General features: G+C 63.1%; 67 protein-coding genes and 1 tRNA gene (2 of these 68 only partly in view). 23 read left to right on the top strand and 45 right to left on the bottom strand.

Annotated elements, in window-relative coordinates:
- Positions 1-296 carry the 3' portion of a RidA family protein gene (locus tag U1738_RS11090; protein ID WP_332789118.1) on the top strand. Its footprint begins 169 nt before the window's first position, so the window shows 296 of its 465 coding nt (coding positions 170-465); the start codon falls outside the window, past its left edge; the stop codon is at positions 294-296.
- 21 nt (positions 297-317) lie between these two features.
- On the opposite strand, the gene U1738_RS11085 is transcribed toward U1738_RS11090, so the two are convergent.
- A complete protein-coding gene (locus tag U1738_RS11085) occupies positions 318-1,508 on the bottom strand; it encodes a phospholipase D-like domain-containing protein (RefSeq protein WP_332789117.1) in 1,191 nt (396 codons plus the stop codon).
- Between the two features lie 115 nt (positions 1,509-1,623).
- Between U1738_RS11085 and rpoZ the strand changes: the two genes are divergently transcribed.
- Complete coding sequence (gene rpoZ / locus U1738_RS11080; RefSeq protein WP_332789116.1) at positions 1,624-1,968, top strand: DNA-directed RNA polymerase subunit omega; 345 nt, start codon at positions 1,624-1,626, stop codon at positions 1,966-1,968.
- Between the two features lie 505 nt (positions 1,969-2,473).
- Positions 2,474-3,022: a hypothetical protein gene (locus U1738_RS11075; protein WP_332789115.1), complete on the top strand. Its 549-nt coding sequence runs from the start codon at positions 2,474-2,476 to the stop codon at positions 3,020-3,022.
- A gap of 160 nt (positions 3,023-3,182) precedes the next feature.
- On the opposite strand, the gene U1738_RS11070 is transcribed toward U1738_RS11075, so the two are convergent.
- Both U1738_RS11070 and U1738_RS11065 read right to left on the bottom strand, forming a co-directional pair.
- A complete protein-coding gene (locus U1738_RS11070) occupies positions 3,183-3,854 on the bottom strand; it encodes an RlmE family RNA methyltransferase (RefSeq protein WP_332789114.1) in 672 nt (223 codons plus the stop codon).
- Positions 3,855-3,864: 10 nt separating this feature from the next.
- A complete protein-coding gene (locus U1738_RS11065; RefSeq protein ID WP_332789113.1) occupies positions 3,865-4,929 on the bottom strand; it encodes a Ppx/GppA phosphatase family protein in 1,065 nt (354 codons plus the stop codon).
- A 226-nt stretch (positions 4,930-5,155) separates the two neighbouring features.
- Between U1738_RS11065 and U1738_RS11060 the strand changes: the two genes are divergently transcribed.
- The 5 genes from U1738_RS11060 to U1738_RS11040 all read left to right on the top strand — a co-directional run bounded on the left by U1738_RS11060 (position 5,156) and on the right by U1738_RS11040 (position 10,463).
- Positions 5,156-5,229, top strand: a tRNA-Gln gene (locus tag U1738_RS11060).
- 310 nt (positions 5,230-5,539) lie between these two features.
- Positions 5,540-7,507, top strand: a complete 1,968-nt coding sequence (locus tag U1738_RS11055) for a S9 family peptidase (RefSeq protein WP_332789112.1) — start codon at positions 5,540-5,542, stop codon at positions 7,505-7,507.
- 121 nt (positions 7,508-7,628) lie between these two features.
- Positions 7,629-8,825, top strand: coding sequence for an ImmA/IrrE family metallo-endopeptidase (locus tag U1738_RS11050; protein ID WP_332789111.1), 1,197 nt, complete (start codon positions 7,629-7,631; stop codon positions 8,823-8,825).
- Positions 8,825-9,322 (top strand): DUF4411 family protein, encoded by a 498-nt coding sequence (locus tag U1738_RS11045; RefSeq protein WP_332789110.1) that lies wholly within the window; start codon positions 8,825-8,827, stop codon positions 9,320-9,322. The genes U1738_RS11050 and U1738_RS11045 overlap by 1 nt, the downstream gene beginning before the upstream one ends.
- A 268-nt stretch (positions 9,323-9,590) precedes the next feature.
- Positions 9,591-10,463, top strand: a complete 873-nt coding sequence (locus U1738_RS11040) for a DUF3800 domain-containing protein (RefSeq protein WP_332789109.1) — start codon at positions 9,591-9,593, stop codon at positions 10,461-10,463.
- Positions 10,464-10,626: 163 nt separating this feature from the next.
- On the opposite strand, the gene U1738_RS11035 is transcribed toward U1738_RS11040, so the two are convergent.
- The 5 genes from U1738_RS11035 to U1738_RS11015 all read right to left on the bottom strand — a co-directional run bounded on the left by U1738_RS11035 (position 10,627) and on the right by U1738_RS11015 (position 12,170).
- Positions 10,627-11,124 (bottom strand): hypothetical protein, encoded by a 498-nt coding sequence (locus tag U1738_RS11035; protein WP_332789108.1) that lies wholly within the window; start codon positions 11,122-11,124, stop codon positions 10,627-10,629.
- A gap of 88 nt (positions 11,125-11,212) precedes the next feature.
- Complete coding sequence (locus U1738_RS11030; RefSeq protein ID WP_332789107.1) at positions 11,213-11,386, bottom strand: hypothetical protein; 174 nt, start codon at positions 11,384-11,386, stop codon at positions 11,213-11,215.
- 92 nt (positions 11,387-11,478) lie between these two features.
- Positions 11,479-11,694: a hypothetical protein gene (locus U1738_RS11025; protein WP_332789106.1), complete on the bottom strand. Its 216-nt coding sequence runs from the start codon at positions 11,692-11,694 to the stop codon at positions 11,479-11,481.
- Positions 11,695-11,709: 15 nt separating this feature from the next.
- Positions 11,710-12,036, bottom strand: a complete 327-nt coding sequence (locus tag U1738_RS11020) for a hypothetical protein (protein ID WP_332789105.1) — start codon at positions 12,034-12,036, stop codon at positions 11,710-11,712.
- Positions 12,033-12,170 (bottom strand): hypothetical protein, encoded by a 138-nt coding sequence (locus U1738_RS11015; protein WP_332789104.1) that lies wholly within the window; start codon positions 12,168-12,170, stop codon positions 12,033-12,035. Before U1738_RS11015 ends, U1738_RS11020 begins: the two co-directional genes overlap by 4 nt.
- A gap of 425 nt (positions 12,171-12,595) precedes the next feature.
- Between U1738_RS11015 and U1738_RS11010 the strand changes: the two genes are divergently transcribed.
- The 3 genes from U1738_RS11010 (at position 12,596) to U1738_RS11000 (ending at position 13,282) form a co-directional block, all read left to right on the top strand.
- Entirely contained in the window at positions 12,596-12,841 is a 246-nt protein-coding gene (locus U1738_RS11010) for a helix-turn-helix domain-containing protein (RefSeq protein ID WP_332789103.1), read from the top strand.
- A 112-nt stretch (positions 12,842-12,953) separates the two neighbouring features.
- On the top strand, positions 12,954-13,115 hold the full coding sequence (locus tag U1738_RS11005) for a hypothetical protein (RefSeq protein ID WP_332789102.1): 162 nt from the start codon (positions 12,954-12,956) through the stop codon (positions 13,113-13,115).
- Positions 13,112-13,282, top strand: coding sequence for a hypothetical protein (locus U1738_RS11000; RefSeq protein WP_332789101.1), 171 nt, complete (start codon positions 13,112-13,114; stop codon positions 13,280-13,282). The genes U1738_RS11005 and U1738_RS11000 overlap by 4 nt, the downstream gene beginning before the upstream one ends.
- 42 nt (positions 13,283-13,324) lie before the next feature.
- Here U1738_RS11000 and U1738_RS10995 read toward each other — a convergent pair whose 3' ends face one another.
- A complete protein-coding gene (locus tag U1738_RS10995; RefSeq protein WP_332789100.1) occupies positions 13,325-13,561 on the bottom strand; it encodes a hypothetical protein in 237 nt (78 codons plus the stop codon).
- A gap of 90 nt (positions 13,562-13,651) precedes the next feature.
- Here U1738_RS10995 and U1738_RS10990 point away from each other — a divergent pair, with 90 nt between their 5' ends.
- The gene (locus tag U1738_RS10990) at positions 13,652-14,254 is read left to right on the top strand and encodes a PEPxxWA-CTERM sorting domain-containing protein (protein WP_332789099.1); all 603 of its coding nucleotides are present in this window, start codon (positions 13,652-13,654) and stop codon (positions 14,252-14,254) included.
- 62 nt (positions 14,255-14,316) lie between these two features.
- On the opposite strand, the gene U1738_RS10985 is transcribed toward U1738_RS10990, so the two are convergent.
- The gene (locus U1738_RS10985; RefSeq protein ID WP_332789098.1) at positions 14,317-14,439 is read right to left on the bottom strand and encodes a hypothetical protein; all 123 of its coding nucleotides are present in this window, start codon (positions 14,437-14,439) and stop codon (positions 14,317-14,319) included.
- 166 nt (positions 14,440-14,605) lie between these two features.
- On the opposite strand from U1738_RS10985, the gene U1738_RS10980 reads away from it, so the two are divergent.
- From U1738_RS10980 to U1738_RS10960, 5 genes are all read left to right on the top strand, one after another.
- On the top strand, positions 14,606-16,099 hold the full coding sequence (locus U1738_RS10980; protein WP_332789097.1) for an ATPase domain-containing protein: 1,494 nt from the start codon (positions 14,606-14,608) through the stop codon (positions 16,097-16,099).
- A complete protein-coding gene (locus U1738_RS10975) occupies positions 16,092-18,197 on the top strand; it encodes an ATP-binding protein (protein ID WP_332789096.1) in 2,106 nt (701 codons plus the stop codon). Before U1738_RS10980 ends, U1738_RS10975 begins: the two co-directional genes overlap by 8 nt.
- Before the next feature lie 81 nt (positions 18,198-18,278).
- Positions 18,279-18,581: a hypothetical protein gene (locus tag U1738_RS10970; RefSeq protein ID WP_332789095.1), complete on the top strand. Its 303-nt coding sequence runs from the start codon at positions 18,279-18,281 to the stop codon at positions 18,579-18,581.
- 200 nt (positions 18,582-18,781) lie between these two features.
- Positions 18,782-19,183: a type II toxin-antitoxin system PemK/MazF family toxin gene (locus U1738_RS10965; protein WP_332789094.1), complete on the top strand. Its 402-nt coding sequence runs from the start codon at positions 18,782-18,784 to the stop codon at positions 19,181-19,183.
- A 187-nt stretch (positions 19,184-19,370) separates the two neighbouring features.
- Complete coding sequence (locus U1738_RS10960; protein WP_332789093.1) at positions 19,371-19,577, top strand: hypothetical protein; 207 nt, start codon at positions 19,371-19,373, stop codon at positions 19,575-19,577.
- Positions 19,578-19,619: 42 nt separating this feature from the next.
- Here U1738_RS10960 and U1738_RS10955 read toward each other — a convergent pair whose 3' ends face one another.
- From U1738_RS10955 to U1738_RS20305, 6 genes are all read right to left on the bottom strand, one after another.
- The gene (locus U1738_RS10955; protein ID WP_332789092.1) at positions 19,620-19,961 is read right to left on the bottom strand and encodes a hypothetical protein; all 342 of its coding nucleotides are present in this window, start codon (positions 19,959-19,961) and stop codon (positions 19,620-19,622) included.
- A gap of 77 nt (positions 19,962-20,038) precedes the next feature.
- Entirely contained in the window at positions 20,039-20,431 is a 393-nt protein-coding gene (locus tag U1738_RS10950; protein ID WP_332789091.1) for a BLUF domain-containing protein, read from the bottom strand.
- A 91-nt stretch (positions 20,432-20,522) separates the two neighbouring features.
- Complete coding sequence (locus U1738_RS10945) at positions 20,523-20,759, bottom strand: hypothetical protein (RefSeq protein ID WP_332789090.1); 237 nt, start codon at positions 20,757-20,759, stop codon at positions 20,523-20,525.
- Between the two features lie 200 nt (positions 20,760-20,959).
- Positions 20,960-22,642, bottom strand: coding sequence for a hypothetical protein (locus U1738_RS10940; RefSeq protein WP_332789089.1), 1,683 nt, complete (start codon positions 22,640-22,642; stop codon positions 20,960-20,962).
- 542 nt (positions 22,643-23,184) lie between these two features.
- The gene (locus U1738_RS10935; protein WP_332789088.1) at positions 23,185-24,864 is read right to left on the bottom strand and encodes a hypothetical protein; all 1,680 of its coding nucleotides are present in this window, start codon (positions 24,862-24,864) and stop codon (positions 23,185-23,187) included.
- Positions 24,865-25,013: 149 nt separating this feature from the next.
- Positions 25,014-25,223: an HGGxSTG domain-containing protein gene (locus U1738_RS20305; protein WP_443027007.1), complete on the bottom strand. Its 210-nt coding sequence runs from the start codon at positions 25,221-25,223 to the stop codon at positions 25,014-25,016.
- An 85-nt stretch (positions 25,224-25,308) separates the two neighbouring features.
- Between U1738_RS20305 and U1738_RS20300 the strand changes: the two genes are divergently transcribed.
- Complete coding sequence (locus U1738_RS20300) at positions 25,309-25,512, top strand: hypothetical protein (RefSeq protein ID WP_443027001.1); 204 nt, start codon at positions 25,309-25,311, stop codon at positions 25,510-25,512.
- 233 nt (positions 25,513-25,745) lie between these two features.
- Here U1738_RS20300 and U1738_RS10925 read toward each other — a convergent pair whose 3' ends face one another.
- The 10 genes from U1738_RS10925 to U1738_RS10880 form a co-directional block, all read right to left on the bottom strand.
- Positions 25,746-27,233, bottom strand: a complete 1,488-nt coding sequence (locus U1738_RS10925; RefSeq protein ID WP_332789086.1) for an AAA family ATPase — start codon at positions 27,231-27,233, stop codon at positions 25,746-25,748.
- Positions 27,233-28,198 (bottom strand): DUF7146 domain-containing protein, encoded by a 966-nt coding sequence (locus U1738_RS10920; protein ID WP_332789085.1) that lies wholly within the window; start codon positions 28,196-28,198, stop codon positions 27,233-27,235. The genes U1738_RS10925 and U1738_RS10920 overlap by 1 nt, the downstream gene beginning before the upstream one ends.
- Positions 28,198-28,458 carry a hypothetical protein gene (locus tag U1738_RS10915; RefSeq protein WP_332789084.1) on the bottom strand — a complete coding sequence of 87 codons (261 nt, stop codon included), beginning with the start codon at positions 28,456-28,458 and terminating at the stop codon, positions 28,198-28,200. Before U1738_RS10915 ends, U1738_RS10920 begins: the two co-directional genes overlap by 1 nt.
- Complete coding sequence (locus U1738_RS10910; protein ID WP_332789083.1) at positions 28,451-28,762, bottom strand: hypothetical protein; 312 nt, start codon at positions 28,760-28,762, stop codon at positions 28,451-28,453. The genes U1738_RS10915 and U1738_RS10910 overlap by 8 nt, the downstream gene beginning before the upstream one ends.
- The gene (locus U1738_RS10905; protein WP_332789082.1) at positions 28,759-28,947 is read right to left on the bottom strand and encodes a hypothetical protein; all 189 of its coding nucleotides are present in this window, start codon (positions 28,945-28,947) and stop codon (positions 28,759-28,761) included. The genes U1738_RS10910 and U1738_RS10905 overlap by 4 nt, the downstream gene beginning before the upstream one ends.
- 205 nt (positions 28,948-29,152) lie before the next feature.
- The gene (locus U1738_RS10900; RefSeq protein ID WP_332789081.1) at positions 29,153-29,338 is read right to left on the bottom strand and encodes a hypothetical protein; all 186 of its coding nucleotides are present in this window, start codon (positions 29,336-29,338) and stop codon (positions 29,153-29,155) included.
- Positions 29,339-29,440: 102 nt separating this feature from the next.
- Positions 29,441-30,079 (bottom strand): hypothetical protein, encoded by a 639-nt coding sequence (locus U1738_RS10895; protein ID WP_332789080.1) that lies wholly within the window; start codon positions 30,077-30,079, stop codon positions 29,441-29,443.
- On the bottom strand, positions 30,076-31,299 hold the full coding sequence (locus U1738_RS10890; RefSeq protein ID WP_332789079.1) for a tyrosine-type recombinase/integrase: 1,224 nt from the start codon (positions 31,297-31,299) through the stop codon (positions 30,076-30,078). The genes U1738_RS10895 and U1738_RS10890 overlap by 4 nt, the downstream gene beginning before the upstream one ends.
- Positions 31,300-31,496: 197 nt before the next feature.
- Positions 31,497-32,525 (bottom strand): RhuM family protein, encoded by a 1,029-nt coding sequence (gene rhuM, locus U1738_RS10885; RefSeq protein WP_332789078.1) that lies wholly within the window; start codon positions 32,523-32,525, stop codon positions 31,497-31,499.
- Between the two features lie 97 nt (positions 32,526-32,622).
- On the bottom strand, positions 32,623-33,189 hold the full coding sequence (locus U1738_RS10880) for a TlpA family protein disulfide reductase (protein WP_332789077.1): 567 nt from the start codon (positions 33,187-33,189) through the stop codon (positions 32,623-32,625).
- Positions 33,190-33,205: 16 nt separating this feature from the next.
- Between U1738_RS10880 and argH the strand changes: the two genes are divergently transcribed.
- Genes argH through U1738_RS10860 form a run of 4 tightly spaced genes read left to right on the top strand, consistent with a single transcriptional unit; the run spans position 33,206 to position 36,844 of the window.
- Complete coding sequence (argH, locus tag U1738_RS10875) at positions 33,206-34,570, top strand: argininosuccinate lyase (RefSeq protein ID WP_332789206.1); 1,365 nt, start codon at positions 33,206-33,208, stop codon at positions 34,568-34,570.
- A gap of 2 nt (positions 34,571-34,572) precedes the next feature.
- Positions 34,573-34,821: a hypothetical protein gene (locus tag U1738_RS10870; protein WP_332789076.1), complete on the top strand. Its 249-nt coding sequence runs from the start codon at positions 34,573-34,575 to the stop codon at positions 34,819-34,821.
- Complete coding sequence (lysA, locus tag U1738_RS10865; RefSeq protein ID WP_332789075.1) at positions 34,821-36,083, top strand: diaminopimelate decarboxylase; 1,263 nt, start codon at positions 34,821-34,823, stop codon at positions 36,081-36,083. The genes U1738_RS10870 and lysA overlap by 1 nt, the downstream gene beginning before the upstream one ends.
- The gene (locus tag U1738_RS10860; protein WP_332789074.1) at positions 36,080-36,844 is read left to right on the top strand and encodes a precorrin-2 dehydrogenase/sirohydrochlorin ferrochelatase family protein; all 765 of its coding nucleotides are present in this window, start codon (positions 36,080-36,082) and stop codon (positions 36,842-36,844) included. Before lysA ends, U1738_RS10860 begins: the two co-directional genes overlap by 4 nt.
- A gap of 149 nt (positions 36,845-36,993) precedes the next feature.
- On the opposite strand, the gene U1738_RS10855 is transcribed toward U1738_RS10860, so the two are convergent.
- From U1738_RS10855 to U1738_RS10765, 19 genes are all read right to left on the bottom strand, one after another.
- Complete coding sequence (locus tag U1738_RS10855; RefSeq protein WP_332789073.1) at positions 36,994-37,569, bottom strand: response regulator; 576 nt, start codon at positions 37,567-37,569, stop codon at positions 36,994-36,996.
- A gap of 88 nt (positions 37,570-37,657) precedes the next feature.
- Positions 37,658-38,056, bottom strand: coding sequence for a flagellar export chaperone FliS (locus U1738_RS10850; protein ID WP_332789072.1), 399 nt, complete (start codon positions 38,054-38,056; stop codon positions 37,658-37,660).
- Positions 38,053-39,489, bottom strand: a complete 1,437-nt coding sequence (gene fliD / locus U1738_RS10845) for a flagellar filament capping protein FliD (RefSeq protein ID WP_332789071.1) — start codon at positions 39,487-39,489, stop codon at positions 38,053-38,055. Before fliD ends, U1738_RS10850 begins: the two co-directional genes overlap by 4 nt.
- A 51-nt stretch (positions 39,490-39,540) precedes the next feature.
- The gene (gene flhB / locus U1738_RS10840; protein WP_332789070.1) at positions 39,541-40,668 is read right to left on the bottom strand and encodes a flagellar type III secretion system protein FlhB; all 1,128 of its coding nucleotides are present in this window, start codon (positions 40,666-40,668) and stop codon (positions 39,541-39,543) included.
- Positions 40,668-41,444: a flagellar biosynthetic protein FliR gene (gene fliR / locus U1738_RS10835; protein ID WP_332789069.1), complete on the bottom strand. Its 777-nt coding sequence runs from the start codon at positions 41,442-41,444 to the stop codon at positions 40,668-40,670. Before fliR ends, flhB begins: the two co-directional genes overlap by 1 nt.
- 152 nt (positions 41,445-41,596) lie before the next feature.
- Positions 41,597-41,866, bottom strand: a complete 270-nt coding sequence (fliQ, locus tag U1738_RS10830; RefSeq protein ID WP_055780162.1) for a flagellar biosynthesis protein FliQ — start codon at positions 41,864-41,866, stop codon at positions 41,597-41,599.
- Between the two features lie 7 nt (positions 41,867-41,873).
- Entirely contained in the window at positions 41,874-42,767 is an 894-nt protein-coding gene (gene fliP, locus U1738_RS10825; protein ID WP_332789068.1) for a flagellar type III secretion system pore protein FliP, read from the bottom strand.
- On the bottom strand, positions 42,764-43,018 hold the full coding sequence (locus U1738_RS10820; protein ID WP_332789067.1) for a flagellar biosynthetic protein FliO: 255 nt from the start codon (positions 43,016-43,018) through the stop codon (positions 42,764-42,766). The genes fliP and U1738_RS10820 overlap by 4 nt, the downstream gene beginning before the upstream one ends.
- A gap of 9 nt (positions 43,019-43,027) precedes the next feature.
- Positions 43,028-43,330 carry a flagellar motor switch protein FliN gene (fliN, locus tag U1738_RS10815; RefSeq protein ID WP_332789066.1) on the bottom strand — a complete coding sequence of 101 codons (303 nt, stop codon included), beginning with the start codon at positions 43,328-43,330 and terminating at the stop codon, positions 43,028-43,030.
- Positions 43,327-44,304 (bottom strand): flagellar motor switch protein FliM, encoded by a 978-nt coding sequence (locus U1738_RS10810; RefSeq protein ID WP_332789065.1) that lies wholly within the window; start codon positions 44,302-44,304, stop codon positions 43,327-43,329. Before U1738_RS10810 ends, fliN begins: the two co-directional genes overlap by 4 nt.
- 6 nt (positions 44,305-44,310) lie before the next feature.
- Positions 44,311-44,916: a flagellar basal body-associated FliL family protein gene (locus U1738_RS10805; protein WP_332789064.1), complete on the bottom strand. Its 606-nt coding sequence runs from the start codon at positions 44,914-44,916 to the stop codon at positions 44,311-44,313.
- A gap of 15 nt (positions 44,917-44,931) precedes the next feature.
- Positions 44,932-46,215, bottom strand: coding sequence for a flagellar hook-length control protein FliK (locus U1738_RS10800; RefSeq protein ID WP_332789063.1), 1,284 nt, complete (start codon positions 46,213-46,215; stop codon positions 44,932-44,934).
- 36 nt (positions 46,216-46,251) lie between these two features.
- A complete protein-coding gene (locus tag U1738_RS10795) occupies positions 46,252-46,671 on the bottom strand; it encodes a hypothetical protein (RefSeq protein WP_332789062.1) in 420 nt (139 codons plus the stop codon).
- Positions 46,664-48,004 (bottom strand): FliI/YscN family ATPase, encoded by a 1,341-nt coding sequence (locus tag U1738_RS10790; protein ID WP_332789061.1) that lies wholly within the window; start codon positions 48,002-48,004, stop codon positions 46,664-46,666. Before U1738_RS10790 ends, U1738_RS10795 begins: the two co-directional genes overlap by 8 nt.
- 10 nt (positions 48,005-48,014) lie before the next feature.
- Positions 48,015-48,752: a FliH/SctL family protein gene (locus U1738_RS10785; RefSeq protein WP_332789060.1), complete on the bottom strand. Its 738-nt coding sequence runs from the start codon at positions 48,750-48,752 to the stop codon at positions 48,015-48,017.
- Positions 48,745-49,752 (bottom strand): flagellar motor switch protein FliG, encoded by a 1,008-nt coding sequence (fliG, locus tag U1738_RS10780; protein ID WP_332789059.1) that lies wholly within the window; start codon positions 49,750-49,752, stop codon positions 48,745-48,747. The genes U1738_RS10785 and fliG overlap by 8 nt, the downstream gene beginning before the upstream one ends.
- Positions 49,749-51,440 (bottom strand): flagellar basal-body MS-ring/collar protein FliF, encoded by a 1,692-nt coding sequence (gene fliF / locus U1738_RS10775; protein WP_332789058.1) that lies wholly within the window; start codon positions 51,438-51,440, stop codon positions 49,749-49,751. The genes fliG and fliF overlap by 4 nt, the downstream gene beginning before the upstream one ends.
- A 3-nt stretch (positions 51,441-51,443) precedes the next feature.
- Positions 51,444-51,800, bottom strand: coding sequence for a flagellar hook-basal body complex protein FliE (gene fliE, locus U1738_RS10770; protein ID WP_332789057.1), 357 nt, complete (start codon positions 51,798-51,800; stop codon positions 51,444-51,446).
- Positions 51,797-53,089, bottom strand: coding sequence for a sigma-54 interaction domain-containing protein (locus U1738_RS10765; protein ID WP_332789056.1), 1,293 nt, complete (start codon positions 53,087-53,089; stop codon positions 51,797-51,799). Before U1738_RS10765 ends, fliE begins: the two co-directional genes overlap by 4 nt.
- Before the next feature lie 281 nt (positions 53,090-53,370).
- On the opposite strand from U1738_RS10765, the gene U1738_RS10760 reads away from it, so the two are divergent.
- Positions 53,371-53,452, top strand: the 5' portion of a protein-coding gene (locus tag U1738_RS10760; RefSeq protein ID WP_332789055.1) for a flagellin N-terminal helical domain-containing protein. Its footprint extends 743 nt past the window's final position; 82 of the gene's 825 nt are visible here — the first part of the coding sequence; the start codon lies at positions 53,371-53,373; the stop codon falls past the right edge of the window.

Genomic DNA, 53,452 nt, shown 5'->3' with positions numbered 1-53,452 from the left:
ACAAGGATCTCGCTTACGGCCAGGAAGCAGCGCAGCGTTGCGCGCTGATGCTGGTCGCGCAGATGAAGGCGGCGCTCGGCGAATTGTACCGCGTGAAGCGCATCGTGAAACTCGGCGTTTTCATCAATTCCGCCGGCGATTTCACCGATCAGCCGAAGGTCGCCAATGGCGCGTCGGACCTGATGGTCGCTTTGTTCGGCGATGCCGGCAAGCACGCCCGCAGCGCGGTCGGCGTTCCCGTGCTGCCGCTTGGCGCCGCGGTGGAGATCGACGCGATCGTCGAGATCGGCGAGTAACGCCCTTTCGGACTTCGGCGCCTAAGGCCGCTCGCGTCCGAAATTGAGTCGCTTCGTGACGTTATAATCCAGCACCGTGATCACGAAATAGGCGGCGGCCTGTTTCACGCGCCGCCACGGCGTCGTGCGCGCCTTGTACAGCGCCTTGGTGATCAGTTCGGATTGCGCGATCTCGCCCTCGACATAGGCCCGCGCATGATCGGCGAACGCCGTGTCCTCGATCCGCAGCATGATCTCCAGATTGAGGAACATGCTGCGGATATCGAAATTCGCCGACCCGACATAGACCACCGAATCGATCACGAAGAGCTTGGTGTGCAGCTTGGTCAGCAGATATTCGTAGATCTGCACCTTCTTGCGCAGCAACCCGGCATAGGTGAAGCGCGCGGCCCAGATCGCAGCCGGATGATCGTTCTTCGACGGCAGCACGATGCGCACCCGCCCGCGCTTGCCGATCCGGTCGAGCCGGCGCAGCATCGCCGGGTTCGGCGCGAAATAGCCCGCGATCAGATCGAAGCTGCGGGCCCTGCGCAGATCGTTCTTCACCGCGCGCGCCCATGGGCTGAGATGCCGCGTCGGCCCGCCGAGCAGCCAGCGCGTCTGCCCCTCGGTCTGGCTCCACCGCGCGAGCAGCCGGCGTAGCGCGCGGATCGGGGCCTTGGGCGTACGGATCCACGCGGCCAGCGTATCGAAATATCCGCTCAGCGCCACCGCCGATGGCCCCTCGACCAACAGCCCCAGATCGCGCCATGCCTGTTCCGCCGGGGTGCCGAAATACGAATCCTGGATGTTGAACCCGCCGATGATCGCGCGCGCGCCTGCATTCTCCCCGCCGGTCCCCTCTGCGTCGGCGAGCGCGAGCTTCTGGTGATTGCGCAGGAGGTAGCGCCGACCCAATCTCGGCTCGAACCGGCAGACCGAAGCCCCCGCCGCGACCAGCGGCGCGAAGAAATCCTGCGATGCCGCCGGCGCGCTGCCCATGCCGTCCACGATCACCGCCACGCGCACGCCCCGCATCGCCGCATCGATCATCGCCTGGCGCACCTTCGTGCCCGCATCGTCATCGACATAGATGTAATACAGGATGCGCAGCGACACCTGCGCGCCATCGATCAGCGCGATCAGGGCGGCCAGCCGGCGCGGCCCGGTATCGATCATGGTCAGCCGATCGCCATCGATCAGGAAGCTCGGCTGCGGGGGCGGTTCGGCCATCGCCCGGCTGTGGCGGTGCGGGGGCGGGCACGCAAGCCGGATTTCTTGACTCCGGCGGCCCCGCGCCCTAGATCGCGGCGCTTCACCTATTGTCCGTTCACGAAGGAAGCCATTCATGGCGCGCGTCACCGTCGAAGATTGCGTCGACAAGATTCCCAACCGCTTCGATCTGGTCCTGCTGGCCGCCCAGCGCGCCCGCCAGATTTCCGGCGGCGCCGACCTGACGATCGACCGCGATCGCGACAAGAACCCGGTCGTCGCGCTGCGCGAGATCGCCGAACAGACCGTCAAGCCACCGCACCTCGAAGAGGCGGTGATCTCCGGCCTGCAGCGCGTTCAGGTCGACGACGAGGACGAAGCGGATGCCGTCGGCAGCCTGGCCGCCTCGGCCGAGGCATTGCGCCTGACCGCCGCTGCTCCGCCGCGGAACCAGAATCTGGGTGCGGATTATGAAGGTTGAGCATGAGGCGCGAGGCTAACGCATAGCGTTAGACGAGGATCAGCCGAATGCCGGCCGGCGGGCAAAGCCCGACCGACGACGCGGCTTAGCCGCGGCGCTACTCAAGACGAAAAGCCCGCGAGGTGATCCTCGCGGGCTTTTTCGTGGGTGGTTGTTTGTGATCCATGTCCGTGTTCAGCTGGTCCGTAATAGGATGCATAAGCGCGAGAGAGATAGCTGTGTTCCATCCTCGCTGGAAATCGTCTAAATAGCTGACCGCAAGTCATTGCTATCATGGATGATTTTCATTTAGCATAAGAAACACTAGCCGCTAAAATAGATATTTTAGTCCACCGCAGTGTTCGTGTGGCCTGACGAAGCGGCCGATAAGCCCTCTCTGCAAATCCATTACAGGCATATATTCGGCAACTCCGCAAAAACCGAATGCTATTGGCGCTTTGCTTCGAACGATTTTTAGATAATCTTATTGTTTAGTCGATTCGGGCAACAACGGGGGTTGAATGGCATGCCAGACGAGAAAAAGGTGACGCATTGGGGTGCTATCATAGGCCTGGTTACAGGTGTTGTCGCTCTTATCACTGCTGTTATAACATTCAACCATCTACTAAATGAGCAACGAGAAAAGACTGAAGAGCAACGGATTGCGTTCGAGCAGCAGCGAACACGCGACCAAGCTGAGTTTCAAAGACAACAGGAGCTACAAAGGCGTCAAATCGCAGAGGCTGCCGCTGCACAGGAGCGTATAACTTTATGCAATCGTCATCATGAAAACCTGCGTGCGATAGATTCGGATTTTAATGAATTATATCGGCAACATGGCCAACTTATGTCAGCTATGCGCTCATGTATGAAAGAGAAAAAGCCTGACGACCAAGCTGGTTGTGGAATAACAGTATGTGCGTTGGCAGCATGGTGGACCAGCGGTGAATCTAACTGCATCGACGTTGCTTCACAAGCGGACGCATTGAAGCAGCGAGCCTTGAGTGAAAAGAAGCTTGCATCGGCCAATAGCTGCGAGATTGGAGAATCGGCGTCAGTCAGTTTTTTCGAATAACGGGCGTAAAGGCGCTCTCGCTGATCCGTTGGCCAAGCGTGGCTAGTTTCAATTTAGCATAATCTTTTGTTTCAAACCGCCCCGTCGCGGCAAAGCCGCGCCGTCGGTCGGGTGCTGCGCCCCGCCGGCCGGGCTATCGGCCTGATCCGAAATAGCTGCGCTATTTCGGGCCTCTGCCTTTAAACCCCTGCGCCACCACGAACCACTCCACCGACCCCTTCCGGCTGGCCGGCGGCTTCGCATGCTTCACCGTCGCGAAGTTGCGCTTCATCTCCGCCACCAGTTCCGAATCCGCGCCGCCCGCGAAGACCTTGGCGACGAAGGCTCCGCCCGGTTCCAGCACCTCCACCGCAAATGCCAATGCCGCCTCGACCAGCCCCAGGGTGCGCAGCGCGTCGGTCTGCGGGTGGCCCACGGTGTTCGCTGCCATGTCCGACAGGACGAGATCGGGCGCGCCACCCAGTTCGGCGATCAGTGTATCCGGCGCTGCATCGTCCATGAAATCCATCAGCAGGATCGTCACGCCGTCGATCGGATCGACCGGCAACAGGTCGATGCCGACCACCGCCGCCTTCGCCGCCTGCCGCCGCACCACCTGGCTCCACCCGCCGGGCGCGAGGCCGAGATCGATCACGCGCTTCTTACCCTTCAGGAAGCCGAAGCGCTCGTCGAGTTCGATCAATTTGTAGGCCGCGCGGCTGCGATAACCATCAGCCTTGGCGCGGCGGACATACGGGTCGTTTAGCTGCCGCTCCAGCCAGCGCGTCGATTGCGCCGTGCGCTTGCGCGCCGTCTTCACCCGGACCCGGAGGCCGCCGCCGTCCTTGCTCATGCGCCTTTACTCACAACCGTTCCCTGTTCATCAGCCGCCGCAGGATCCCTTCGCGAATGCCGCGATCCGCCACGCCCAGCCGCTCGGCCGGCCACAAATCCATGATCGTCTCCAGAATCGCGCAGCCCGCCACGACCAGATCGGCGCGCTCGGTGCCGATGCACGGCAGGGTCGCGCGCTCGGCGAGATTCATGCCCGACAGATCGCGGCTGATCCGCCGCATCGACGCCGCCGGCACGATCAGCCCGTCGACCTGGCTGCGGTCGTAATGCGATAGCTCCAGATGCACGCTGGCGAGCGTCGTCACCGTACCGCTCGTTCCCAGCAGGCGCGGCCGGGCAATCCCGCGCGGCAGACGCGCGGCGAACCCGGCGAAGCTGTCGGCGACGATCCCGCGCATTCGCGCATAGGCGTCGAGCCGCCCGGCGCGATCCTGCGCGTAACCGATATGTTCGGTCAGCGAGACGACGCCCCATGGCGCACTATGCCAGTCGAGCACCCGCGGCACCGCGCCGCTGGTATCGACCAGCACCAATTCGGTCGATCCGCCGCCGATGTCGAAGATCAGCGCCGGATCCTCGCCCGGCTCGATCAGCGCATGGCAGCCGAGCACGGCAAGGCGCGCTTCCTCCTCGGCCGAGATGATGTCGAGATGGATGCCGGTCTCGGCCAGCGCACGGGCGATGAAATCCGGCCCGTTGCTCGCGCGCCGGCATGCCTCGGTCGCCACGGAGCGCGACAGCGTGACGTTGCGGCGCTTCAGTTTCTCGGCGCAGATCTTGAGTGCGGCCAGCGTGCGTTCAATCGCCGCATCGCTCAGCCGCCCCGTCGCCGCCAGCCCTTCGCCCAGCCGCACGATGCGTGAAAAGGCATCGACCACGGCAAATCCGTCGGCCTGTGGCCGCGCGATCAGCAGGCGGCAATTGTTGGTGCCGAGATCGAGCGCGGCATAATGCGGTGCCGATGGCCAGCGCCCGCGTGGGCGGTCGCCCTCCTTGCCGAACGCAGGGGCCTTGCCGGAAACCGGCGCCGGACGGGCAGGGGGGCCATTGGGCGATCCCTGCCGGTACGGCATTCTGGGCGACTGATCCCCCATGCCGTCTATACTCGCAATTCTGTTCTGCCGTCGCGGGGCCGCAAGGTGCGTCCCGTCCGGTGCTTGAACGCATAGGTAGCGTAACCGTCGCCCACCGGCAAGCACGCCGCCTGCGCCCGCGCCCGCCCTTCACGCGACCGCTAAGTGCGCCCCTCACGCGCGGTTGACACCTTCAGACGCGCCGCCTATCTCGCACCCCCGCTGATGCCCCGTCGTCTAATGGTAAGACTGCGGTTTCTGATACCGCCTATTGAGGTTCGAATCCTCACGGGGCATCCAGCGATCTCCCGCTAAGTATATGATATGTTGTAGCTATTTCGGTTTTTGCCGGATAGCGTTCCCCATATCGTTCCCACATAAGCTGCCGGCTCGGCGCGAACAGCAGCGGACAAGCGGTGCGATTCGGTCGCTCACCATTACGCGGAACGGTCAGCGATAGCGTGGTGCTGTAGTTAGTCGTAATGTCCCTCTAAGATGTCGGGAGGGGACTGAATTGGCGCGAATCGTTTCATATGCGGGACTGGCGATTGTTTTGGCGCTTTCCGTCTCTAGCAGCGCGTCGATAGCTGCCGATCCCGCAACTTTCCCGATGAACGACCAAGTCCGCACCGCTGTCCGAGGCATGCGCGGTCTTGCGGTGGCACCGGACGGTCGGAGTGTGCTGGCAGCAATTACCGAGACGACAGCCAATGGCGGCCTGCCCCACCTGTGGCTGCTCGCGCCAAATGCTCAGCCTCGCCAATTGACCTTCCGCACCGGAGAGCGTGGCGAGAGCGACGGTACATTTGCACCGGACGGATCGATCCTGTTTCTTGCCACCACGAGTGGCACGAAGTCGCTCTATCGTTTGCCGGCCACCAGCGGTGAGGCGGATCGGCTGCAGTTCGGCAAGACGGACGGCACCGTTACCGCGCATTGGGGCGGCGTGGCCGTGAAGGACGCATTGTCGATCGCCGGCTATAACACTTCACCTGATGGCCGAACGCTTGCGGTATGGGCGGACGATGCCGAGGCCGCAGCGATTAAGGCGCGGCGCGATCGTAAGGATGACGGCTATGCGCACGACATCCCGGACAAGCGGAAGCACCTCTATCTCGTCGATGCAGTTACGGGCGCGGCACGTATGGTGCCGCTCGACGGCGCGTTTACCGGGGCGGATTGGACATATGACAGCGCCGAGCTGATCATCACCACGGATCCCGAAAACGACGAGACCGGACCCGACGCGCGCTTCTGGCGGGTCAATGCCGCGACGCTCAAGCCCACGCCGATTGATCTGCCGCGCACCGCGTCTGGTGTGGCATTGCTGCCCGGCCGCGCCCGTCTGGTGTATTCCGACCAATGCGCCGAGGATGCTCCTCCGGGGTGCACATACATAAGCGTCAAGGATCTCGGCACCGGGCAGACGCGCAATCTGACCCGTGGCTTTGAAGGCGATATGCCTTCCGGTTACGAGGTCTTGCCAGACGGCGATCTGGCAATGGCGATCGGCACGCGCACACGTTCACGCCTCGCAAGGCTATCGACGAAGACGGGGGTGGTCACGTGGCTCCCCAGCACCGAGCAGCCCGTCGCCTACGCGCTGACAAGCAATCCTCGCCATTCGGGTTGGGCCTATATTGCGACGGGGCCGACCAAGCCGCCGACGGTCATGCTGATGCCCGGTCTCGGTGCCAAATCGGTCGCGCTCGCCACCCCTCCGCTCACCCCTTCTAATTGGCCGCAAGTCGCCTCTCGTGTCGTCACTTGGCAGAATGAAGGCCTGACGATCGAAGGTCTGCTCTATCTTCCGAAGGTCGCGCCAGGCACGAAGGTGCCGCTGGTCGTCAACGTGCATGGGGGGCCGGCGGGGCGCTTTCAGGACGATTACAGCCCGCTGGTGCAGATGCTGGTCGCGGAAGGCTGGGCGGTGTTCCAGCCCAACATCCGGGGCAGCACCGGATATGGCGCGAAGTTCACCGCAGCCAACAAGAACGATCTTGGCGGCGCTGACTATCGCGACGTGATGACGGGTGTGGACGCCATGCTCAAATCCTACCCGATCGACGCAGATCGGATGGCGCTGATTGGATACAGCTACGGCGGTGAGATGGCCGGCTTCGTCGTTGGCAAGACGGATCGGTTCAAGGCGATCGTGTCCGGCGCGCCTGTCATCAATCAGCTCAGCGAGTACGGCACAGAGGACGGCACCTTCTACGACCGCTGGTATTACGGCAAACCTTGGCTCAATTTCACCGATGCCTGGCGGCAAAGCCCGCTGTCCACGGCGGGGAATGCCAAGACGCCGTTCCTGCTGCTGCAGGGCGAGAAGGACGTTACCGATCCGCTCGGCCAATCGATGGAGATGTATCGCGCGCTGAAGCAATCCGGCGCTCCGGTGGCGCTGGTGATCTATCCCCGCGAGGGGCACGGAGACACGGGCGGTAGCTTCCGGGGTGCCGCGAGCCAGGAACCCTGGCACGGTGTTGACCTGCGCCGGCGCATGTTCGGTTTCCTCCGCGATGCTTTCGCTGGCAAGGTAGATCCGCTGGCACCAGCCCGGCAGGACAACCCTTGATCTGTTCTGACCTGAAGCTCGCGGATGCCGCACGGATAGGGGTTGCCAGCATCTGTGCGTTCAACAAGTCAGTCCGTTGATCATGCTGGCGAATTAACCTCTGCTCGTGCATTGTGATCAGGTGGCCGCTGTGAATCCTGAAATCCTGATCTGGGCAAGGGAGACCGCTGGTCTCGATCGGGAATCGGCTGCCCGCAAAATTGCTCTCAACGCCGCGCGTGGAGTAACTGGGGCCGAGCGGCTCGCAGCTTTGGAAGCGGGCGAAGCCGTTCCTTCTTCGACGCTTTTGCAGCGGATGGCGCATCAGTATCACCGCCCGCTGTTGAGTTTCTACATGACCGCGCCCCCCGCGCCAGCAGAGTTAGGGCAGGATTTCCGAACGCTTCCTGACCAAGGTGATCCTTCTAACGTATTGCTTGCAACGCTGCTTCGCGACGTCAAAGCGAGGCAATCTCTTGTGCGCGATACGCTCGAAGATGATGACGAACGACTTGATGTTGAACTCGTCGGTTCACAGGAAGGTGTGGTGGATGCTGTCGAGTTGTCGAGCGCTCTCATTGCCGCCATCGGGTTCAGCCGGGACGAATTTCGGGCAAAACAGTCCGCAGAGGACGCCTTTGCTTACCTGCGCACGCTCGTCGAGGCCGAAGGTATATTCGTCCTACTCGCTGGCGATTGTGGGCACTGGTCGACCGCGATCGAGGTTGGTGTGTTCCGTGGTTTCGCCATAGCGGACCGCGTTGCACCATTCATTGTAATCAACGACCAGGATGCGAAAGCCGCGTGGTCCTTCACTCTTCTCCACGAACTTGGTCATCTTATTCTTGGTGAAAGCGGCGTCAGCGGCGGCCCGCCAAGCAGCGACATCGAGCAACTATGCAATGATGCCGCTGCGGCGACGTTGATCGAACCCGAGGAGGTCGCGATGGCTTACCTGGGAATAGGTGACGGCGGGCAAGACTTGGTGGCGATAATCAATGCTCTCGCGAACAGGGCTCGAATAAGTCGATCGATGGTGGCTTATCAACTTTTCCGCTCGGCGGCGATCAACCGCGCATCGTGGGAAGAGCTACGCGATCAGTTTCGAGCAGAATGGCTCGACGGCAAGGCGCGGCTGAAAGAAAAGAATAAGGCCAAATCCGGCGGACCTGACTGGTATGTGGTCCGACGGCAGAGGCTCGGAGCCGCCTTATTGTCGGTCGCTCGGCAAGGTATTGCCGACGGGTCGCTCACCCCGACGCGTGCTGCCAGAATGCTCGGCGTGAAGCCAATGGCGGTATATCCGCTGCTTGCAGATCCCCGGCGAGCTCACGCCTGATGTTATATCTGCTTGATGCAAATACGCTGATCAACGCTCACCGAGGCTGGTATGCGTTAAAGCGTGTGCCTGAATTTTGGCGCTGGGTGCTGCATCACGCGGAAGCCGGCACCGTGAAGATGCCAAGCGAAATTTATGCTGAGGTTGAAGCAGGTAATGACACCTTGGCTATCTGGATGAAGGATGCCCGACATAAGAAGGCGCTGCGTCTCGACGAGGATGCCGATCTAGGGAAGGTCCAGACGGTGCTTGCTCAATACGGCGCTGGGCTGACTGAAGCCGATATGATCTCTATCGGCCAAGACCCGTTTCTCATTGCCGCCGCCTTAGGAAATTCGGACCGGCGTGTCGTAACCGCTGAAGTCTCGAGTTCCGGTAAGAAGGGCGCGAAGCGTAAGGTGCCCAACGTGTGCGACGACTGCGCCGTGTCGTGGCAATCGCCCATCGACTTCATCAATGAACTCGACTTCACCACAGGCTGGGAATTGCTTGAGTAGCCACCCGATATGTGTGAGCACGCGGCTAGATTTTGCGCCGATCGGGTGGCTAGCCATTTAAGATGATGTTGGCATCTCCGAGCGAAGCCAGGTCATTATGCGTGGCACCAACACTGAGCCCTGCATCGGCCTGCCAGACGGCTCGAACGATCAAAGCCTGCCAGATGACTAGCCCAAGAAGTTGAGCAATTTCGCCTAAAACCAGAAATCCTATTACGGTGACCAAACCGCTGGGGACTCAATCGCGGTCGCGCGCTAAGCATGGCGTATGGCAGCGCGCTACAGCTTTTCCGTCTACATAGATGAGGCAGGTGATCCCGGCATAAAGGCGAAGGTGCCGGTGGGTGCATCAGAATGGTTCGTCGTGTCGGCAGTGGTTCTGAGCGCCGATCGCGACTTGGACGCGGTTGATTGGCTTCGTGACATGCGTGAGGCCGTTCGGATGCAACAACGTCAAACGATGCACTACCGAAACCTGAGCCAGACCAACAAACACCGCGTCTGTAGGATGCTTTCGACTAAAAACGTGCGTCTATTCACGGTGGCGAGCCACAAGTCCAATATGCGAGGTCGTCAGAATCCCAGACTGAAAAAACAGCTCGGCAAGGACGAGTTCTACAACTGGTGCCTTCGGCTCCTATTTGAACGCGTGACAACCTGGTGTTCGCGGCGGGCAAAACTTGAAGGTCTAGACAATCAGAAGGGTCGTATTGTTTTTAGTGAGCGAGGCGGTCACGATTACCAACATCTGAAAGCCTATCTTGGTCTCCTTGAAGATCAGGCGGTTACTGGTCACGGCGTGAAGCTCGCAAGGGAGATCGTGCCGGGCGTCATTACACCAGAGTTGATTGAGGTTCGAAGGCATGACGACCTTGCCGGCCTTCAACTCGCCGATATTTGCGCGAGCGCGTTCTTCCAGGCCGCGAACATCAGAAGCGCTGAGGATCTTGAACCTGCGGCTGCATTGCTTCCTCGGGTCGCCCGCGATCGTAGGGCGCGCACCGCTGCTGAATTCGGCTTGCTTAGATTGCCATTCTCCAAACATGGAGAGATCCCCGAAGCGTCTCGTCCGCTATTCGAAAAGTTCGGATACCAGTGGGATAAGTCGGCGGGCCCCGGCCTTCATCAACCCGGAAAGTGAATAGGTCGCTATCCGATGAGCAACCATCTGTTCGGGCGTCGTCTCGCGCGAAGCGATCGGACAAAAGGGTGTTCCGGCGCATCCCGCCTGCCGACTGAGGTGCCACAATTTCTGCGTTGAATCAATAGGTTGCTAAGCTATTGAGGTGACTCGATTTTAACCGTTATGACACAATCATCGCCTCGACCATCGCCTGCATCAGCACGCCACGCGGCACGGGAACGCCGACCGACACATAGTCCTGATTGTATGCCAGCCGCGTTCCGTAGAGCGCGATCCACTGCCGCCCATGCTGACGCCAGGCGCGCTGTAACGCCGCGACCGGCAGCAGCAGGCACGTGCCGGCTGGTGCGAAGGCGTAGGCAATAAAATCGCATGCCAATGGCTTCTGCACCCAGCCGGGCAGCTTGCGGGCTTCGTCCGACCAGCGCTCCAGCAACACGTCAGGCCAGTCGGCTGTGCGCACCTTCTCGTCCACGGTGTAGGTGCGCCCGCACGCGAGCGTCAGCAGCCGGTCGATTCCCCCGCGCTGCGCCCACCCGTCTTCGCGCACCGCGACGGCCGACACCAACGTCGGGAATGCCTTCTGATACATCGGCATCCACCAGTCGGCGTCCACGAACCAGTTCGACAGGGCCAGGCTTTTGCCGAAGTGGTGCACGCGGGGCGAACGCGCCGAACCCGCCGACCGACGATCGCGGGCGACGGGTTGCCGAGATTGTGACGCGGGCGCGTGTCGCGCTGGCAGGCTAGTCGTAGGTGTTCTCCCGGTCGTGGGTATCTTCGTCGTCGTCGCGCAGATCCTTAAGGTCGGGATCACCGTCGATCTCGTCCATGCGATCGATCACGCAGGCGGTGAGCCTGGCCAATGCGGCGCGCGGCAGCGACGGCATGATGGCGAGCAGCCTTGAGGCCGATGGCATGTCGCTCGGCCGAACCCACTGGCTCCTTCGCGGCCGTCGCCAACCAATTCGGGCCGGCACCGGCAGGCGGGGTGGGATTGATGGGCGCGCCATCACGACGGCTCCCCGTTCTGCCGGCGCTCGATCGCGGTCCGCACAGCCTCGACACGCTCGGGGCGACCCACGACCTGGGCCATGATCGAGGTCAGCTCGTCGGCAGGGCAGTCCTGCACGACTAGCCAGAGCTTGCGGCCCGAAGCGAGGGCATAGCCCCCGCCGATCGCGACCAGCGCCGAGAGCCAGCCGGCTGCGTCGAAGGTGGGTTGCATTTGTGTCGCCATCGCTCAGCTCCCCCGCGCTGCAAGCTGACGAACGTCGGCAATGATAAAGGCGGCGTCTTCTCCGTTGAGCAGGGCGGCGGTAGGCCACAACGTCGAAATGATCTCACACTTTTCCGCGAGTGCGGCGAAGTTCGGAACGGGAAACTCGCAGAGCTCCTTCATCCGATCGGAGACGACGTCCAGGGCGGCTTCGAAAGCAGCTTCAGCCTCGTCGCCCGCGTCCTCTACGTCGGCCGGTGGTGTAACCGCCCGGCGGGCGGCTACGGCGGCGTGGTACTGCTCTAGAAGGCGCTGCCATTCAGTGGGACATCCGTTCGCTGAACTGCTCATGCCGCCTCCTCCTCTACCAATGCGATCTCGGCCCATTCAGCCTGAGTTAGCGGGCGGTCGGCCAGCAGCAGGGCCAGCAGGCGGGGAGCGCATTCGCGGACTTTGACCGCGATCGGTTCGACGAGCGCGATCATGACTGCGCCACCTGATCTGAGGTCGTCACTCCCGTTCCGATCCAGCAATCCGCAATTTCACGCGCGCGGTCTTCGCTGCGAAGGTAAGAGGGCACTCCTCGTCCGATAGAAGAGCGTCCGGTGCCGTAGCACCGCAACTCCCACGGCATGCCGCGTGACGCGAAGCATGGGTTATATTCGACCGTCGCGGTGCGTGCAGATGCGCACGGAGGCCGGCTGCTGATCGTGGATCGCGTGACCACGCTAGGTGTAGCGTGTCTTGGCGCGGTGATGCTAAGGGCATTCGAAGCCATAGTCGTCTCCTCAATAGACGGTTGTGGTCAGGCCGGGTGCGGAGGTTAGGCTCTCCGCACTCGGCTGACTGATCGTTTTAATATCACTACGAACGGTGGCGCACAAGTGCGAACTGATATAATTCAGATCACATGATGACCGTTGCGCAATGTCGTGCCGCAAGGGCCTTACTTGATTGGACTGCACAGGATCTCGCCGATCGAGCTAATATCGGCGTGGCAACGATACGCCGATACGAAACGGGAGCGGCGATCGCGGAAGTTTCCCATGACGCTATCGAACTGGCCCTGAAGAAGGCCGGCGTGGTGTTCATCACCGCCGGCAGCGCATCTGCAACCGGCGGCGATGGCGTGCGATTGGTTGGCATGCAGTCCTAAAAAATATCCCGCATGCCTCGATTGATGTAGAGCAGGTTATCGCTGCGACTCGCCAACGGGGTGGCTGCGACTGAGAGACGCTGGAGCGCTCCCGCTAGATGGGAGAACGACCGTGACCGAACCACACAAGATTATCGAACTGACGGACCTTGAGATGCGCGCGCGCGATCAGGCGGAAGCAAGCAACAGTATTTCGGCACGTATCGCTCATTTGGCACGGGCAGATGCATACAGCGATCAGATCAAAGGGCTGAAAGCGACAGCGGAAAAATGAGCGGCCTCGAATGCCCTGTTGAACATTTGGACCGCTTGATCGTCAGCATCCGCGAAACGCTGGCCGTGGCGGACGCCGGACATCAGCCGCTATTGGGCGCTATCCTGGCCGATTGCCTTGAAGTCGCGAAAGCCGTCCGGAAAAGCCTCCCGACTAAAACGGCATGATCGCCGTCGTGATGCTCGACCAAGCAGGAACGGTATCGGCTTTCAATGATCGCGAATCAGTGTGGCGTACTCCACCAAGTCATCACTGCCATCGTCGAACGAAGTACGCAAATTGGCCTGAAGCTGCTCAATGCCCGGCTCGATCGCGGGAGCCTCTGTCCCCGTCTTTCCTGATGGCCGTACGCGGGCCAACCTTTCCCACTCGGCAGACAACACCGTTAAGTGGTTAATAAGCTGTAAGAAATTCTTACGCTTCTCGCGTCCCGCATCAGCGTTCACCATTATCCTCCATGCGAAAGCGCCACTGGCACGGCGATTGCTACTGTTACATCGACGCCTGGTGATGGGCTTTTGAAAGAGGATACGGCGATGAAGATGACCAACCTGCTGCTCGCTGCCGCTGTTGCAGTTTCCGGCCTGACCGCAGCGACGGCAGCCAATGCTGCTGTGACTGTCAATTTCAATCAGGTTGGCGGGAACGTTGTCGTTACGGCGACTGGAACCTTCAATACGAACCTGTCACCTAACGTGGGTGGCAGCGGCAGCGTTGGTCAGTTCGTCAGTGCAGGCCCACAGTTTTTTGGACTTGGTACACAAGGGGCCGTTATTTATTACGGCTCAACTGGTCCATCTTACCTCTCAGGTAGTGCATTCACGAATTTCGACACGACATCTGGCACCACGATGTTCTTCAATGGCGCTGCCGGCGTGTACGGCCTTTCCAGCAGCTATGTCAGCAACTCGGCAATTCTGGCGACCGGCACGATCTTGAACAAAACGCTCGCGGGCATCGGTGCGGTCACCGGGTCGTATGTCCAAACTGTTGGAGGCAATACTTTGACGATCAATGTCGGCCAGGCAGTCGCTGCGGTCCCGGAGCCAGCAACTTGGGGCCTCATGATCCTCGGCTTCGGCATGATCGGTGCCGCTTCGCGCAGCCGCAAGGTCAAGACGACCGTCGCCTACGCATAACAGTTTCTTCTCCCGAAGAACGCTAAGCCGCTGGCCCTCGGGCTGGCGGCTTTTTGCTGTCGCTAGTTCGGCTTGCCGACCGGTTCGAGCTTCCAGTTGAAGCCGTCGCCCGCGCTTTCTTTGGCAGCAATGCCCTTCATGGCAAGCAGGATCGCCCTTCCGACATCTTCGCTGAGAAGACGCATGTCTCGTGGGGTCAGCACGTTGCCGCTCACGACCAACGGGTTCGAGTGCTGAGAAAATCGTTGTAAGATACAAGACTTTGAGCCTCATAAATCCTGTCGCTTCTTGTATCGGCAAGGCATCTTAATCGCTAGGACATGGTTCTTGGCGCGAGATGGACGGACAAACGTGAGCGAAAGCAATACAATCTCGACGGGCAATCAGGGTCTCGACACGATCCTTAAGGGCGGCCTTCCAGCCAGAAGGCTGTATCTGCTCGAAGGATCGCCGGGGGCCGGCAAGACGACGCTCGCGCTCCAGTTCCTCCGCGAAGGCATCCGGCTCGGCCAGCGTGTCCTCTACATTACCCTTTCCGAAACACGCGAAGAGCTCGCCGCAGTGTCAGCATCGCACGGATGGACCCTGGACGGCTTCGACGTGTTCGAACTCGATTCTACCGAGGAAGTCTTTGGCGGTGGTCGCGAGCAGTCGATTATCCATCCTTGGGAAATGGAACTCGGCGAGACAATCCGCCTGATCCAGGACGAAGTCGAACGGGTGAAGCCGACGCGGGTCGTCTTCGACAGCCTTTCTGAAATGCGTCTGCTCGCGCAGGATCCGCTTCGTTATCGACGGCAGGTCCTCGGTCTGAAGCAGTTCTTCGCCGGTCGCGACTCCACGGTTCTTCTCGTCGACGACATGACCGGGTCGGCCGAAAACAGCGATGCTCACCTTCACAGCCTATGTCACGGCGTCATTACACTCCAGCGCTTGACGCTCGACTTTGGTGCCGCCCGCCGACGATTGCAGGTTCAAAAATTGCGCGGTGTAGATTTCACTGCAGGCTATCACGACATGATGATCCGCAAGGGCGGCATCGATATTTTTCCCCGTCTCATCGCAGCAGATCATTATGCCGACTTCTCCGACGACCCTGTTGAGAGTGGTGTCGCGGAGCTTGACGGGCTGCTGTCCGGCGGCCCGATCCGCGGAACGAGCGTGCTCGTCACGGGGCCGGCCGGATCCGGAAAAACCACGATCGCGCTTCAATATCTCCATGCGGCATGCGTACGGGGAGAACCGTGTACGATATTTGAGTTCGACGAGCGTATCGCGACGCTGCTGCTTCGCGCGAAAGCCTTTAATCTGGACCTTGCGCCGTTTGTCGACGACGGAACGCTCGTCATCCAGCAGATTGATCCCGCCGAGATTTCGCCGGGCGAATTCGCCGCGCGGGTTCGCCACGAGGTCGAATCGCGCAAGACGCGCATGATCGTCGTCGACAGTCTGAACGGCTATCTTGCCGCCATGCCGCAGGAGCAGCAGCTCATACTGCAGATCCACGAACTGCTGTCATACCTAAGTCAGCAGGGTGTCGTTACTTTTCTGATCAATCCTCAGCACGGGCTGGTGGGGACGATGTCGACCAGTCTCAACATCTCCTACGTTGCCGATGCCGTCATCCTGCTACGCTTTTTCGAGGCAGGGGGGCGTATCCGCAAGGCGATCTCGATCATCAAAAACCGGGCTGGCATGCACGAGGATGCCATTCGCGAGTTCCGTATCGATCCCGAAGGCATCCGGGTCGGCGCACCGCTGACCGCCTTCAAAGGCGTGCTGACCGGCACCCCCGAATATACCGGTGCGACTGACCCCCTTTTGGAAGACCGTATCGGTGGCTAGAGATGCGTCGGTCGATGGCGGCCGGGTGATAGTCTGTGCACCCTATGGCCGTGACGCGGAGAGCGTCGGCGCTCTGCTGACAAAGGACGGTTATGAAGTTCGCATCTGCGGCGATATAAGTGTCGTGGCGGGCATACTGGACGAGTCCATCGGCACAATCCTGGTCACGGAAGAAGCGCTCGCCGGCGACCTAGGCTCACTTCGCGCGGGACTTGCCGCGCAAGCAGCTTGGTCCGATGTCCCGTTCGTCTTGCTGAAGGCGCAGCGTTCGACACGCATGGCGGCCGCTTCGCCTATTCCGTCCCATCTGCTTGATGTCGTCACAAACTTTGTCGTGCTCGAGCGCCCCCTTGGTGTTGCGTCGCTGCTCAGCGCGGTCGCCTCGGCGATGCGGGCGCGTCGCCGACAGTTCGAGATACGCGACCGCGTGGCCGATCTGGCGACCAGCGAGGGGCGCTTGCGCTTGGCTACCGCCGCTGCAGATATAGGCACATGGGACTACGACCCGGTCGGCGGGGACCTGCGCTGGGACGCCCGATGCAAGGCGATGTTCGGCTTGCCGGCCGATGTCGCCGTTTCGTTCGATGGTAGCTTTCTGGCGGGCCTGCATCCCGACGATCGCGACCGAACCGCAAGCGCGGTCGGTGCAGCACTTGATCCGGGCGGGAATGGCCAATATTCGATCGAGTACCGAACGATCGGTCTCGAGGACGGGATCGAACGGTGGGTGGCTGCGCGCGGTGGTGCGGTGTTCGACGCGGAACGCGCGACGCGGTTTATCGGGACGGTCATCGACATTTCCGAACGCAAGCAAGCGGAAGCGGCGCTCGCAGCATCCGAAACGGCGCTTCGGCAGGAAAGCAATGCCCTCGCGATTTTGAACCAGACGCTGGAAGCGCGCGTGGCCGAACGCACCGAGGCTTTGGAAGCGGAGATGGCGATCCGCTCCCAGGCCGAGGAGGCGCTTCGGCAAAGCCAGAAAATGGAGGCGGTCGGCCAGTTGACGGGCGGCATCGCGCACGATTTCAACAATATGCTGACCGGCGTTATTGGCGGTCTTGACATCATCAAGCGCCGCATAGCTTCCGGGCGGCTCGAAGACCTTGATCGGTTCATGGACGCGGCATCGACGTCGGCGCAACGCGCCGCGGCGCTGACCGCGCGGCTCCTGGCATTTTCTCGACGACAGTCGCTGGATGCGCGTCCGTTAGACATCAATGCGCTGACCGCATCGCTCGAAGATCTGCTCGCCAGGACGATCAACGAGAACATCGCGCTGAGGATCGTACCGGGCGATGGTTCGCCGCACGCCGTCGCCGACCCCAATCAGCTCGAGAATGCTCTCCTAAACCTCGCCATCAATGCGCGCGACGCTATGCCGATGGGCGGGCAGCTGACAATTGAGGTTAGCAGCGTCGAGCTAGATGAGGCTTATGCGTCGGCTAAACCGGACGTCCAAGCAGGACGCTATGTCGTGATTGCGGTTTCCGACACAGGGGTCGGCATGTCGCCCGACGTCATCGAGAAGGTGTTCGAGCCGTTCTTCACCACCAAGCCGATCGGCGAAGGCACCGGTCTCGGGCTGTCGATGGTTTATGGCTTCGCGCGACAGTCCGGCGGTCAGGTTCGCATCCACAGCCAGCCGGGTGAGGGCACGTCGGTCAAACTCTATCTCCGCGCGACGGACAATATCGAGATAGCAGGTGGAATCGCGGCGAGCCCGGTTCAGGAGGGCAGGGGGCAGACGGTGCTGGTCGTCGAGGATGATCCGTCGGTGCGTCTGCTCGTACGCGATGTACTCGAGGAATTGCGGTACACCGTTGTGGAGGCCGGCGAGGCGGGGGAAGCCATTCCTGTCCTGGCTTCGGATCGTTCAATCCACCTTATGGTCTCCGACGTCGGCTTGCCGGGTATGAATGGGCGTCAGCTTGCTGAGATCGCGCGGCAGCACCGGCCTGAACTCCCGATCCTTTTCGTCACAGGATATGCAGAAAACGCTGCCATTCGAGCGGGTTTTCTGGGCACCAACATGGGTATGATTACGAAACCATTCGCGCTCGACGTTCTAGCCGCCAAGATCGACGAGATGATCGCCTAATACTGCCTGTGATCGAAAGGCCCGCGCCACGGCCTTGGAGGGCGTTGATGCGGTCGTTGCGATCGATGATGCTGAAAGCGAGTGGATGTCGCTCTGATCTTCCCGATCGTGCTTCTGGCGATGTCACCGACTGCATCCTTCCAGTGCGCCGTCATTCGAGTTCATGACGGCGACGGGCCGCTTTGGTGCAAGAATGGCATCAAGGTGCGGGTGGCCCGCATCCAGGCACCCGACTTCGAGGATGCTGAACCGTGCCGCCAGCATCGCGCCGCGTACCGGTGTGATGATGCGGCAGCCGCGCGCAGCCAGCATATCGTCGAACGGATGACGCTGGCCGCACGCCCGTCTGTCAGCCGATCGGCGAAAGCTACGCTCGCGTCGTAGCGCGCTGTACGTTGCCGGATGGCCGGAGCCTGTCGTGCGCGATCATCGCGGCCGGCGCTGCAACACGATGGGATAGCTACTGGCGACGGTATGGTATGGGGGCGTGCACGTGATCAGGTAAGTGATCACATAAGACGGCATACAACTTTCATTCACGGCGCGCGCCTTGACAGCATGGGTGCCGATGGCAGTTGAACGGTATGGCTCTTCCTTATCATCCGAAACCCGGCACCATCGTTCTTTGTGATTACTCGACAGGCTTCAAAGAGCCGGAGATGGTCAAGCGGCGCTTGGCAGTTATAATCTCGCCGAAGTTAAAGCGCAGAAACGACTTAGCGACCGTTGTTCCGCTGTCGAAGTCCGAACCGCTTTATCTCGAACCTTGGCACTTCCAAGTTGATCAGGATATTCCTGAGCCGTGGGGACCAGGCCCCCGATGGGCCAAATGTGATATGCTCGCGACTGTGGGTTACCGACGCCTCGACCTGCCACATGGGAGACACGCCGTGACAAACGCGCGCATCCATCATCAGGTAGAATTGGACGAGAGCATCGTGGAAGCCTTGCGTCGCGCGGCTGCTGCCGCTCTCGGGATCAATTGAATCGTAGGAAAGTTTGCCCTATATGAAGGTTGTTCCTGCGCTGTGCCTCGCGGCACATCAGGCTTAAGTCCAGAGCGATCTGGCATGGTTCCTCGGCGATGCAAGCTGGGAACCCGTCAGCCCCGGTCAGGAAACTGGCCGGGGTTTTTCGTTTCGATGCCGGTAGAAAAGTATGGCTAGTGTGAAAGTGAAGCCAGCACTGCATTTCATCGGCTTTCGCGGTGACGAATATAACAGCGCCGTCCGCGTCTTCGGCCCGCCCGACTTCATCCATCGGCATTGGGATCGGCGTGCCGTGCAGGACATCGCGCCCGGCGACACTGCCGTATTCGCTCGGGGCAACGATCAGGATCCGGTGACACCGTATTCCTTCAACGACTCGGCCGGGATGTGATCGACTGATCGAGCTTGGTACTTTCGACCGTTCGCCTGGTGATCAAGCGGCTAGTCGCAGATACCCAGCGCGTAACGCCTGAGCGTTCTGCACATGATTGCGAACCTGCTTCATCATCACGATCGCGCTGAGGCGATATTCGTGCCAGTTGCCGACGATCTCGCGATCGATCCAGCGCCGTCGAAAATCGTCATAGATGCGTTGCAATTCGATCGAGCCGGAAGCCAGCAGATCTGCATAGGCGATCTGTTCGAACGCCGCCGGCTCCGATGCCGCAACACGCTCCTGGTCAGCGCAACGCCGATATGCCGCCATTGCCTCGACCACCTCCGCTCGAAGATAGGATAGACCGATAAGGTCGGCGTCGCCCATGCTGCTGGTCATTAGTGGCAGCCCGGTCCTGATTATCTCCAGCAAGCGATCCTGAATACGCTTGGTGATGTCTAGGCGATATGGCTCCATCACGCGGCGTGACGATCCGCGAACTCGGAGAAATAAGCTCTCACGGTTGGGTCGGCTATCGGCGCGATCAATGCCGAGATACCGACGTCCACGCCGCCCTGTCCGGCGGGTTGGTATCCCATCGACCATGCAGGGAAGAGCCGTTCGTCACATGTCCGTTTGTTCAGTGTGACAGCGGCGAAATGACGTGGGTCACGGCAGATACGATCGTACGTCGCCTGAACGCTCTGTTCGGGGCCTTCAAGCACCTGGAGAAAACGCTTCCCTCCAGCGACGAGCAGCCCTGTGACGTTGGCTGCGAAATTATTGCGCCGTGACACGCGCAGGATCTGCTCCACCTCCGCATGGTCGTGGGGATGCCTAGATGTGCTGATGTAAAGTAATCTAAGCATTGGATTTTCTCCCGTTTCGAGAGATAAATCCAGTGTGCGAACTTTGGGTTAAATCAGTTTAATTTTCGCCCGATCCGAACGCACCGTGCGATCAGTCATCCTTATACCGCACTCGCTCGATCTCGGCGTCAAGCTCCGCCGCGTATTCACGCAGAGCGCGGATGCTCTCATCGTCGTTGATGCCGGTCAAAACGCGCTCGATCTGGTCAGCGTCGCGGCGAAGTTCATTGAGCAAGGTTGTCATCAGCGGCGGGCTAGCGAACCGGATGATCTGCAAACAGGCCTTGCCACGCAATTTGGCGGTGGTCGGGGATTCGAGCGCGACCAAGCGAACTTATCCACATTTTCCAACGAGATGCGGTCAATGCCATGTCACGCGGCGTCTTGATCCACATTGCGCCGCCTGCCATGGCCGCGCGGTCCCGGTGCCAACACTCAGACCCTCGTCGGTGCCGGGGCAATTCGGGCGTTCAACTACACCCTCGCTCCACCTTTCTGGAAGAATGTGGCGGCATTCTCACAGCCTTGTCAGCGGCCTGCATCTAAAACGGCGCGCCGCTTAGGCGTGTCACTGATCGGCTGACCAGCATACTCCCTGATGCCCCATGCCCCGTACTTGCTGATCGGCCCGGTCGCGGAATAGACCATGATCGTGTCGCCGAGGATCGACTTCATGTCGGCATAATACCGGTCGTACGCTTGCCCCATCAACGGGCTTCGCTGCATCTCCGCTGCAGCCGGTGCGTTCGCGTCGTTCGGCACGATATGCTGACCGGACTCATAGACGATCGTTCGCAACCGATATTTTGCGACCGCTGCCTTCGTCCGGATCGCCTGGTCGTTGGCAACTACCCGGCTCGCCTCCAAGGTGAGGAAGCGCGCCGAAAGACTAGCGGTTGTGGCCGTCGCATCGCGCAGCATGTCGTGACCGAAGTACGGGGCGATGGCGACGGCATCGAGCGACGTGCGAAGGTCGCGGAACCCCATCATCTTATCGAGCGCCCACGTATTGCCGGACTGAATGCCCAACACACGCACCAGCCTGGACGGGTTAGCCTTGAACACGTCGCTCAGGATCTTGTGCATCCAGATCGACTTTTCGGCATAGCGCATGAGGTTGTTCGAATATTTATCGGGATCGAGGCTCTCGGCCACACCTTCGTTCAGCGCCTGCGTCGCGACGGGAAAGCCGAAGTTCCAGACCTCGTTGCCGGCCTCGAAATAGGCGCGGCGACTTGGTGCGAGCCTGTCACGGACCAGCGTGGCGAAGCGCCGCACATAATCCTCATCGGCATTCCATGGGATCGTGAACCACACGTCCGCGCCGGTTAGATTGGCGAGATCGACCTGATGCTCGATCGGCACGCCGTCGGATCCCGGCGCGCCGTCCGGCAGCGAACGCGTTGCCCAAGTGACCGGCGTATTGGCGTTGGCGACCGACCAATCGAGGTAGCGGATGACGCGATACGGTCGCATGTCATCGACGAACCGCTGATCGAACACGCCGTTTTGAACGACGCCGGCCTCGCGGCAGTCGAGATCGCGGAACGGATCAGATCGGTTGCCTTCCGAGAAGTTAATAAAGATCCCGCCAGGGATTTCCGGACTGCGGCGCTGCCACACGACCGAGGCGACGTGATCGCCATAGGATTGCTCCACACGGTCGCCATCCATGAAGATCTTGCCAGCGCCCTTCCACGTGCACGTCACCCGCGTGGGCGCGCCAGTGAACACCGCCTGCGGGATATTTAGGAAGATGCGGCCACCACGATTGGGGTAGCCATCCGCGCGGAACGTGTCGGCTGGCTCCCTGGCGAACCATTCGCTGCCTCGATATGCGAGGTTCGCCCAGATACGCTCGTAGCTGTAATAGTTGCCGGCGCTCGCGTTGATACCGATCTGTGCGGTCGAGGCTGGCACTGGAAGAGGCGTCGGCACTGGCGGCAAGACGGGCTCTTTCTCTTTCAGCATCTTGATCTGTTCAAGTCGAAGCGCTTCTGCGGTCTCCGCCGCAGTAGGGGTGTTTCCTGCGCAGTTTGCCTCGCTGGCCAGCTTCGACGGGTCTGAGATGCCCCCCTTTGTGATGGCCAGGTTGCCACAGCCGCTGGTCGTCTGAGCGTGAGCGAATAAGGCAACGAATGCCAAAACGGCGAACGCAAAAAATACCCTCACGGGCTTTCCTTTCTGGGAGTGCATCTTGCCTTTTGACAATGCCGGTGAGCGTGGCTCTTGTTGCGATGCAGCGCAAAGGTGGTGCGACGATCTGATCGGTAGTTAAGCTGAAGTGATTATTCAGTTTTTGCTCAGACCGATGAGCACGCTCTGGTCAGATGGGCCGCGCAGTCATGTCATCGAAGGGCATGCCGGTTGAGCCAAACCTTCCACGCTGTAATACCCTTGACGGTAATCAGATCATTCTTGGCGTGCGTCGAGCCTGGCCACGAAAAGGGCTGGCCGACATATACCGGCTCAAGCCTTTCCCGCAATTCGTGCAGCAATAAGACGGCTCAGCTCCTTGAGCCGAATTTCGCCCGATGCAATCTCGTGCTGATCACCACCGCGTTCGCGTAGGAGGTGAAGCTGGATGCGCAGGGAGACACGCTCGTCGTCCAGTGTCAGCGTCTCCTCGCCTGTCCTCACTCTAGTCATGATTGGTCCCCCCGTGGGATGACCTATCCCCGTCTGATCGTTTCGGCATTGATACCGATCAGGCGACGGTTACGAACCTGCCTCGACCCAAGGCGCAAGAACCATCAACCACCGAGTGCCAATGCGCCAATCGGTGCCTTGAACACTTTATCCACCTGATACGGGTATCCGCTATCCGTGGTGGCGTAGTTGATCTTGCCGCTCATATGGACGCCATCAACTAGATGGATGTTGTAAGGGTTATTGCTGCCATCGAACCCAACCCTGATCTCGGACGCATTGTCGGAATATACGCCGGCCGTGTTGATGACCCGAGCGGCTGCTAGCGCCGGGTTGTTCGCCGGGATCGCTTTAACCGCCGTCACGTAATCGGGATACTTTTCGTAACCCTGGCGCGCTGTGCTGACGCCCGTTATTGTGTCGAGGAACATATTCGCCGGAAGCCAGCCAGCATCTTTGCGAGCGGTCAGGTAGGCGACAAAACTTGCTGCCGCTTGAGCGGCCGTCACGCTCCCGAGGAGGGCGTTATACCCCTCACCCGCGAGCAGATAGCAGTTCGCCGCCCCAACGCGAGCAAGCAGCCCATCGAGCTCCGGCCCCATCTGGTTCATGCCGCCGAAGTCGATCCCGCCCAACGCGAACGCCCCCACCGAACCGAACGGCAAATTGCACTGGCGAAGGATCTCTGGGACCACCGAAAATGCCAGCGAGTCAGCGCCAGAACCCTGCTTCAAGCTGCTGCCGGGGACCATTAGGATTTTGGAAGCCATGCCTACGCCGGCGGAATAGCGAAGCGCCTTGGCCGCATCCCAAATCTGGCCGAGCGTGTGAACCTCGTTGTACACCAGCATGTCTACCACGGTCGTCGTTGTGGCATAAAGAGCGTAGCCGCCGTTCTGGCCGAACAGATAGCTTACTCCGCCGCCGGAGCCGTCCCCGGGCTTGGGCATGGTGCCGACATACATGCCGATCGGCAGGCCATCGAGCGCGACGAGGGTATTACCAGCGCTGGTTTGCCCGATGCCGGAGGTAACGCTTGCGGTGGTCGATCGGATCGTGAGGACGTGCGGGCCAGCGTCCACCGAATGCGCGGAGATTGTCGCGACGCTCCCAACTCTCGCACCGATGGTATCTTCGCGACCGGCGGACCTACCCAATTTGACCAAGGCGTCTTTCGCGTCGTTGATTTGAAGAAAGACGTTTAGCGGATCCTGGGTGGGCGTGTTCGTGAACAGGATATGCATCGTCCAGTTCTGAGCGTCCTGCCCGGCATAATACGCCGCGTTGCCCGATCGGGGGATCGCATGAAGCGCGTTACCGTCTGCCCGGATGCCCGGCAGACCGTTGACGGCGTTGGCGACGAACTTTGCCGAACCATAAGTGCCTGCGAGGTTTGTTCCGCCCGTGACGACAGGGACGGGGATCGCGGCACCATCTGCTGCGCTCGTCGAGAACGCGTTTGCCCGCCAAGCGATGTTCGCGGGAAGCGCCGGGATCGCAGCGACCGTGGCAGTGATCAGGTTCGAAGCGACTATCCCGGCAAACTCCTGATACGTTAGCGAGCCTCCCGAGCTTGGCGTGGCTGTCAAACCCGAGCTGAGTGGAGAGCCGTTCAAAAGCCACGTGCGCGACGTGATCGATCCATTGGCGACGGTGCCGGGGGTAGCAGTGAAGGTTTGGCCGGTAGCGCCGTTGGTTGGGCTTACGCTGGGCTGCACAACGAAGAAAGGGGCGGGTGGCCCGCTTTTCGCGGCCACCACGCCAGAGAGAACTCCCGCCATCATTTAACAGGATCCCCGCAATGAGGTTCCGCGCCATGCGCCATCGCTGATCAGTCTAGTCATGGCTGTAGGATAGAGGATGCAGAATCACGAGCAAACTGAGCAAGGTGCCGCTCATTAAAGGAGCCGTAGCACCCTCTATTTGTTCTAATTTATTGGTCTTTCAAGCCTGCGAGGTACGCGCGAAGACGGTCAATCTCCGCCGACCTTAAGCCGTGTTTCATTGCGTTGCGATTTCCGCGAGGAGCGCCGCTTCCTTTGGCACCCCCGTGCATTCGGCAACGGCTCTTCCCCCTTACCGCCGGAGATTGGCACTCCGTACCCGATCGCGTCCGAGCCAGGCAACGCGGTGATCGTTGCATGGGCTTGATCGGTGATTCCTGCATTTCCTGTTCCCCCGTAAGCGTTCTCGACGAACACGGCCTGGCCGTCTGGTCCGATGTGATAATGGCGATGATGGACGGTCTGCTCTCGTGGCTGATGAAGTTTGGTAAGAGCCTCGATCGTCGCCCGACAATTCGATTGCGCCTTGAGCGCCAGCGTCATGTAGCTTTTGAAAATCTCGTGGTGACCATCGACGCCCATGTTGAGAAACGCCCTGCGGATAAGCTCGGTGGTCGTGGCATCCAACGTGTGCGCCTGCGCAATTAGGGCATCACTTGCAAAGCCGAGATCCCCCAACCGGGCCTTGGCCGCCTGCTCCACCATGGCGTTGTACGCGTCGCTGCCATCCACATCGATGCCCGGGAATTTCGCAAGCTGTTGGCCTGCCCCGGTTGCGATCGCTGAGTGCCGCAGCAATGGGCTGAGGCCGATCCTGGCTGCAGCCTGTGCCTGGGTTTCCCCCTCATCAAGGTCCAGCGATACGGAATCGAGTTTATGCGTCATGCGTCGAACTCCACGTCATCGCCAAGTTCACCCGGCGCGAGAATCATTCCACGTGTCGATCGAGCAGGGCCATCAACCGGGAAAACAACCGTTCGAGACTTCACCGGCGCGGGTTTGGTTTGCGACACCTGCGTCTCGGTCTGTGCAGCATTTGCTACGCCCACCCCCCTATAGGGGGCGGGGTGTAGCGTAGCACTTTCTTGCGACGGTGCGACGGTGTGCGACGCTACACCTTTCGCAGGTGTAGCAGACACGTCATCGGCGGCTTTCCCGACAACCATGAACTTCTTTATCTGACGGTTCTGGTCCTTCCGTTCTTCGATCCGAAGCACGCCGTTCGCTTCCCACGCCGCGATCATCTTCAGGATGCGAGCGCGGTGCGCCTTGTCCTGGGCATCGACCCCGAGAACTTCGGCGACGGCGTTCCCAACCCAGTCCGAAGCTGTGTGGTGAGCCTTGTATTCGCCAGCTGCCACAACCTGCTGCACGCGCCGGAGATGTTCGACGGTGATACCCTCGAACGCGTCGGGTGGCGTCCACCGCGTCACCACGCCCACACTGTCGCCCTCGTCGCCGAACGGATCGTCTGGCCCCTGGCAATTGTTGACATTCTGCGACGCGAGCCGAAACCACTGCGCATCCTCGGCGGGCGCACGGTTGGCCTTGTCGTCCTGCACCGTGAACAACCGGCGACGCTCCTTGTCCTCGGCAATCCCGAACCGTTGCGACTCCTCCTTGTCCATGCGGTTCAGCACCAGCGTGACGCGCGCCGCCGACACGAGCGCGCTGGCACCGCGCGACGACTCGGCCGTCACCTTCTCGTTGCCTAGCTTCTTCGAATGGTGGACCAGCACGATCGCGCAGCCCGCCCGCTTGGCGATGCTCGCCCAAGTTTTCACCACCGCGTCGATAGCACTGTTGTCGTTCTCGGACACACCGTGCGACGATACGAAGGGATCGATGATCAGAACGTCGATCTTTCGCGCCAGCAGTTCAGCGACCAGCGCTTCGACCACCGGAACTGCGATGCTGTATCCGTTGCGATCCTCGACGGCGATCCGCAGTTCGGCACCATCAGGGCCACTGTCGAGATAGATCCGATCGGCGCAGGCGTCCTGCCCGACGCCGTGAAACATCGACGCGGCGACAAGCTGCATCTCCAATTCGGCCAGCCCGTCTTCGAGATTCCAATACCAGACCCGTTTCGGCCCGGCCCATACGGTCTTGCCAAGAATCTCTTGCCGGCCGCTGGCGAGCGACAGCAGCATGGACGCGACGAACGACGACTTACCGACGCCGCCTGGCGCTACGATCGCCGACACGGTGCCGAGCAGCAGCCACCGGCCCCATACCCAAGGGCGACGTGGCAGGGAGCGATTGTCCGGCCAGCGGAAAGGTGAGGCGGCGATCGTCACCGGCTCGGTGGCAGGGGCCCCGGCAAACGGCTCGGCGGCGTCGTATTGCTTCTGGAGCGACGCGGCCATCATGATCCCGCCTCCATCAGCTCGGCGTTGAAATCCTTGAAGCCGGGGGAGGGGCGCATGATCCGCACCTTCCGCCCGACCGCAGCGAAGGCATGCGCCGCCTTGTTCGCGGCAGCTTCGCCCGGCGCATCACCGTCCGCCCCGATCACGACGGCGCGGGTCACGTCCGCCAATTCCATGCGCGGCAGCATAGAGGTTCCGGCGGACACCCACACCGAGCGCCCGAGCGCTTGCGAGAGGGTCAAGCCGTCCTCCAGCCCTTCAGTGACGATCAGGCTGGCAACGGGTGGCCCCAACTGGATCGCGCCGCCCGCTACCCGCCCGAGCGACAGTTTCACCTCTGGCACATCGGCCTTACGACCATCGTCGGTTAGGAACGTGCGCTGGATGCCGGTGAGATCGCCATTGGGCGCGCAGACCGCAGCAATCAACGCGGGTCGCCGGCCATGTTCCTGCGGATAGCGAAGTCGCGCGAATCGCAGCGTCGGCGGCAGATCGATCGTGATGCCCCGCGAGCGCAGATACACCGCCCCCGGCGTGCCCTGGATCGCGGTCGCTTCGTTCCAGATTGACAGCGCCGCCTTTGGCCAGTCGGCCTTCGGCGTTGCCACGACGCGCTGTTGTTCAAGTTCGCGCAGTGCGCCGCCGTCCAACATCTCGATCGCGGGCAGCAGCTTCACGGCATACGCTCGCTGCACGAAGTCGAGCACGTCACCTTCGGCACCGCAGCCGAAGCATTGGAAGCGTCGATCGTCGGCGTAGATTGTGAAGCTGGGCGACTTGTCCGGATGGAAGGGGCAGCACCCCTTCAATTCCCGCCCGGCACGCTGCAGCTTTACGCCAGCCTGCGCCGCCACGCCCGATACCGGAAAGCGATCGCGGATGTCGGCACAGATGCGCGGCAGATCGTTCACGCGGCTCTTCTCACCCGATCGACCATAAGCGGCATAGGGGTTCATCAGCATCAGAAATCCTCCGTGCTGATGGCGCTGTTCAGTGCCGCGTCGCAGATCGAGACATTGCACGTGCCCTGATAAACGTCGCGGTTAAGCGCATAGGCGGCCGTTATCGCTTCCTGCGCATTGGGGTAGGTGGAGAAGCTGCCCCAACTCCCGCCAGACGCGCTTTCGTGGCCGATCTCGAACCCGCCGGTGTTACCCGGCATGACATGCACCGTTCCCCGGCTATCGTCGTGAGGGCGGGGGAACTGGACGAGGTTACCCATGTGCCTTCCCCCTGGTTGCTGACCATACGATTGCACGGACACCGGACGCGTTGGGCCGACGCAGCCCGCTGTCCCGGATTAGGCCTTTACGGCGCAACTCCGAGGTGCGGGGCTGGACGCTTGTGCGGTTGAGACCAAGGAAGCCTGCCACCTCGTCCGTGGTCCGCCCTGAAACCCCGGCTCCGGCGATGGCGTCCAGCACCATGCGCTGCAGCTTGCCAGCGGCGGGGGCGATCAAGGCAGCGGCTTCGATCGACGTGTCGATACCGCGATGGCCGGGCTGATTGGGATAATGCATATTCATGCCTCACCCCCTTCCGGCGCATCCAGCCCATGCTTCTTCAGCAGGATGGAAAGCCAATTCGCCTGCTTTTCGGAAAGCGGGTTAGCGTCGAACGCGATCCCGCCGAGGAATGGCCCCTCACGCGGTTTCAGCGGTACGCCCTTGGTTAGCAGCGACATCGCGGCGGCCTGATGTTGCTCAGCCATGTTGCACCACGCCCCAGGCCAAGCCCGCGATCAATTCGGCACGACAGCCTAGGATGCCGAGCAGACGAAGGCGTTGAAGCCGTAGGGCTTCGGTGCTATCGATAATCCCGCTGCTGCTAAGCAATTTTGTGGAGGGTCGGACTGTGGCGGTCCGGCCCTTTCGCGTCTCAAGGGCGACGCAGCCCGCTGTGCTGAGCATGACTGTTCACGCCGCGATCTGTTCGAGCAGCTTGGTCTTCAGCCTGTTAATCGACCGGCCGGTGATCAGGCTTTTACGACCGAGTTTGACCAACTCTAATTCGCCTCGGGCAACGAGATCGTACGCGAGAGTGCGTCCAATGTTACCGAGTTCAGCGCGGGCTTGTGTGATCGAGAAGAACGGTTCGTCCATGTTGTTGCCTCCATCGGGTGCCGGGGGATGCCGGCGGGCAACAGCGAATTTGACCGCATTCTAATGCGCGTTGAAATGCGCGTTACGCGTGCAACGCGCGCATTAATGTCGGCGAACTGGGCGTCCCTTCATACCCTTTGTCCCGCGCGCCTCCGGCCAGACAAGTCGAAAGGCGTTGTTATCCCAACCATGTTCGCTTCTTCGCGGCAGAAAGACCTTGCTCCAGGCCTCTTCACGATTTTGGATTTCACAGCGTTCGATCGCGGCTTTCATTTTTGCTTCTGACCATGCCTTGCCGGCGGGCGGAACGGGCGCGGATCGGCAATCCGTCTCCGGAGCGGAGATATTCGCGCTAAATTCGGGATGAAGCGACGTGACGGCGGCGTCCCACTCGGCGCGATCAAAGCAAAGATGATTTACTTCATCGTCACCTTCGAACACGATCTGCGCGGCGAATACAGGAGCCGCGATCTCAAGCCCCCCGTTTCGCGTGTTCCAGACACGGATATGACACCCCTCTATGAGACCTGCGATCTCACCAAGCGCTCGGTTGCGAAACGTTTGAAGGTACTCCTCCCGATCCGCTCGGCCCATAGGAGTTTCGTGCTCAAATGAAGTTGCCTCGTCGCTAAGAAAGAAACCGGAATTGGGATCAACGCCCGCGTCCACGGCGAGCTTTTCGCGGAGAAACTTAAGGGCCATGGCAACCCTAAACGGCGAAGAACATCCGGGCGCGCTCATGCTATATCACGGGATAAAAATGCACCCCAAGCTTCCAGCAATTCTCGCCTCATTTCGAGAAAAGCCGTCCGCTTATATGCCGCGACGACCTTGTCCGGAACAGCGTGGGAGAGCGCAGCTTCGGCTACCGGGTCGGGCACGTCACGCATTTTCTCGGCCGCCCAATCTCGGAACGAACTGCGAAACCCATGGGCGTCGTAGGGCAACCCTGCTGTGCGCAGCACCTTGTTCAGGGTCATGTCGGACATCATAGCGCCACCCCGTCCAGGGAAAATAAGCTCCGTCGGCTTCGGCGTCCGATCGCCCTTCAATAGCCTCAGCAATTCTAAAGCGGCCTCGTTCAGTGTAACGGTGTGGGCAGGCGATCCCCAACCTTTCATCATGTCGGCAGGCCTGTGCCAATCTCGCTTGGCCAAATCGATTTGCCCCCAGCGCGCCCCTCGGACTTCACCAGGGCGAGCTGCGGTATAGATCTGCATGAGAAGCATCAATCGCCCGGCGGTGGGAGGCTTGGCCTGCATGGTTGCGACAAAGGCCGGCACATCGGCGTACGGCATCGCGTCGAAATTGCCGCTCTTGGGTTGCCGGGGAAGACCAACGCTCACGGATTTCACTGGCGCTTCGATAGGCCGCCAACCTTGGCTGTGGGCATAGTTGAGGACGGTGCCGATACGCTGCCGCACCTTGCGCGCCATGTCGGGCTTGCTCGTCCAGATTGGCATCAGCGCGGATGTGATGTCGGCGGACGCAATGTCGTTGACGCGCCGATCGCCCAGAAGCGGAAATACGTGGCTCGTGAGCGAGTTCAGGAAGGCCAATGCCCCCTTCTCCGACCAGCCTTCCTTGAGCGCGCCATGCGCTTCTATGGCGGCATCACGGAAGGTTGGGACGACGCGGCGTGAGCGGTCGCGCTCGACGATCGGGTCCAGCCCGGCTTTGGCGGCACCCCGAAGCAACCCCGCCTTTTCGCGCGCCTCGCTCAACGTGAGCAGCTTACGTTGCAGAATGGGGATCGGGATAGGCGAGGGCTCGCCCTTTCCGGACGCGCGCGCCGAGGTGTCCGCCGTGCCCAGCCCGACGTCGCGGCGCTTGCCGTCAACCTGAACGCGGATAAGCCACGACTTGGCACCCGTTGGCTTCACGAGCAGATAGAGGCCCTCGCCATCGGCATGGCGACCAGGCTTTGCGCTCTTCACCGTCAAGGCCGTCAACTTCGCCAAATCGCTCCCCACATCGTTCCCACACAATGCCCCGGCTATTGGCGAACGTCAACGAACAAAAGCGAAACGGCAAACGTGAATCAAGCCGGAACACCGTGGGTTGAACGGCCAGTGGCGAACAATGGCGAACAAGAGATACGATTCCTCACGGGGCATCCAGCGATCCGGCGATGGCAAGTCGCCCGCCATAAGCTAACTCATTGCTTTTTCGCCGGCCCGGTTTTGGGTAGCGCCTTATTTTGATGCTTCAGCGCTGCCATCGCTTGATCGGCTTCGATCTGGCGGTCGGCTTTGCGGCTCGCACTGTATATCTGACGCTCGGCATGCCGCCTCGCGGCGTTGGCGGATACGCTGCCGCCATGGGCGAGCAGGACGCGGCCGAGCGATTGCAACTGCTGGTCCAAAATGCTGCGCGCGTCATCCATCATCACCAACCGACCCAATTCTGCCTGATCCTCGAATATATCGAGCAGGATGGTGGTTAGGCGGTTGAGTTCCTTGACCTCGGAATCCCCGAAATAATTCTTCGAGACAGTGACATCGTTCTTCCGGATGTTGTCGTTGGGCCAGCTTGTCAGTCCCATGTTCGGTTCGCCCGCATCTGCCCGATTTGAGAGAATTTCGGACGGCGTTTTGGAGGTGACTGCATAGACGATCTTCGCCTGCGTTTTGGTGTAGAAGTCCCGCCAGACCGGCGAATCTCCATCATAATCTTGGCACATCGCGCAAATCCGACGCAACTCGCGATAGACGTTGGCTTCGTCAGACCGGATATCGCGAATGATCTCGCGCAATTCGGCGAGGCGGTCGGTATTTTCGGGCTGCTTGAGCTGGACGGGATCGATCACGAACCCCTTGGTGGCGAACTGGACCAGCTTTTCGGTGGCCCAACGTCGGAAGAGCGTCGCTTGAGCCGATGAAACTCGGTAACCAACCGAGATGACCATATCGAGGCTGTAAAGGGTCACTGGTTTGGCTGAAGATGCAATTTGCACTTTTTGCAAATTGCTCTCCTCAAGTTCGCCTTCTTCCAAAATGTTACTGATATGCCGCGATATGACGGACACGTCCCTGCCGAAGAGGTCCGCGATCTGGGCTTGGGTCATCCAAAGCGCTTCGCCTGCGTACCGGATGTCGAGACGCGTACCCTTATCGGTTCCATATATCAGGAATCGATCGCCAGTGGTTTCGTCCTCCTGTAAAATCACAGGCTCGATCTCAGTCATGGGTAGTTCCTGTTGTACTGATTCGTCACAAGAACAATCGAGGAACAAAAAGCCAGGCGCAAGGACGAAATAGCTGTGTAGTTGACCGCTGAATCGCCTACTTCGCCTCCGCCAGCAGGTCGGTCGCGGCTTGCGATGCCCAGTCCATGCCGCCGGTCGTCCGCCACACTTCCTTGCCGGCCGAATCGTACAGGATGCTGGTCGGCAGGCTCGCCTGATAGGTGGTGCTGAGCGCGACCTTGGTGTCGAGATAGGGCTTGATGTTCTTCAAGCCGGCCTTCGCCATGAACGGCGTTACCTTCGCAGCGCCCTCCAGGTCTTGGCTCACCGCGATCACCGTCATCCGCGCGGCGACCTTGTCCAGCGTCGGCATTTCCTTGACGCACGGCGCGCACCATGTCGCCCAGAGGTTGACCAGCACCGGCTTGCCCTTGAACGCGGCGATATTCGTCGGCTTGCCGTCGGGCGCGGTGAAGCTCACGGATGGCGGTGTCTCGCCCTTGTGGCTGCGATCGATCGCAGCGGGCTTTTCCGCCGGTGTCGTGGCCGGGGCCGGAGCGGCAGGTGCGGCCTCGGCTTGAGTGTTGGCGGAGTCTTGCTTATCGCACGCGGCGAGTGAGCCGAGCATCAGCAGGAGCGGTACGATCGTCGATCGGAAAGACATGAACGCATCCAATGCGATGTGGGGCGGCCGGTTCGCGGAAGGGCCCGCGGCGGTGATGCGCGAGATAAATGCCTCGATCCCGTTCGACAAGCGTCTCTGGCGACAGGATGTTGCCGGATCGCAGGCGCATGTGCGGATGCTGGGCGCGGCGGGCATCGTCTCGGCCGAGGATGCGGCGGCGATCTCGGCCGGCCTGACGCAGGTCGCGGCGGATTACGAAGCGAACGGCGTGGCCGAGGATCTGACGCTCGAAGACATCCATATGCAGACCGAGGCGAAGCTGTCGGCGCTGATCGGCCCGGTCGCCGGCCGGCTGCACACCGCGCGCAGCCGCAACGATCAGGTCGCGACCGATTTCCGGCTGTGGGTGCGTGATGCGATCGATCAGGTCGATGGCGCATTGGCCGCATTCCAGCAGGCCTTGCTCGCCCGCGCCGAGGAGCATGCCGACAGCGTGATGCCCGGCTTCACCCATCTGCAGAGCGCTCAGCCGGTGACATTGGGCCATCACCTGATGGCCTATTACGAGATGATCGCGCGCGATCGCAGCCGTTTCACCGATGCCCGCGCGCGCGCCAATCTCTGCCCGCTCGGCTCGGCGGCGCTCGCCGGCACCGGCTTCCCGATCGACCGCGACGCCACGGCGAGCGCGCTCGGTTTCGACGGCCCGACGCGCAATTCCCTGGACGGCGTCAGTGACCGCGACTTCGCGATCGAATATCTGACCGCCGCCGTGCAATGCGCGTTGCATCTGAGCAGGCTGGCCGAGGAATTCATTCTCTGGGCGTCGCAGCCGTTCGGTTTCGTGTCGCTGAGCGACCAATGGTCGACGGGCAGTTCGATCATGCCGCAGAAGCGCAACCCCGATGCCGCCGAACTGGTGCGCGGGCATTCGGGGCGCATCCTCGGTTGCATGACCGCGTTGATGGTGACGATGAAGGGCCTGCCGCTGGCCTATTCGAAGGACATGCAGGATGATAAGCCGCCGGTGTTCGAGGCGCACGATTTGCTCGGCCTGTCGATCGCGGCGATGACCGGCATGGTCGAAAGCGCCACGTTCCGCACCACCCGCATGCGGCAGGCGGCCGAGGCCGGCTTCTCCACCGCCACCGATCTTGCCGACTGGCTGGTCCGCGTCGGCGGCATCCCGTTTCGCGAGGCGCATCACATCACCGGCAGCGCGGTAAAGCGCGCCGAGGATCTGGGCGTGGCGCTCGATCAGGTGCCGCTCGCCGACCTGCAAGCAATCGATGCGCGAATCGACGAACGTGTCTATGGCGTGCTCAGCGTCGATGCGTCGGTCGCCAGCCGGACCAGTTTCGGCGGCACCGCCCCGGCGCGGGTGCGTGCGGCGATCGCCGCCGCACGAGCAGGAGCGTGACGATGAAAGCTGTGCTGCCCTTCCTCGGCGCGTCCGCGCTACTGGCGCTCGCGGGGTGCGGTGCCTCGACTGGCCTGTCGCCCGCCAAGGGCGAAAAGCTGCCCGTCGCACCCTATGGTGCCACCGCCACGCCGACGCCGAACCAGCTGCTCACGCCGGGCAGCCAGGCCCGGCCTCAGCGCAGCGACGAACTGCTGACCCAGTCGCAGGAACGCCGCAGCGACGAATTCGATCTGCCACCGGGACGCTGATGGACCATTTTCACACTTTGAACGGCCGCCTCCATTGCGAGCAGGTCGATCTGACGACGATCGCCGACACGGTCGGCACCCCCGTCTATGTCTATTCCACCGGCACCCTGCGCCGCCACGCGCAGGTGTTTCGCGATGGGCTGAAGGCGGCGGGCCGCGTCCATCTGGCCTTCGCGATCAAGGCCAATCCCAACCTCGCCGTGCTGCGCGTGCTGGCGCAGGAGGGGTATGGCGCGGATGTCGTGTCGGGCGGGGAGATGCGCCGCGCGCTGGCCGCCGGCATGCCTGCCACCGACATCGTCTTTTCGGGCGTGGGCAAGACGCGCGCAGAACTCTCCGCCGCGCTCGATGCCGGGATCGGCCAGTTCAATCTGGAGCTGGAGGAGGAAGGCGAAGTCCTGGCGGCGATGGCGCATGCACGCGGCTTGCGCGCTCCAGCCACCCTGCGCGTCAACCCGGATGTCGATGCCGGCACGCACGCCAAGATCTCCACCGGTCGCAAGGAGAACAAATTCGGCGTGCCGATCGATCAGGCGGTCGAGATGTACGGCCGGCTCGCCGAACTGGACGGCCTGTCGCTGCGCGGCATCGCGATCCATATCGGCAGTCAGTTGCTCGATCTCGCGCCGCTGGAGGCCGCCTATGCCCGGATCGGCGAACTGATCGCCGAATTGCGCAAGTTCGGCCATTTCATCAGCCGAGTCGATCTCGGCGGCGGTCTGGGCGTCACCTACAAGCCCGGCGACGTGCCGCCCAGCCCGGCGGATTACGGCGCGATGGTCGCGCGCGTGACGAAGGATTGGGACGTCGAATTGATGTTCGAACCCGGCCGCGTGCTGGTCGCCAATGCCGGCGTGCTGCTGACCAAGGTGATCTGGGTGAAGCCCGGCGCGGTGAACCCCTATGTCATCGTCGATGCGGCTATGAACGATCTCGCGCGCCCGGCGATGTACGATGCATATCACGAATTCGAAGCGGTCCACCCCGGCGGCGCGCGGATGACGGCGAACATCGCCGGTCCGGTGTGCGAGACCGGCGACACGTTCGCGATGGGCCGCGACATCGATCTCGTCTCGTCCGACGATCTCGCCGTGTTCCGCTCGGCCGGGGCGTATGGCGCGACGATGGCCAGTACGTACAACAGCCGTGCGCTGGTGCCGGAAGTGCTGGTGGATGGGGACCGGTTCGCGGTGGTCGCCGATCGCATCCAGCCCGAGACGATCCTCGCCGCCGAACGCGTGCCGGAGTGGCTCAAGGCGTGACGTTACACAGCCTGCCGCTGTTCGTCAGATTGGCGGGGCGACAGGTGATCCTGCTGGGCGAGGGCGAGGCGGCGGACGCCAAGCGCCGTCTGCTGGAACGCGCCGGCGCGGTGATCGGCGACGAGGGGGCTGATGCGCAGATCGCCATCGTCGCGATCGATGATGACGCATCCGCGCTGGCGGCGATCGCCCGGCTGAAGGCACGCGGCGTGCTGGTCAACGCGGTGGACCGGCCCGATCTGTGCGATTTCACCCTGCCGGCGATCGTCGATCGCGACCCGGTGCTGGTGGCGATCGGCACCGGCGGCGCGTCCGCCGGGCTGGCGGCGGCGCTCAGGCAACGGCTGGAAACGCTGCTGCCCGCCACTTTGGGTGGTCTGGCGCGCGGATTGTTCGAACAGCGCGGCGCGATCCGCGAACGTTATCCGACCGCCATCGATCGCCGCCGTGCCTTGAGTGGCGGGATGGGGCCGGGTGGTCTGCTCGATCCCTTGAACGAGCGGGCCTCCGTCACGGCATGGCTAGCCGACACAGGACAAAGCGCGGACGCATCGGTCGAGATCCGGCTCGTCTCGCCCGATCCGGACGATCTCACGCTGCGTCAGGCGCGCCTGCTCGGACAGGCGGATCGGCTCTATCACCGCGCGACCGTGCCGTCCGCGATCCTGGATCGCGCGCGGGCGGATGCCGTGCGGATCGTGTGCGATGCGATGCCGGACGATCCTGGCGCGGGCCTGTCGATCGATCTGGGCTTCGTTTAACTATCGCAAACACACCATAGCCGCTTCCCCGGCGAAGGCCGGGGCCCAGTCGCGAAGGTCGAGGTTATGATGCGCGGCACCCGATTACGTCAGTCTCCCGACTGGGCCCCGGCCTTCGCCGGGGAAGCGCGTAACAATCGGGTAACCCCTCAATTCTCCGTCCCCAGCCGCTCCACCTGATCGTTCAGCGCCTGGATCGATGCGATCAGCCGCTGCCGGTCGGCGCGCGTTTCCGCCAGTTCGGCCTTGGCCTCGCCCAATTCCATCGCGCGCGTCGCGATGCGCGCGTCCAGCGCCTGATTGGCGCGTTTGAGTTCGGCGATGCGCCGCCCGCGAGACAGCACGCGTTCGATCCGCGCGCCCAGCACGTCGAAGTCGAACGGCTTGGCGACATGGTCGTCGGCGCCTGCGGCCAGCGCCTGCACGGCGGCGGCGGGGTCGCTCCGCGCGGTCAGCATGATCACCGGCAGGTCTGCGGTGTCCAGCGAACCGCGGATCTCCTGCAACACGCGCAGGCCCGGCATGCCGGGCAATGCCATGTCGAGCAACACGACGTCGAAGCCACGTCCGGCGATCAGCCCGAGCGCTTCCGGCCCGTTGTCGCTGAGCGCGGTCAGATAGCCGAGATGGCCCAGCCGACGCCCGATCACGCCGAGGTTGGTGCGATTGCCGTCCACCGCCAACACGGTGCGCGCGCGTTTGTCGGTGTTCCCGAAAAGCTCCATGATGCCTGCCACTCCAATAGGATCGGGCGAGCCTAGGACCAATCAGGTCACGATTTGGTTAACGCCGCGGCAACCATGTCGTGCGCGATCACGCCGCGCGCATCGTCGCCCAGGCGGCGGCGATCTCCTCCAGGCTCGCCGCGACTTCGCGGAACGGCGTCGGATCGTGGCCGATGCTCGCCTCGACGATCTGCCGCCGCGCGCCGCCGTACAGCCGCGCGAGCGTGCCCGACACCTCGCCGCCGGCCCGGAAATCGAGGCCTTGCTCCAGCGCGAACAGGATTGCGGTGGCGCGGGTGATCTTCTCGCTCTTCATGGAGAACTGGCGGTTTTCCGTCGCCCAGGCCGCGACGCGCAGCGCGCGGACCAGTTCGGTGTATAGTAATTGCACCAGCGCCGGCCCATCCGCCCCGGCGGTGCGCCCGGCGATATCGATCTGCCGATACGTCGCCTCGGGATCGCGCCCGAGCGCGGTTGCGTACATCATGCCTTGCTGTTCCACGCGTCGATCTGTTGCGTCAGGAACGCCTGGGTCGATTTGTAAGCGGCGACGCGCGCATCCATCGCGGCGAATTGCGCGGTCAGCCGCGTGGTGGCGGCGGTCTCGGCATCGGTCAGGTCGGATTGGTTGCTCGCCACATCGGATTGCGCCTTGCTGTAGCGGGTCGCGCTCGCGCCCAGACCGGTCTTGATGCTGGTCGCCGCATCAGAAATCGATGCCAGCGCCGCCGACAGGCCGTTGCCGCTCGCGCCCTTGCCGTCGGCGAACATCGTCTCGACCGCTTCGGGATATTTGTTGAGCATGGACGACAGCAAAGTCGAATCGACCGACAGCGATCCGTCGCGGTTGGTCTTCACCCCGATTTCCGCCAATGTGGTCGGCGCGCCGGCGGCGGCCCCGGTCGCCAGCGGGGTGAGGGTTAGCTGGCGCAACTGCCGTTGCAATCCGGTCGCCGCCGAATCGCTCTTCAGCGCGCCGGTGACCGGATCGGTCTGTTCCTTGATCGCGGTGTTCAACTGGTTGAACGTCTCGACGAAGTCGTTCACCGCCTGGCTGAGTGACGAGGTCGGCGCGGTGGTGCCGATCGTCACGGTGGTGCCGACCGAGGCGGAAACCAGATCCAGCTTCACGCCGGTGATCAGATCGCTGATGCTGTTGGTGGAGCGCTTGAGCGCCGTGCCGTCGACCGCGACGATCGCGTCCTTGGCGACCGATCCGACCGTCGTTCCCGTGGCCCCCGGCCCGATGTTCAACGCGGCGAGGCCCGGTGCGTCGGGATCCTCGGTGGCGGTCAGGGTGAAGGCCTTCGCCTCGCCGGTCGCGCCCCGGATGCTGAGACGTGAGCCGGCCGAGTCGGTCAGCACCGTCGCGGTCACGCCGGCGCCGGCGGCGTTGATCGCGCGGGCGATGCCGGTCAGGCCGGAATTGCCGGTGGTGATCGGGATGTTGATCGGCGCGCCCGATCCGGCGGCGAAACCGGTCATCGTGCCATCGCTGACGGTCGCCGTGCCGAAGGTGAGCGTGAAGCTGCCCTTGCCGACCGAGGCGATCGGGTCGGCGCGCGGCGCGGCGGTGGCGACCTGCGCGGCGGCGAGCTGGCGCACCTCGACGCTGGCCGACAGGCCGGCGAGCTTCGCGCCGGACAGCGCGCTGACGTTCAGGATGCCGGAATTGGAACTGGTCGGCTGGGTGGAGAGCGTTCCGCCCTTCACCAGACTGTTCAGCGCGCTCGAAAAACTGGTGATCCCGCTCTTCAGCGTCGACACGCCGGAGATCTGCTTGGTGATCGTTGCACTCTGCGTGGTCAGCTGGTTGGTCTTGTTGGCGAATTGCGCGCTGACCAGCGAGGCGACCAGCGCGTTGATGTCCACCCCGGATCCGGCGCCGAGCGCGGTGGTGATCGAAGAGGTGGTCGTCATGGTCGGTCCCCGGGTAACTCACCTCTAAGATCGACCGGCAGAGCCGAATCTTTAGGAATGTTTCACGCCATTTTCGTCGAATTTCGCGCTTCCCGGCACCTCCACGATCGGCGCGGTTCCGCCGGCTTGCACGTTGATGCCGAACACGAACGCCAGGATCGTCGCGATCGCGATATACAGATCGTCGCGCACCTCCTGCCCTTCCTTGCTGGTGTAATAGACGGCGCGTGCGATCGCGGGATATTCCAGCACCGGCACCTGATTCTCGGCGGCGATCTCGCGGATCGCCAGCGCCAGCACGCCGCGCCCCTTGGCCACCACCACCGGCACCTGATCGCGCCCGCGATCGTAGCGCAAGGCGACCGCGAAATGCGTCGGGTTGGTCAGGATCACATGCGCCTCGGCCACCGCCTTGCGCATGCCGCGTTTCAACACCTGCTGCTGGCGCTGGCGCACCGCCTGCTTGGCCTCGGGTGAGCCTTCGCTCTCCTTATGCTCGTCGCGGATCGCCTGCTTGGTCATGCGCAATTTCGCGAGCAGGCGGACCAATTGCACCGGCACGTCGATGCCGGCGATGATCAGCAGCCCGGTCGCCATCGCGAAGAGGATGCCCATCAACGTGCTGCCCAGCGCGCCGGTCGCGCTTTCCACGTCGGACGAAACCAGCCCGATCGTCATGTGCGAAGCGGAGATCAGCATGTATGTGCCGATCGATCCGAGCAGGATCACCTTGAGCAGCGACTTGCCCAGCTCGATCCACCCCTGCGTGCCGAAGATGCGCTTCAGGCCGGAGGCCGGGTTGATCCGCCCGGCCTTGGGCGCGAGCAATTTGTCGTTGAAGCCGAGCGACCCGAGGCCCGCCTGGCTCAGGATCGCGGCGGCCAGCGTGATGACGAACAGCGAGATCATCGACGGTGCCAGTTTCCAGCCCGATTGCATCAGCGGGCGGAACGGCTCGAAATCCTCGACATCGCCGCGCCCGAACTGGAAACTCGCGGTCATCACCGCCTTGCATGCGCCGACCAGCGAGGGGCCGAACAGCGCCAGCCAGCCGCAGCCCGCCATCACCACCAAGGCCGTCGCGAATTCGCGCGAGCGCAGCACATCGCCTTGCTCCGCCGCATCGCGTTTGCGCTTGGCGGTTGGCGCTTCGGTCTTTTCGCCGAATTCCTCCGACATCAGAACACCAGAGTCTGCACGGCGGCCAGGCCCTCGCGGACGATGACCAGCATGAAATCACCCATTGCCGGGAACGCCATGGCCAGCGCGATCACGCCGACCGCGAGGCTCGCCGGCAGGCCCACCGCGAACAGGTTGAGCGCCGGTGCCGACCGCGACAACATGCCGACGACGAGGTTGAGGCACAGCAACAGGAACCCGACCGGCAGCGCGATAAGCAGCCCTGCGGTGAACGTATACCCACCGAAGAATGCGATGTTCTTTAGCTGCGCGGCGGTCAGCCAGGCGGCTCCCACCGGCAGCACGTCGTAGCTCTTCACCACCATCTCGACCAATACGAGGTGGCCGTTCACCGACAGGAACAACAGCGTTAGCATGATCGAGAAGAACTGGCCGAGCGCCGGCGACGACCGCCCGTTCTGCGGATCGATCGCGTTGGCGAAGCCGATGCCCATCGAAATGCCGATCACTTCGCTCGCCAGCATCGGCGCGGCGAATGCGATCTGCAGGATGAAGCCCATCGTCAGCCCGATCAGCGCCTCGGAAGCAACCGCGAGGAACGTCGCGAAACCGAACACCTGAGCCGGCGGTACGATGCTGTGCGTGCCCAGCACCAGCACGCCGATCGCACCGGACAGAGCGACGCGCACCATCACCGGCACCGATACCGCGCCGAACACCGGCGCGGCAATGAAGGCCGCCCCGATGCGGATCATGACGAAGATCAACGCCCACAATTGCGGCTCGATCGACAGGCCGAAGCCGAGCGTGTTCACGCGACGACCCGAAATACGCCGTCATCCTGAACTCGTTTCAGGATCCAGGCGCGGTCAGCCGATCCACGGACACTATCCGTTTGGCGTGCGGCCGCGCCTGGATCCTGAAACAAGTTCAGGATGACGAAGAAGGTCTCGGCATCGCCCACAAACTAGCGCACCAATTCCGGAATCCGCTCGAAGATGCCGATCGTGAAATCGCTCAGCAACCCGAGGATCAGGCTCCCGAACACCAGGATCGAGATCGCCACGACGATCAGTTTCGGGACGAACGACAAGGTCTGTTCGTTGATCGAGGTCGCCGCCTGGATCATGCCCAGGATCAGCCCTGCGAACAAAGCCGGGATCAGGATCGGGGCGGCGGCGAGCGCCAGCACCCACATCGTCTCGTTGGCGACGGTCAGGAAATATTGCGCGTCCATCGCCCGCCTAACTCACGAAACTGTTGGCGAGCGAGCCCATGGTCAGCGCCCAACCGTCGACCAGCACGAACAGCAACAGCTTGAACGGCAGGGATATGATCGTCGGCGACAGCATCATCATGCCGAGCGACATCAGCACCGTCGCCACCACCAGATCGATGACGATGAACGGCAGGAAGATCAGGAAGCCGATCTGGAACGCGGTCTTCAGCTCGCTGGTCACGAACGAGGGCAGCAGGACGGCGAAGGGAATGTCGGCGGGGCTGGCGAACTTGGGCGATTTGGCGATCGTCGAGAACATCATGATGTCCTTGACCCGCGTCTGCTTGACCATGAAATCGTGCAGCGGCACGCCCGCCGTCTTGATCATCTCGGTCGCGGCGATCTTGCCTTCCGAATAGGGCTGGATCGCCTGCGTGTTGATCTGGCCGATCACCGGCGACATGATGAAGAAGCTGAGGAACAGCGACAGGCCGATCAGCACCTGGTTCGGCGGCGTCTGTTGCAGGCCCATCGCCTGACGCAGGATCGCCAGCACGATGATGATCCGCGTGAAGCTGGTCATCATCAGCAGGATGCCCGGCAGGATGCTGAGCAGGCCCATGATGATGAGCACTTGCAGCGACAGCGCCAGCGGCGCCTGGCCACCCGATCCGGCGGAGTTGGCACCCAGATCCTTGATCGCACGGTCGATGCCGTCGCCCACGCCCGGCGTCGCCGGAACCGCGGGCGCGGCCTGCGCGAACGCCGGATGCGCGACGATCACCGCGAACAGGATGCCGAGCGCGATCAGGACGAACTTGCCGATCCAGCCGAAGCCGCCGCCGGCCTCAGAGCGGGCCGCGCGCGGCACCTTGATCAGCGCCGGGCCATGGCCGTGACGGGTGACGGAGGTCTTCATTTCGGTTCGATCTTGTCGATCAGCGTGACGCCGCCACGGCCGACCGCGACGAGCAGCTTGCGCCCCTCGAATTCCAGCACCGCCATGCGCAGGCCGGGGGAGATCATCATCGTCTCCTGCACCTTCATCATGCGGTTGGCGGGCTGGCCCGGCAGGCGCGATTCCAGCTTGCGCCAGGCCCACAGGCACCCGACCATCAGGCCGCAGACCAAGGGCAGCAGCACGACCAGCTTAAGGATGTAGCTCCACATCATGGCGGATCAGGCCCGCTTCTCGGGCGAGACCAGCTCGGTCATGCGCACGCCGAAGCGATCGCCGACCGTCACCACCTCGCCACGCCCGATCAGCGTGCCGTTGACGAACACGTCGAGCAGTTCGTTGGCCTGGCGATCGAGTTCGATCACGCTGGATTCACCCAGCGCCAGCAGTTCGCGCAGGCTTAGCTGCGTCGATCCGATCTCCACCGTCAGCTTGACGTCGACATCCTGAAGCAGCCGGAAATTGGCCGCCAGTCCCATCGGGATCTGGCCATCGATCGGGAAGGACCCGGTCATGTCGTTCATTGGAAATCCTCAACATTACGGGTGATCGAATTGAGCCGGATCGCGGCCTTGCCGTTGGACGTGCCGACCGTGCCGAAGCCAAGCCGGTCGCCGCCGACCATCACCGGCACTTCCGCGCCGAAGCTGATCGGAATGACGTCGCCGGGCTTCAGGTCCATCAGGACGGACAGCGGCACCATCGGCTCGGCCAGCACCGAGCGGACCGGGAATTTCACGTTCATCGCCGCGCGCGTCAGGCCGTTGCGCCAGGCCGGATCGGGCGCGGCGGTCTTGGCGTGGACCTTGCCGATCAGTGACGGCGTGTGCGGCTTCAGCGCGGCGACGGGATAGACGATGTCGACGAACACCGGCTTGGTGATGCCGGCGGCGATGCCGAAGCGGGTGACGACCACGGCGTCGTCGCCGTCCAGGCCCTGGATCATGGCCGGGTTGGCCTCGACATGGCCGGGGACGAAATCGATGCGCGCCAGCGGCTCCCAGGCGGCCTTCAGCGGATCGGCGATCATCATGCCGAGCCGCGCGATCATCGCCTCGGCGGCGGGGGTGAATTCGGCCGGCAGCTCATGCGGCGTCGCGCCGGTGCCGCCGAAGAACAGGTCGAGCACTTCCATCACGAAGCGCCCGTCGAGCACGATCATCGCCTGTCCGCCGCCGGGATTGGCCCCGGGATTTGCGCCAAGGTTTCCCGGCGCGTTCATCATCAGCGGTAACCAGGCGGTCAGGCCGTCGGGGCGTTCCGCGCGGTAATCGGCAAAGCGCTGCACCACCAGAGGTTCGGCGAAGCTGCGGCATTCCTTGCGCAACAGGGGTTCGAACACCGCGCGCATCCCCCGCGCCAGGCGCGCGGAGAGATGCTGCAGCGTGTGCAGGTCGCCGAACGGGTTGAGATTGGCCACGCCCAGGGTGGTTTCAGCCACCTCCGGACGGTTCCGTTCCCGCCGATCGCCTGCCAGTTGTGAACCCTCGTTAACCATCGATGTTCACTGAACAACAAAATTGGTAAAGTAGACGTTACCAACGCCGCCGAATCCTTCCTTTTCCTTCAGCGTGTCGTTGATCGCCTTGACCAGACGGAGCTGCAATTGCTTCTTCCCGTCGGTCGAAAACACCTGCTCCTCGGTCGTGTCGCTCAGCGTCATCAGGATGGCGGATCGCACCGCGATCTCGTCGGTCTTGATATTGTCGATGACGGTATCGTCATACGGCGTGGAGATGGCGAGGCCGACCTGGATGAAATGGACGCTGTCCTGCAGGTTCGACGTGAATTCCTTTTCCATCGCATAATAATTGGAGGCGTATTTCTCGCCGCCGGTGCCCGATGGTGCCGCTTTGCCGGCGGCCTTGCCTTCGCCGCCCTCACCGCCGGCGGCGGCGCTCAGGCGCTTCTGCTCGCTTTTGGGCACGAGTTGCGGGCCGGTCGGCTCCGGCCCGGCCTTGGTATTGCCGTGCGGGATGAAGCCGGTGGCGTACAGCCCCCCGCCCACGCCCCCGCCGACGACGACCAGCGCGACGATCGCGATGATCAGCTTCTTCATAATGCCGCCTTTTTTCTTCGGGGCGGCGGCGTCTTCGGTCTTGTCGCTCATGGGTCAGTCCTTCGTTCAGGCGATTCGCGAATCGGTGGTGTCGAGATCGGCGGTCCGGCGTGCGGAGGCCGGGCGCGTGGAGAGGATCGGATTGGGCTGGTGCTGCTGGCGCGCCTGGCCCTGCCCGGAATCGACGCTGGTCTGGCCCAGCTTCACGCCGCGTGCCTCGGCCAGTTCGGCAAGGCGCGGCTGGGCGTCGCTCAGCAATTGCGCGCTGGCGCGATTCTCGGCGGCGAAGTGGACATGCACGCGCTCGCCATCCTTGCGCACCGACACGTCGACCGCGCCGAGCGCGTCGGGGACGAGCCGGATCCGCGTATCGTTCGCATCGGCGCCGTCGCGCAGCGTTTCGATATGATCGATCATGCCCTGCAGACCGCTATCCTGCTTCAGGTCGAGTGCGGCGTGCTTTGCGTCGGCGGTGGCGGTGATGGCGTTGACGTGAAGCGCCTCGAGCGCGGTGGCGGCGATCGTCGTCGGCGTGCGTTGCTCGATCGGCTCACGCTCGTCGCGTCGCGCTTGCTGCACGACGGAGGCGATCGCGGCGGCGAAGACCTGGCCCGCCGGTTGCGCGACCGCTGCCTGGGTTCGGGCATTGGGGATGGCGACCGGCGCGGTGGCGTCGGTGCGCAGCGGTACATCCACCTTCTGGATGTCGAGCGAAACGGAAACAGGAATCGTGCGCGGGGTCGGCGAGGGGCCGGCATCGCCCGCGATCAGGACGTCCGGCGCGACCTGCGCGGGCATCGTGAGGGCTGGTGGTTTTCCGCCGTCGCCCGCGACGAGGATGTCCGGCGCGATCGGTGCAGGCATGGTCAGCACCGGCCCGGCCGCGGGCGGCACGTCTCCGCCGGCCGGCGCGACGGGGCCACCGAATTTCGGCAGGCCGCGCGGCTGCGACACCGGCAGCTGGATCGGCAGCGCGAACGCCGTCGGCAGCCAGATCACGTCTTTCGACGCATCCTCGTCGGCCGGATCGGCAGGCAAGGTCTTGCCGTTCGCGGCAACATCCTGCCCCTTCGCGCCGGGCAGTGCGACGGGCGCTGCGTCGCCGGCGGCACCGTCGAGAAAAGCGGCCAGCGAGACCGGTGTCCCGGGATCGCTCGACCGGGACACGTCGGGCAGTCCGGGCTTGGCCGTGCGGCTCGGAAGTCCCGGCGAAACAAAAGTTTTTTCTTTGGCCGACGCGTCGGTCAGCCCGGCCAGCGTGGCCGGGAAATCACCCGTCGCGGCGCTTGCCGGCGGCACAGGCACACCCTTGGGCGGCGGTGGCGAAACGGATGTCGATAATGCGATCATGCAGAACCCCCCGGGCGAACGTCGCCCTCCGAGCAATCAGCAAGGATCGTGCCGAACTTTGCGCGTGGGCGGGGCGGCCTCCAGCGCGCGAACCGCTTTCAGCGCATCCTCGGCGGCGGCGCGGCCCAGCAGCTTTTCGATCGCGGTCTGGTCGCGCTTCGCCTCGCGGGTCTTTTCGGCGGCCTGCGCCGCGACATGCTCGGCCGCGCGCATCCGTCCATCGGCCGCCTCGGCGGATTGTTGGAGCCGGTCCCGAAAATGCGCAGCGGCGCCGAGCGCGCCACCTTTGCCAACTTCCGCCGCCGGCGCGATTCCATCGGCCAGTTGCGCGATGCGGTTGCGCAGATTCACCTCGCCCGCGAAGCGTTCGTTGGCGCGCGCTTCTTCTGCCCGCACCAGCCCCAGTTGCAACGTCCGCACCTTCAGGATGCGATCGAGCTTCTTGGTCTTAAGCATCCCCGAATACGCCGACCAGTTCGGTCACGGAATCGTCGAGCGACACGATCTCGTCGGGATCCTGCTTGATATATTCCATCACCGCCGGATGGCAGGCGATCGCCGCGTCGATCGCCGGATCGGCGCCGGAGCGATACGCCCCCATCAGCACCAGATCGCGATTCTCCTCGTACGTCGCGAGATGCCGGCGCAGCACGCGCGCGGCCATGATGTGCGGGCGCTCGGCGATATCGGTCATCACGCGCGACACGGACGGGCCGAGATCGATCGCGGGATACACGCCGCGCTCGGCCAGTTGCCGGCTGAGCACGATATGCCCGTCGAGGATCGACCGCGCCGAATCGACCACGGGGTCGTTGCCGTCGTCGCCGTCGGCGAGGACGGTGTAGATCGCGGTGATCGATCCGCCGCTATGCACGTCGGTGCCCGCGCGTTCGATCAGATTGGGCAGCATCGCGATGGCCGACGGCGGATAGCCGCGCGCCGAGGCCGGCTCGCCCAGCGCCAGCCCGATCTCGCGACCGGCATGCGCAACTCGGGTCAGCGAATCCATGATCAGCAGCACGCGCTTGCCCTCGGCGCGGAACGCCTCGGCAATGGCGTGGGTGCGCAGCGCGCCGCGGATACGCAGCACCGGCGAATGGTTGGCGGGCACGGCGACGACGACGGAGCGCGCCCGTGCCGCGCCGGCGACCTTGGTCTCCAGGAAATCGGCGACTTCGCGGGATCGTTCGCCGATCAGCCCGATCACGATCACGTCGGCCTGCGCCGCACGCACGATCATGCCGAGCAACACCGATTTGCCGACACCCGAACCGGCCATGATGCCGATGCGCTGCCCTTGTCCGATCGTCAGCAAGCCGTTGATCGCGCGCACGCCGACGTCCATCGGCTTCAGCACGCGCCCGCGATCGAGCGGCGATTGCAGCTTGCCCGCGATCGGCCAGCGGCCCGCGCCGCGAATGGGCCCGAGCCCGTCGATCGGCTTGCCCGCGCCATCCACCACGCGCCCGAGCAAGGCCTCGCCGACTTCCGCCTCGCCGGGCGCGCCGAGCGGGCGCACCGGCGCTTGCGGCAGCAGCGGCGCCGGGCCGCCGAGATTCATCAGCAGCGTGCGGCCGTTGCGGAAACCGATCACCTCGGCCTCGACGCCCGTGCCCCCGGAACCAGTCGCGCCGCCGACCTGACAGACGGTGCCGACCGGCAATTGCAGCCCGACCGCCTCCATCAGCAAACCGTCGAACGAGGCGAGCCGCCCCGATACTTTCGGCTTCGGCGCGAAATCCGAGCGTGCCAGCGATTCGAGATAGTCTTCGGTGAAACGGTTCAACATGCTGCTCGCTTCACGCCTGCGGCACCGCGACGCGATCGATCGCCATCGCCAATTGTTCCAGCCACAATTCCGGCCCGTCCTCGACGATCGTCGAGGCGGATTCGAGTACGAAACTGCCCCGCGCCACCGCCGCATCGCCGACCGCGAACACGCTGCGCGGCAATTTGCCTTCCAGCAGCGCGACATCGTCGGGGTGGACGCGCAGCATCGCGGATTCGGCGCTGTCGGCGAGCATGTCCGCCGCCGCGTCGATCCGGTTGGCCAGCATGTCGGGCGCAACGCCGATCTCGCCGACCAGTTTGGAGACGAGGAACAGCACCGTCTGGCGCAGTTGCCGCGCCATCCGATCCCGATCGAGCCGATCGTCGGCGCGCAGAGCCTCACCCAATTTGATCAGCAGCGCGCGGTCGCGCTCGCCCGTTTCGCCGACTTCGGCCAAAGCAGCGGCGATACCCTCGGCATAGCCGGCGGCATGCGCGGTGGCGACGGGATCGACGAAATGCGGTGCACTCGCATCGAACGGGTCCCAGCCTTCGGTCGGATTGGCGCCCGGATTTTCCGGAGAGAAATGCCTGGGGTTCGACGCCTGCGGCGAAAAGCCTACCGGCCCGGATCGGCTCGCGCGTTCGCGTAGATCGTAGGCGGCGAAACCTTCGTTCGAACGATCGAACGCCTGATGCAGCACCTGCGCCGCGGCGTCGTGTCTTGCGGAAAAGCCGGCCTGAAAGCTGGGGGACAGATCAGACATAATCGTCCTCGCCACCACCCATCTGGATCGTGCCGTCCTTGGCCAGGTTGCGCGCGATCTGGATCATCACCTTCTGCGCATCGAGCACTTCGGCAAGCTTCATCGGGCCGCGCGATTCCATCTCGTCGCGGATACCGTCGGCCGCGCGGCTCGACATGCAGCCGAGGAAGCGGTTGCGGATGCTTTCGTCCACGCCCTTCAGCGCGCGCGTCAGCACGTCGCCGTCGACATTGCGGATCAGCGTGCCCAGATTCTTGTCGTCCAGCTCGAGCAAATTGTCGAAGACGAACATCGCCTCCTCGATCGCCTTGGCAACCTCGCGATCGATCTTGAACAATTTGGGCATCACGCGCTGCTCGGTCGCCTTGCGCCCGCTCGACAGGATCTTCGCCGCGTCGCGCGTGCCGCCCATCGTCATTCCGGCCGAGGCCTTGGGCGATCCCGAATGGTTGGCGAGCATCGTCGTCAAGGTCTCGATCGCTTCGGGCGTGATCGGCCCCAATTTGGCGATGCGGTGCAGGATATCGGGCTGCACGCCGTCGGGCAGCAGTTCCAGCACCTGCGCGCCGATCGCGGGATCGAGATTGGCGATCAGCACGGCGGCGATTTGCGGATGTTCCTTTTCGATCATGCCGGCGATTTCGGGCGCGTCGAGCCAGTCGAGCAGGTCGATCTGGCACGCATCCTCGGTCGGCACGATGCGCGACAGCACGCTGTCGGCACGCTCCTGGCCCAGAGCGCGCGTCATCACCGCCTCGATCTGCGGGCGCGGATCGAAGCTGATGCCGGTCCGTTCGCGCGCCTTACCGACGAAATCGTCGAGCACGAATTCCACTTCGCTTTCGCTGACATCGGCCACCGCGAACATCGCCTTGCCGAGCTGGCGGACTTCCTCGGGATCGAGCTTCTGCAGGATCGCAGCCGCCTCCTCCTCGCCGACCAGCATCATCAGCACGGCGGCGCGTTCGACGCCGGTATAGTTGCGGATCGGTGCGTTCATGACTTGATCATGTCCCGGACGGCGAGCGCGGCGCGCGCCGGATTGTCGCGCGTGAAGCCGCGCACCATGCCGATGCGGTCGTCATAATTCTGCGCGCCGGCGATCTGGTCGATGCCGATCGGCGGATGGCCGGGCTGACCGTCACCGCCCATCGCGCCACCGTTCATCGCGCCGCCCATGTCACGGCCGAGCGCCGGACGGGGTGCCTCCTCGCGCTTCTTCATCAGCGCCTTGGCCAGCGGCCGCACGCCTAGCATCAGCACGAGCAAGGCGATGACGATCGCGGTGACGTTGCGCGCGATGATCGGCAGCCAGGCATTGTCGTACCAGGCCGGCTTGTCGGCCATGGCGGTGGCACCGGCGAACTTGCGGCTGATCACCGTCACCTGATCGCCGCGCGTCTGGGTATAGCCGACCGCGGTCTGCACGAGCTGCGTGATCTGCTGGATCTCGACCGGGCTGCGCGGCTTGGCGGTTTCCACGTCGCGCAGCAGCACGGCGACCGACAGGCGCTTCACCCCGCCCGGCGCGGCGCGGGTGACCGACACTTCCTTGCCGAGATCATAAGCGCGGGCGAACTGGTCGCTCTGCTTCATCGTCGGCGCGGGTGCATTGCCCGTGGCGCCGGGGGCGCCGGGGGCACCGGGCGCGGGGGTAGGGGCAGGTGCGGGTTTGCCATTCGGCGCGTTCAGCGTCGATGCGGCGGGCGGCGTGTTCGACAGCGCACCCGGAATACCGCCGGGCTGCTGGCCCGACCCTTCCGGCTGGTTGCCGGTCCAATTGCCCTGTTCGGCGCGCAAGGCACCCTGCTTTTCATAGGATTCGCGCGTCGCCTGAGTCTCGTCGAGATCGACATCGGCCTGTACTTCGGTGGAGAAATTGCCGGCGCCGACCAGCGGCGTGAGCAATTGCACGACCTGCGCGCGATATTTGTCCTCGATCCGGCGCTGAAACGCGATGCGCTCGTCGCCAGCGGCACCGCGATCGCTCTGGCCCGAGGCCTTGGTCAGCAATCCACCCATCTGATCGACGATCGTCACCGCATCCGCCTTCATGCCGGGCACGGAGGATGCGACCAGATTGATTACCGAATTGACCTGTGCGTCGGTCAAGGTGCGGCCGGTCTGCAATTTCAGGATCACCGAGGCGGACGGGGCGGCATTGTCGCGCACGAACACCGATGCTTCCGGCGTGGCGAGATGCACGCGCGCCTCGGCCACCGCGTCGATCTCCTCGATCGAGCGGGCCAGTTCGGTCTCGCGCGCCTGACGCAGGCGTTCGCCCTCCACCGCGCGGGACACGCCCATCGGCAGCTGATCGAGGATCGCATACCCGCCCGGCGTCGCCTTGGGCAGGCCCTGTCCGGCGAGCAGCATCTTGGCGCGGGCGTAATCGTCCTCGTTGACGGTCAGCGCGCCGGCATTGTCGATCTTGGAACTGATGTTCGCCTGTTCCAGCGCCTGCGTGACCGAAGCCTTGTCGGCATCGGCCAATTGTCCGAACAGGATCTTCTGCGGCGCGGCGGCCAAAGTCATCCAGGCGAGGACGGCGGCACCGATCAGGCCGAGCATCAGGATCATCGGCAGGCTGCGGCGCACCGCGGGCTGGCCCATGAAGCCGGAGATCTGCTGCAGCGGGTTGGCGAACCGTTCGGGAACGGCGCTGTTGGGGATGAGGGCGTTGCTCATGGTTTATACCGGCATGCTCATGATGTCCTTGTAGGCGGACAGGAGTTTGTTGCGGACCTGCAGGGTCGCCTCGAAGCCGACACTGGCCTGCTGACGGGCGAGCATCACCTTGGCGATATCGACAGTCTCGCCGCGTTCGTAGGATGCGGAGAGGTCGCTGGCCTTTTGCTGGCCCTCGTTCACGCTCTTCAGCGCATCCTCCATCGCCGAGGTGAAGCTGGTCGGCTTCGCTTCGGTGGCGGCCGGTGCGCCGGCGGCGGTGTTGGCGCGGGCCAGCGCCTGATTGCGTTCGAGGATCTGCGCGCGCAGCGCCATCACCCGATCGACGCCCATCGGCGCCCCGATACCCCCGACGCTCATGCCCAGGCGGCCTGATTTGCGGCGGGCGTGATCGTCTCACCCTGCTCGCGTGCCTTGGCGAGGCGATAGCGCAACGTGCGCTCCGAAATGCCGAGGCGCTTGGCCGTCTCGATCCGGCTGCCGCCGCACGCGGCCAGCGTTTCGCGGATCGCCTGGAATTCGTGCATCTGGACGATGTTGCCTAACGTGGACGGCTGGTCGTTCGCCGCAATGTGCTGCGGCTGTGCGGCGGGCCGATCGAAGATGATGTGATCGACCGAGATCGTGTCGCCGCCGCACAGCAGCAAAGCGCGCTGGATGACGTTTTCGAGTTCGCGGACATTGCCCGGCCAGTCATGCCCGGTCAGCGCCGCGACCGCGCCGGCATCCGGCCACGGCACGATGGCGCGCGTGCCGGCATGGCGCAGGATCATCGTCGCGGCGAGCGCGGGAATATCCTGACGGCGCTCGTTCAGCGGGCGGGTGCTCAGCGGAAAGACCGACAGGCGGTAATAGAGATCGGCGCGGAAGCGGCCCTCGGCCACTTCGGTCTGCAAATCGCGGTTGGCGCAGGCGATGACGCGGACGTCGATCTTCTCGGGCGTGGAGGCGCCGATCGGCACCACCTCGCGCTCTTGCAACGCGCGCAGCAGCTTGGCCTGGAGCTGGATCGGCATCTCGGCGATCTCGTCGAGCAGCAACGTGCCGCCGTTCGCGGCGCGAAAGAAGCCCTCGCCGCCCGACGATGCGCCGGTGAACGCGCCCTTCTGGTGGCCGAACAGCAGGGCTTCGAGCATCGTCTCGGGCAAAGCGGCGCAGTTGATCGCGATGAACGGGCCGTCGCGGCGTTCCGACGACAGATGGATATGGCGCGCCAGCACTTCCTTGCCGGTGCCGGTGGGGCCGTTGATCAGCACCGTGATGTCGGCCGCGGCGACGCGTTCGGCCAGCGCGTACAGCGCCAGGCTCTCGGGGTCGGCGGCGGTCGGTGCTTCGGCACCGGCGATCAACGCGCGGACGAAACCGTTGCCGACCGCACTGTCGTCCGCATGGAACGCGATGCGTGCCGGGCTGCCGGCGCGCGATGGCTGGACGTAGCGGCCGTCCTCACCGACGATCACCGTGCGGGCCGGGGCGGGGGGCGTCTCGCCGTCCGCGACGAGGAACAGGTCGCCTGCCTGCGCCTTGCCGTCCATGTCGCGCACCGCGAAACCCTGCGCGCGCAGGCCGGAGACCAGGGCATAATTCTGCCGCAGGATGGCTGCCGACGGAACGATTGTACGGGTAGGCGTAGTAACTGGCGGGCGCATGGAATTCCCCTTCGTGTGAGGGGTGAATGCGGCCAAGGTGGTAAACAGCGGATTAAGTATATTGCCGCCCGGCAAAATATTTCCGGGCGCGCCGCCCGCTCCCCCGCGCGGTTCTCCTACGCGCGAGCGTAGGCTCGCGCGCACCTGCGACACGCGAGGGCAAAAACTTTTTGAACTGAAATGGCTTAATGTCGGCGTCGGGCGGTCGTTATCCCTGCTGACGGCTCAGCCCTCCGCTAGGGGGCGGCGGGGATCGTCAGGTCACACACGGAGACTTTGACATGACTGTAATCGGAACCAACATCGCGTCGTTGCGCGCGTCGAACGCATCGACTGCCGCCAACATGAGCCTGCAGCAGAGCA

This window comes from Parasphingomonas caseinilytica, from assembly GCF_036663755.1.
In the GTDB taxonomy this organism is placed as follows: domain Bacteria; phylum Pseudomonadota; class Alphaproteobacteria; order Sphingomonadales; family Sphingomonadaceae; genus Sphingomonas.
Note: the sequence above shows the minus strand (reverse complement) of the source record. Positions and strands in the feature narration are given on the sequence as shown.

Excerpts from the sequence above, each read along its gene's own strand:
- U1738_RS11085 (WP_332789117.1), bottom strand. The coding sequence starts at position 1,508 with ATGGCCGAACCGCCCCCGCAGCCGAGCTTCCTGATCGATGGCGATCGG.
- rpoZ (WP_332789116.1), top strand. The coding sequence starts at position 1,624 with ATGGCGCGCGTCACCGTCGAAGATTGCGTCGACAAGATTCCCAACCGC.
- U1738_RS11075 (WP_332789115.1), top strand. The coding sequence starts at position 2,474 with ATGCCAGACGAGAAAAAGGTGACGCATTGGGGTGCTATCATAGGCCTG.
- U1738_RS11070 (WP_332789114.1), bottom strand. The coding sequence starts at position 3,854 with ATGAGCAAGGACGGCGGCGGCCTCCGGGTCCGGGTGAAGACGGCGCGC.
- U1738_RS11065 (WP_332789113.1), bottom strand. The coding sequence starts at position 4,929 with ATGCCGTACCGGCAGGGATCGCCCAATGGCCCCCCTGCCCGTCCGGCG.
- U1738_RS11055 (WP_332789112.1), top strand. The coding sequence starts at position 5,540 with ATGAACGACCAAGTCCGCACCGCTGTCCGAGGCATGCGCGGTCTTGCG.
- U1738_RS11045 (WP_332789110.1), top strand. The coding sequence starts at position 8,825 with ATGTTATATCTGCTTGATGCAAATACGCTGATCAACGCTCACCGAGGC.
- U1738_RS11040 (WP_332789109.1), top strand. The coding sequence starts at position 9,591 with ATGGCAGCGCGCTACAGCTTTTCCGTCTACATAGATGAGGCAGGTGAT.
- U1738_RS11030 (WP_332789107.1), bottom strand. The coding sequence starts at position 11,386 with ATGCCATCGGCCTCAAGGCTGCTCGCCATCATGCCGTCGCTGCCGCGC.
- U1738_RS11025 (WP_332789106.1), bottom strand. The coding sequence starts at position 11,694 with ATGCAACCCACCTTCGACGCAGCCGGCTGGCTCTCGGCGCTGGTCGCG.
- U1738_RS11020 (WP_332789105.1), bottom strand. The coding sequence starts at position 12,036 with ATGAGCAGTTCAGCGAACGGATGTCCCACTGAATGGCAGCGCCTTCTA.
- U1738_RS11015 (WP_332789104.1), bottom strand. The coding sequence starts at position 12,170 with ATGATCGCGCTCGTCGAACCGATCGCGGTCAAAGTCCGCGAATGCGCT.
- U1738_RS11010 (WP_332789103.1), top strand. The coding sequence starts at position 12,596 with ATGATGACCGTTGCGCAATGTCGTGCCGCAAGGGCCTTACTTGATTGG.
- U1738_RS11000 (WP_332789101.1), top strand. The coding sequence starts at position 13,112 with ATGAGCGGCCTCGAATGCCCTGTTGAACATTTGGACCGCTTGATCGTC.
- U1738_RS10990 (WP_332789099.1), top strand. The coding sequence starts at position 13,652 with ATGAAGATGACCAACCTGCTGCTCGCTGCCGCTGTTGCAGTTTCCGGC.
- U1738_RS10985 (WP_332789098.1), bottom strand. The coding sequence starts at position 14,439 with ATGCGTCTTCTCAGCGAAGATGTCGGAAGGGCGATCCTGCTTGCCATG.
- U1738_RS10965 (WP_332789094.1), top strand. The coding sequence starts at position 18,782 with ATGGCTCTTCCTTATCATCCGAAACCCGGCACCATCGTTCTTTGTGAT.
- U1738_RS10955 (WP_332789092.1), bottom strand. The coding sequence starts at position 19,961 with ATGACCAGCAGCATGGGCGACGCCGACCTTATCGGTCTATCCTATCTT.
- U1738_RS10950 (WP_332789091.1), bottom strand. The coding sequence starts at position 20,431 with ATGCTTAGATTACTTTACATCAGCACATCTAGGCATCCCCACGACCAT.
- U1738_RS10935 (WP_332789088.1), bottom strand. The coding sequence starts at position 24,864 with ATGATGGCGGGAGTTCTCTCTGGCGTGGTGGCCGCGAAAAGCGGGCCA.
- U1738_RS20305 (WP_443027007.1), bottom strand. The coding sequence starts at position 25,223 with ATGCAACGATCACCGCGTTGCCTGGCTCGGACGCGATCGGGTACGGAG.
- U1738_RS20300 (WP_443027001.1), top strand. The coding sequence starts at position 25,309 with ATGGCGATGATGGACGGTCTGCTCTCGTGGCTGATGAAGTTTGGTAAG.
- U1738_RS10925 (WP_332789086.1), bottom strand. The coding sequence starts at position 27,233 with ATGGCCGCGTCGCTCCAGAAGCAATACGACGCCGCCGAGCCGTTTGCC.
- U1738_RS10920 (WP_332789085.1), bottom strand. The coding sequence starts at position 28,198 with ATGCTGATGAACCCCTATGCCGCTTATGGTCGATCGGGTGAGAAGAGC.
- U1738_RS10915 (WP_332789084.1), bottom strand. The coding sequence starts at position 28,458 with ATGGGTAACCTCGTCCAGTTCCCCCGCCCTCACGACGATAGCCGGGGA.
- U1738_RS10910 (WP_332789083.1), bottom strand. The coding sequence starts at position 28,762 with ATGAATATGCATTATCCCAATCAGCCCGGCCATCGCGGTATCGACACG.
- U1738_RS10905 (WP_332789082.1), bottom strand. The coding sequence starts at position 28,947 with ATGGCTGAGCAACATCAGGCCGCCGCGATGTCGCTGCTAACCAAGGGC.
- U1738_RS10900 (WP_332789081.1), bottom strand. The coding sequence starts at position 29,338 with ATGGACGAACCGTTCTTCTCGATCACACAAGCCCGCGCTGAACTCGGT.
- U1738_RS10895 (WP_332789080.1), bottom strand. The coding sequence starts at position 30,079 with ATGAGCGCGCCCGGATGTTCTTCGCCGTTTAGGGTTGCCATGGCCCTT.
- rhuM (WP_332789078.1), bottom strand. The coding sequence starts at position 32,525 with ATGACTGAGATCGAGCCTGTGATTTTACAGGAGGACGAAACCACTGGC.
- U1738_RS10880 (WP_332789077.1), bottom strand. The coding sequence starts at position 33,189 with ATGTCTTTCCGATCGACGATCGTACCGCTCCTGCTGATGCTCGGCTCA.
- argH (WP_332789206.1), top strand. The coding sequence starts at position 33,206 with ATGTGGGGCGGCCGGTTCGCGGAAGGGCCCGCGGCGGTGATGCGCGAG.
- U1738_RS10870 (WP_332789076.1), top strand. The coding sequence starts at position 34,573 with ATGAAAGCTGTGCTGCCCTTCCTCGGCGCGTCCGCGCTACTGGCGCTC.
- lysA (WP_332789075.1), top strand. The coding sequence starts at position 34,821 with ATGGACCATTTTCACACTTTGAACGGCCGCCTCCATTGCGAGCAGGTC.
- U1738_RS10855 (WP_332789073.1), bottom strand. The coding sequence starts at position 37,569 with ATGGAGCTTTTCGGGAACACCGACAAACGCGCGCGCACCGTGTTGGCG.
- U1738_RS10850 (WP_332789072.1), bottom strand. The coding sequence starts at position 38,056 with ATGATGTACGCAACCGCGCTCGGGCGCGATCCCGAGGCGACGTATCGG.
- fliD (WP_332789071.1), bottom strand. The coding sequence starts at position 39,489 with ATGACGACCACCTCTTCGATCACCACCGCGCTCGGCGCCGGATCCGGG.
- flhB (WP_332789070.1), bottom strand. The coding sequence starts at position 40,668 with ATGTCGGAGGAATTCGGCGAAAAGACCGAAGCGCCAACCGCCAAGCGC.
- fliQ (WP_055780162.1), bottom strand. The coding sequence starts at position 41,866 with ATGGACGCGCAATATTTCCTGACCGTCGCCAACGAGACGATGTGGGTG.
- fliP (WP_332789068.1), bottom strand. The coding sequence starts at position 42,767 with ATGAAGACCTCCGTCACCCGTCACGGCCATGGCCCGGCGCTGATCAAG.
- U1738_RS10820 (WP_332789067.1), bottom strand. The coding sequence starts at position 43,018 with ATGTGGAGCTACATCCTTAAGCTGGTCGTGCTGCTGCCCTTGGTCTGC.
- fliN (WP_332789066.1), bottom strand. The coding sequence starts at position 43,330 with ATGAACGACATGACCGGGTCCTTCCCGATCGATGGCCAGATCCCGATG.
- U1738_RS10810 (WP_332789065.1), bottom strand. The coding sequence starts at position 44,304 with ATGGTTAACGAGGGTTCACAACTGGCAGGCGATCGGCGGGAACGGAAC.
- U1738_RS10805 (WP_332789064.1), bottom strand. The coding sequence starts at position 44,916 with ATGAGCGACAAGACCGAAGACGCCGCCGCCCCGAAGAAAAAAGGCGGC.
- U1738_RS10800 (WP_332789063.1), bottom strand. The coding sequence starts at position 46,215 with ATGATCGCATTATCGACATCCGTTTCGCCACCGCCGCCCAAGGGTGTG.
- U1738_RS10795 (WP_332789062.1), bottom strand. The coding sequence starts at position 46,671 with ATGCTTAAGACCAAGAAGCTCGATCGCATCCTGAAGGTGCGGACGTTG.
- U1738_RS10790 (WP_332789061.1), bottom strand. The coding sequence starts at position 48,004 with ATGTTGAACCGTTTCACCGAAGACTATCTCGAATCGCTGGCACGCTCG.
- U1738_RS10785 (WP_332789060.1), bottom strand. The coding sequence starts at position 48,752 with ATGTCTGATCTGTCCCCCAGCTTTCAGGCCGGCTTTTCCGCAAGACAC.
- fliG (WP_332789059.1), bottom strand. The coding sequence starts at position 49,752 with ATGAACGCACCGATCCGCAACTATACCGGCGTCGAACGCGCCGCCGTG.
- fliF (WP_332789058.1), bottom strand. The coding sequence starts at position 51,440 with ATGAGCAACGCCCTCATCCCCAACAGCGCCGTTCCCGAACGGTTCGCC.
- fliE (WP_332789057.1), bottom strand. The coding sequence starts at position 51,800 with ATGAGCGTCGGGGGTATCGGGGCGCCGATGGGCGTCGATCGGGTGATG.
- U1738_RS10765 (WP_332789056.1), bottom strand. The coding sequence starts at position 53,089 with ATGCGCCCGCCAGTTACTACGCCTACCCGTACAATCGTTCCGTCGGCA.